The organism is Neorhizobium sp. P12A (assembly GCF_008365395.1).
In the GTDB taxonomy this organism is placed as follows: Bacteria; Pseudomonadota; Alphaproteobacteria; order Rhizobiales; family Rhizobiaceae; genus Rhizobium.
The window spans coordinates 57,672-115,342 of the sequence record NZ_QOVX01000015.1 but is presented as its reverse complement, the minus strand read 5'-3'; the positions used below and the strand labels follow the sequence as shown (position 1 = coordinate 115,342).

Annotated in this window: 50 protein-coding genes and 2 pseudogenes (2 of these 52 cut by a window edge); 27 read left to right on the top strand and 25 right to left on the bottom strand. The window is 59.6% G+C overall.

The annotated features are described in order from the left end of the window. The 6 genes from DTW90_RS28255 to DTW90_RS28230 all read right to left on the bottom strand — a co-directional run. Window positions 1-870 carry the 5' portion of a UTP--glucose-1-phosphate uridylyltransferase gene (locus DTW90_RS28255; RefSeq protein WP_149342661.1) on the bottom strand. It extends 36 nt beyond the left edge of the window, so the window shows 870 of its 906 coding nt (coding positions 1-870); its start codon is at window positions 868-870; its stop codon lies beyond the left edge, outside the window. 4 nt (window positions 871-874) lie between these two features. Continuing rightward, the gene (locus DTW90_RS28250; RefSeq protein WP_149342659.1) at window positions 875-1,894 is read right to left on the bottom strand and encodes a glycosyltransferase family 2 protein; all 1,020 of its coding nucleotides are present in this window, start codon (window positions 1,892-1,894) and stop codon (window positions 875-877) included. After that, a complete protein-coding gene (locus DTW90_RS28245) occupies window positions 1,891-2,835 on the bottom strand; it encodes a glycosyltransferase family 2 protein (protein ID WP_149342657.1) in 945 nt (314 codons plus the stop codon). The genes DTW90_RS28250 and DTW90_RS28245 overlap by 4 nt, the downstream gene beginning before the upstream one ends. Further along, a complete protein-coding gene (locus tag DTW90_RS28240; protein WP_149342655.1) occupies window positions 2,832-3,830 on the bottom strand; it encodes a glycosyltransferase family 2 protein in 999 nt (332 codons plus the stop codon). Before DTW90_RS28240 ends, DTW90_RS28245 begins: the two co-directional genes overlap by 4 nt. Further along, a complete protein-coding gene (locus DTW90_RS28235) occupies window positions 3,827-5,035 on the bottom strand; it encodes a glycosyltransferase (protein WP_149342654.1) in 1,209 nt (402 codons plus the stop codon). Before DTW90_RS28235 ends, DTW90_RS28240 begins: the two co-directional genes overlap by 4 nt. A 106-nt stretch (window positions 5,036-5,141) precedes the next feature. Continuing rightward, the gene (locus DTW90_RS28230) at window positions 5,142-5,942 is read right to left on the bottom strand and encodes a glycoside hydrolase family 16 protein (RefSeq protein WP_132528035.1); all 801 of its coding nucleotides are present in this window, start codon (window positions 5,940-5,942) and stop codon (window positions 5,142-5,144) included. A 474-nt stretch (window positions 5,943-6,416) separates the two neighbouring features. On the opposite strand from DTW90_RS28230, the gene DTW90_RS28225 reads away from it, so the two are divergent. The 3 genes from DTW90_RS28225 to DTW90_RS28215 all read left to right on the top strand — a co-directional run bounded on the left by DTW90_RS28225 (window position 6,417) and on the right by DTW90_RS28215 (window position 8,822). Beyond that, on the top strand, window positions 6,417-6,605 hold the full coding sequence (locus DTW90_RS28225) for a hypothetical protein (protein WP_149342652.1): 189 nt from the start codon (window positions 6,417-6,419) through the stop codon (window positions 6,603-6,605). Between the two features lie 219 nt (window positions 6,606-6,824). Then, entirely contained in the window at window positions 6,825-7,784 is a 960-nt protein-coding gene (locus DTW90_RS28220) for a glycosyltransferase family 2 protein (RefSeq protein ID WP_132528032.1), read from the top strand. 93 nt (window positions 7,785-7,877) lie between these two features. Continuing rightward, on the top strand, window positions 7,878-8,822 hold the full coding sequence (locus tag DTW90_RS28215; protein ID WP_149342650.1) for a polysaccharide pyruvyl transferase family protein: 945 nt from the start codon (window positions 7,878-7,880) through the stop codon (window positions 8,820-8,822). A 78-nt stretch (window positions 8,823-8,900) separates the two neighbouring features. Here the strand turns inward: DTW90_RS28215 and DTW90_RS28210 are convergent, their stop codons facing one another. Together DTW90_RS28210 and DTW90_RS28205 are read right to left on the bottom strand one after the other, a co-directional pair. Continuing rightward, window positions 8,901-9,911, bottom strand: coding sequence for a glycosyltransferase family 2 protein (locus DTW90_RS28210; protein WP_149342648.1), 1,011 nt, complete (start codon window positions 9,909-9,911; stop codon window positions 8,901-8,903). A gap of 121 nt (window positions 9,912-10,032) precedes the next feature. Continuing rightward, on the bottom strand, window positions 10,033-10,323 hold the full coding sequence (locus tag DTW90_RS28205) for an exopolysaccharide production repressor protein (protein ID WP_149342683.1): 291 nt from the start codon (window positions 10,321-10,323) through the stop codon (window positions 10,033-10,035). A 461-nt stretch (window positions 10,324-10,784) separates the two neighbouring features. On the opposite strand from DTW90_RS28205, the gene DTW90_RS28200 reads away from it, so the two are divergent. Beyond that, the gene (locus DTW90_RS28200; protein ID WP_149342646.1) at window positions 10,785-11,741 is read left to right on the top strand and encodes an NAD(P)-dependent oxidoreductase; all 957 of its coding nucleotides are present in this window, start codon (window positions 10,785-10,787) and stop codon (window positions 11,739-11,741) included. Window positions 11,742-11,790: 49 nt separating this feature from the next. On the opposite strand, the gene DTW90_RS28195 is transcribed toward DTW90_RS28200, so the two are convergent. Further along, window positions 11,791-12,885, bottom strand: a complete 1,095-nt coding sequence (locus DTW90_RS28195; RefSeq protein ID WP_149342644.1) for a lactonase family protein — start codon at window positions 12,883-12,885, stop codon at window positions 11,791-11,793. Between the two features lie 266 nt (window positions 12,886-13,151). Here DTW90_RS28195 and DTW90_RS28190 point away from each other — a divergent pair, with 266 nt between their 5' ends. The 6 genes from DTW90_RS28190 (at window position 13,152) to DTW90_RS28160 (ending at window position 19,400) form a co-directional block, all read left to right on the top strand. Further along, window positions 13,152-14,339 (top strand): ABC transporter substrate-binding protein, encoded by a 1,188-nt coding sequence (locus DTW90_RS28190; RefSeq protein WP_149342643.1) that lies wholly within the window; start codon window positions 13,152-13,154, stop codon window positions 14,337-14,339. Window positions 14,340-14,420: 81 nt separating this feature from the next. Beyond that, window positions 14,421-15,158: an ATP-binding cassette domain-containing protein gene (locus tag DTW90_RS28185; RefSeq protein WP_149342641.1), complete on the top strand. Its 738-nt coding sequence runs from the start codon at window positions 14,421-14,423 to the stop codon at window positions 15,156-15,158. Further along, window positions 15,151-15,894, top strand: coding sequence for an ATP-binding cassette domain-containing protein (locus tag DTW90_RS28180; RefSeq protein WP_149342639.1), 744 nt, complete (start codon window positions 15,151-15,153; stop codon window positions 15,892-15,894). Before DTW90_RS28185 ends, DTW90_RS28180 begins: the two co-directional genes overlap by 8 nt. A 2-nt stretch (window positions 15,895-15,896) precedes the next feature. Further along, window positions 15,897-16,847: an ABC transporter permease gene (locus DTW90_RS28175; RefSeq protein ID WP_149342681.1), complete on the top strand. Its 951-nt coding sequence runs from the start codon at window positions 15,897-15,899 to the stop codon at window positions 16,845-16,847. Beyond that, window positions 16,847-17,818, top strand: coding sequence for an ABC transporter permease (locus DTW90_RS28170; RefSeq protein WP_149342637.1), 972 nt, complete (start codon window positions 16,847-16,849; stop codon window positions 17,816-17,818). Before DTW90_RS28175 ends, DTW90_RS28170 begins: the two co-directional genes overlap by 1 nt. Window positions 17,819-18,446: 628 nt before the next feature. Continuing rightward, window positions 18,447-19,400 carry a hypothetical protein gene (locus DTW90_RS28160; RefSeq protein ID WP_210251439.1) on the top strand — a complete coding sequence of 318 codons (954 nt, stop codon included), beginning with the start codon at window positions 18,447-18,449 and terminating at the stop codon, window positions 19,398-19,400. A 243-nt stretch (window positions 19,401-19,643) separates the two neighbouring features. Here DTW90_RS28160 and DTW90_RS28155 read toward each other — a convergent pair whose 3' ends face one another. Beyond that, a complete protein-coding gene (locus tag DTW90_RS28155) occupies window positions 19,644-19,889 on the bottom strand; it encodes a DUF2188 domain-containing protein (protein WP_008125023.1) in 246 nt (81 codons plus the stop codon). A gap of 128 nt (window positions 19,890-20,017) precedes the next feature. On the opposite strand from DTW90_RS28155, the gene DTW90_RS28150 reads away from it, so the two are divergent. The 3 genes and pseudogenes from DTW90_RS28150 (at window position 20,018) to DTW90_RS28140 (ending at window position 22,657) form a co-directional block, all read left to right on the top strand. Continuing rightward, complete coding sequence (locus tag DTW90_RS28150; protein ID WP_149342635.1) at window positions 20,018-20,809, top strand: type IV toxin-antitoxin system AbiEi family antitoxin; 792 nt, start codon at window positions 20,018-20,020, stop codon at window positions 20,807-20,809. After that, window positions 20,796-21,713: pseudogene (locus DTW90_RS28145) on the top strand (nucleotidyl transferase AbiEii/AbiGii toxin family protein). The gene DTW90_RS28150 and the pseudogene DTW90_RS28145 overlap by 14 nt, the downstream one beginning before the upstream one ends. Before the next feature lie 161 nt (window positions 21,714-21,874). Further along, window positions 21,875-22,657, top strand: coding sequence for an HNH endonuclease (locus tag DTW90_RS28140; protein WP_188080085.1), 783 nt, complete (start codon window positions 21,875-21,877; stop codon window positions 22,655-22,657). A gap of 424 nt (window positions 22,658-23,081) precedes the next feature. Here the strand turns inward: DTW90_RS28140 and DTW90_RS28135 are convergent, their stop codons facing one another. From DTW90_RS28135 to DTW90_RS28120, 4 genes are all read right to left on the bottom strand, one after another. Then, on the bottom strand, window positions 23,082-23,390 hold the full coding sequence (locus DTW90_RS28135; RefSeq protein WP_132527790.1) for a KTSC domain-containing protein: 309 nt from the start codon (window positions 23,388-23,390) through the stop codon (window positions 23,082-23,084). A gap of 258 nt (window positions 23,391-23,648) precedes the next feature. Beyond that, window positions 23,649-24,389: a CDP-diacylglycerol diphosphatase gene (locus DTW90_RS28130; protein WP_149342633.1), complete on the bottom strand. Its 741-nt coding sequence runs from the start codon at window positions 24,387-24,389 to the stop codon at window positions 23,649-23,651. 404 nt (window positions 24,390-24,793) lie between these two features. Beyond that, window positions 24,794-26,878 (bottom strand): penicillin-binding protein 1C, encoded by a 2,085-nt coding sequence (gene pbpC / locus DTW90_RS28125; protein WP_149342632.1) that lies wholly within the window; start codon window positions 26,876-26,878, stop codon window positions 24,794-24,796. Then, the gene (locus DTW90_RS28120) at window positions 26,878-32,430 is read right to left on the bottom strand and encodes an alpha-2-macroglobulin family protein (RefSeq protein WP_149342630.1); all 5,553 of its coding nucleotides are present in this window, start codon (window positions 32,428-32,430) and stop codon (window positions 26,878-26,880) included. The genes pbpC and DTW90_RS28120 overlap by 1 nt, the downstream gene beginning before the upstream one ends. A gap of 189 nt (window positions 32,431-32,619) precedes the next feature. Here DTW90_RS28120 and DTW90_RS28115 point away from each other — a divergent pair, with 189 nt between their 5' ends. Further along, on the top strand, window positions 32,620-33,522 hold the full coding sequence (locus DTW90_RS28115; protein WP_149342629.1) for a DMT family transporter: 903 nt from the start codon (window positions 32,620-32,622) through the stop codon (window positions 33,520-33,522). A gap of 56 nt (window positions 33,523-33,578) precedes the next feature. On the opposite strand, the gene DTW90_RS28110 is transcribed toward DTW90_RS28115, so the two are convergent. Beyond that, window positions 33,579-34,319, bottom strand: coding sequence for a dienelactone hydrolase family protein (locus DTW90_RS28110; RefSeq protein WP_149342627.1), 741 nt, complete (start codon window positions 34,317-34,319; stop codon window positions 33,579-33,581). A 168-nt stretch (window positions 34,320-34,487) separates the two neighbouring features. Between DTW90_RS28110 and DTW90_RS28105 the strand changes: the two genes are divergently transcribed. From DTW90_RS28105 to DTW90_RS28095, 3 genes are all read left to right on the top strand, one after another. Continuing rightward, window positions 34,488-35,858, top strand: coding sequence for an amidase (locus DTW90_RS28105; protein ID WP_149342625.1), 1,371 nt, complete (start codon window positions 34,488-34,490; stop codon window positions 35,856-35,858). A 318-nt stretch (window positions 35,859-36,176) separates the two neighbouring features. Beyond that, on the top strand, window positions 36,177-36,479 hold the full coding sequence (locus DTW90_RS28100; protein WP_188080084.1) for a type II toxin-antitoxin system RelE/ParE family toxin: 303 nt from the start codon (window positions 36,177-36,179) through the stop codon (window positions 36,477-36,479). After that, the gene (locus tag DTW90_RS28095; protein ID WP_132527797.1) at window positions 36,476-36,775 is read left to right on the top strand and encodes a helix-turn-helix transcriptional regulator; all 300 of its coding nucleotides are present in this window, start codon (window positions 36,476-36,478) and stop codon (window positions 36,773-36,775) included. Before DTW90_RS28100 ends, DTW90_RS28095 begins: the two co-directional genes overlap by 4 nt. A gap of 67 nt (window positions 36,776-36,842) precedes the next feature. On the opposite strand, the gene DTW90_RS28090 is transcribed toward DTW90_RS28095, so the two are convergent. Both DTW90_RS28090 and DTW90_RS28085 read right to left on the bottom strand, forming a co-directional pair. Further along, a complete protein-coding gene (locus DTW90_RS28090; RefSeq protein ID WP_149342623.1) occupies window positions 36,843-37,196 on the bottom strand; it encodes a hypothetical protein in 354 nt (117 codons plus the stop codon). 6 nt (window positions 37,197-37,202) lie between these two features. Further along, a complete protein-coding gene (locus tag DTW90_RS28085; RefSeq protein ID WP_149342621.1) occupies window positions 37,203-37,700 on the bottom strand; it encodes a hypothetical protein in 498 nt (165 codons plus the stop codon). A gap of 125 nt (window positions 37,701-37,825) precedes the next feature. On the opposite strand from DTW90_RS28085, the gene DTW90_RS28080 reads away from it, so the two are divergent. After that, the gene (locus tag DTW90_RS28080) at window positions 37,826-38,125 is read left to right on the top strand and encodes a DUF1778 domain-containing protein (protein ID WP_132527799.1); all 300 of its coding nucleotides are present in this window, start codon (window positions 37,826-37,828) and stop codon (window positions 38,123-38,125) included. A gap of 3 nt (window positions 38,126-38,128) precedes the next feature. Beyond that, a complete protein-coding gene (locus DTW90_RS28075) occupies window positions 38,129-38,638 on the top strand; it encodes a GNAT family N-acetyltransferase (protein WP_149342619.1) in 510 nt (169 codons plus the stop codon). A 47-nt stretch (window positions 38,639-38,685) separates the two neighbouring features. Here the strand turns inward: DTW90_RS28075 and DTW90_RS28070 are convergent. Next, window positions 38,686-39,642 (bottom strand): annotated as a pseudogene (locus DTW90_RS28070) (IS5 family transposase); the annotation flags it as partial. A 312-nt stretch (window positions 39,643-39,954) separates the two neighbouring features. On the opposite strand from DTW90_RS28070, the gene DTW90_RS28065 reads away from it, so the two are divergent. The 6 genes from DTW90_RS28065 to DTW90_RS28040 all read left to right on the top strand — a co-directional run bounded on the left by DTW90_RS28065 (window position 39,955) and on the right by DTW90_RS28040 (window position 48,280). After that, window positions 39,955-40,800: a hypothetical protein gene (locus DTW90_RS28065; protein ID WP_149342617.1), complete on the top strand. Its 846-nt coding sequence runs from the start codon at window positions 39,955-39,957 to the stop codon at window positions 40,798-40,800. Window positions 40,801-41,085: 285 nt separating this feature from the next. Beyond that, window positions 41,086-43,314 (top strand): methyl-accepting chemotaxis protein, encoded by a 2,229-nt coding sequence (locus DTW90_RS28060; RefSeq protein WP_149342615.1) that lies wholly within the window; start codon window positions 41,086-41,088, stop codon window positions 43,312-43,314. A 577-nt stretch (window positions 43,315-43,891) separates the two neighbouring features. Next, entirely contained in the window at window positions 43,892-44,572 is a 681-nt protein-coding gene (locus tag DTW90_RS28055; RefSeq protein ID WP_132527803.1) for a sugar transferase, read from the top strand. A gap of 80 nt (window positions 44,573-44,652) precedes the next feature. Further along, window positions 44,653-45,927 (top strand): polysaccharide biosynthesis/export family protein, encoded by a 1,275-nt coding sequence (locus tag DTW90_RS28050; protein WP_132527804.1) that lies wholly within the window; start codon window positions 44,653-44,655, stop codon window positions 45,925-45,927. Between the two features lie 12 nt (window positions 45,928-45,939). Further along, a complete protein-coding gene (locus tag DTW90_RS28045; protein WP_132527805.1) occupies window positions 45,940-47,208 on the top strand; it encodes an O-antigen ligase in 1,269 nt (422 codons plus the stop codon). A 70-nt stretch (window positions 47,209-47,278) separates the two neighbouring features. Further along, complete coding sequence (locus DTW90_RS28040; RefSeq protein ID WP_132527806.1) at window positions 47,279-48,280, top strand: acyltransferase; 1,002 nt, start codon at window positions 47,279-47,281, stop codon at window positions 48,278-48,280. A gap of 81 nt (window positions 48,281-48,361) precedes the next feature. Here the strand turns inward: DTW90_RS28040 and DTW90_RS28035 are convergent, their stop codons facing one another. The 5 genes from DTW90_RS28035 to DTW90_RS28015 all read right to left on the bottom strand — a co-directional run bounded on the left by DTW90_RS28035 (window position 48,362) and on the right by DTW90_RS28015 (window position 54,769). After that, complete coding sequence (locus tag DTW90_RS28035; protein WP_132527807.1) at window positions 48,362-49,333, bottom strand: ABC transporter permease; 972 nt, start codon at window positions 49,331-49,333, stop codon at window positions 48,362-48,364. A 27-nt stretch (window positions 49,334-49,360) separates the two neighbouring features. Then, window positions 49,361-50,914: a sugar ABC transporter ATP-binding protein gene (locus DTW90_RS28030; RefSeq protein ID WP_132527808.1), complete on the bottom strand. Its 1,554-nt coding sequence runs from the start codon at window positions 50,912-50,914 to the stop codon at window positions 49,361-49,363. A 95-nt stretch (window positions 50,915-51,009) separates the two neighbouring features. Then, the gene (locus DTW90_RS28025; protein ID WP_132527809.1) at window positions 51,010-51,999 is read right to left on the bottom strand and encodes an ABC transporter substrate-binding protein; all 990 of its coding nucleotides are present in this window, start codon (window positions 51,997-51,999) and stop codon (window positions 51,010-51,012) included. Window positions 52,000-52,181: 182 nt separating this feature from the next. Beyond that, on the bottom strand, window positions 52,182-53,201 hold the full coding sequence (locus tag DTW90_RS28020; protein WP_149342613.1) for an aldo/keto reductase: 1,020 nt from the start codon (window positions 53,199-53,201) through the stop codon (window positions 52,182-52,184). A gap of 62 nt (window positions 53,202-53,263) precedes the next feature. After that, a complete protein-coding gene (locus tag DTW90_RS28015) occupies window positions 53,264-54,769 on the bottom strand; it encodes an altronate dehydratase family protein (protein WP_149342611.1) in 1,506 nt (501 codons plus the stop codon). 239 nt (window positions 54,770-55,008) lie between these two features. On the opposite strand from DTW90_RS28015, the gene DTW90_RS28010 reads away from it, so the two are divergent. Further along, complete coding sequence (locus DTW90_RS28010) at window positions 55,009-55,917, top strand: GntR family transcriptional regulator (protein ID WP_149342609.1); 909 nt, start codon at window positions 55,009-55,011, stop codon at window positions 55,915-55,917. Further along, window positions 55,914-57,011 carry a mannitol dehydrogenase family protein gene (locus tag DTW90_RS28005; RefSeq protein WP_149342608.1) on the top strand — a complete coding sequence of 366 codons (1,098 nt, stop codon included), beginning with the start codon at window positions 55,914-55,916 and terminating at the stop codon, window positions 57,009-57,011. The genes DTW90_RS28010 and DTW90_RS28005 overlap by 4 nt, the downstream gene beginning before the upstream one ends. Window positions 57,012-57,040: 29 nt before the next feature. On the opposite strand, the gene DTW90_RS28000 is transcribed toward DTW90_RS28005, so the two are convergent. Together DTW90_RS28000 and DTW90_RS27995 are read right to left on the bottom strand one after the other, a co-directional pair. Next, the gene (locus DTW90_RS28000; protein ID WP_132527814.1) at window positions 57,041-57,256 is read right to left on the bottom strand and encodes a hypothetical protein; all 216 of its coding nucleotides are present in this window, start codon (window positions 57,254-57,256) and stop codon (window positions 57,041-57,043) included. A 202-nt stretch (window positions 57,257-57,458) separates the two neighbouring features. Next, window positions 57,459-57,671, bottom strand: the 3' end of a protein-coding gene (locus DTW90_RS27995; RefSeq protein WP_149342606.1) for a mannose-1-phosphate guanylyltransferase/mannose-6-phosphate isomerase. 1,215 nt of this gene lie beyond the right edge of the window; the window shows 213 of its 1,428 coding nt (coding positions 1,216-1,428); the start codon falls outside the window, past its right edge; the stop codon is at window positions 57,459-57,461.

The window sequence follows — 57,671 nt, the reverse complement described above, 5'->3', positions numbered from 1 at the left end:
CATGTGCTTGATCGAGTCGTAGACGAGGTCGCCGATATCTGCCCGTGCCAAGGCGAAGGCGACATTGGCTTCGATGAAGCCCTGCTTCGAGCCGCAATCGAACGTCCGGCCTTCATAGGCCTGCGCATGGAAAGCTTGGGCCTGCGACAGGCGCAACATGCCGTCGGTCAACTGGATCTCGTTGCTGGCGCCGCGCTCCTGGTTTGCCAGGATGTCGAAGATCTCGGGCTGCAGAATATAGCGCCCATTGAGGTAGAAATTCGACGGCGCCTGCGACGGCTGCGGCTTTTCGACCATCTGGGTGACCGCAAAGCCATGGGAAACGGGTGCGCCCTTGCCGACGATACCGTATTTCGACGTTTCTTCGGGGTCGCATTCCTCGACCGCAACAATGTTGCCGCCGACTTCACTGTACAGATCCATCAGGCCGGTCATGCAGCCGCGTGCGCCGTAGCAGACCATATCGGGCAGGAGCAGGGCAAACGGCTCGTTGCCGATCAGGTCGCGCGCGCACCAGACGGCATGGCCTAGACCAAGCGGAGATTGCTGGCGGGTGAAGCTGATGGAGCCGGCCGTCGGCAGAATACGCTCCAGCTCGGAAACCTGCACGGTCTTGCCGGCGCGGTGAAGATTGGAGATCAGCTCCGGAGTGTCGTCGAAATGGTCTTCGATGGCCGACTTGTTGCGGCTCGTCACGAAGACGATGTGCTCGATGCCGGCCTCGATGGCCTCATCGACAGCATATTGCACGACCGGGCGGTCGACGATCGTCAGCATTTCCTTCGGCATCGCCTTCGTGGCGGGCAGGAAACGCGTTCCGTTGCCTGCGACCGGGATGACGGCTTTTCTGACTTTTTTGGTACGGTCCATGGCTCTATCCTTTGTTAGAGTGAGGGCCTCTGCCCATGCTGGGGAGTGCTGCCGAGGAAGCGGCAGCGGCTTCGTTTCTGCGCCGGAAAAACGCCGCAAAACGTTTCAGGCGCGCGACGATCGGCATGCTCAGATGCCTGACCGCGCGGGGATTGCTGAAGGCGTTCTTGAGCACGCCGACAGGGGATTTGCTCTTGATGCTCTGGACAAGGTTCAGAAACGACCTTGCCTCCCGAAGGCTTCGAGCGCGCCGCCGCTGTGCGGCCAGAGCCTCTGCGTCCAGCGTGTGCGAGCCAAGAAAACGCTTGTCCGCCTCGATCATCGCGTCGACATGATGGATTTCCAGCACGCGGGAGATCGAGCCCTTGCGGATGTAATAGATGTAGCCGGCCATCGGCTCGATCACGCAGCGGCCGCCATTGGCCAATGCCGAGGCGAGAAAGATGTAATCCTCGCCGATCTTCAGATTTTCGTCGAAACGTAGCCCATGGCTCTCGATGAAGGCGCGCTCGAAGATCGGCTTCATGTATCCGAAATTATGCTCGGAACGGAAGATCACGTTCGAGGTGATGAAGTCCGCGAGCGACATTTCCGGCAGGCGGGCCAGCTTGTCGTCCGGAAACATCGTATAGTATTCATCGGCGTTCTCGCGGACGACGTCGAGGTTGTCGACCGCTATCTTCGCTTCCGCTTTTTCTGCTCTGGCGATCATACGGGCCAGTCGATCCGGCCGCATGGCGTCATCGGAATCAAGCACGGCAACCCACCGCCCGGTCGCCACGTCGAGACCCGCGTTACGGGCAGCACTCGGTCCGCCATTGCGGGGAAGGGCGACCACCCGCACGCGCGGATCGCTATGGCCCTCGGCGAGCGAGCGCGTTCCGTCCGTCGAGCAATCGTCGACGACAATGACTTCCATGCTGACGCCGCCCTGGCCGAGGGCGCTGTCGATGGCGCGTTCCAGCGTGTCCTCGGCATTGTAGGCAGCGATGATAAAGCTGACGTCGGGTATGAATTCGCTCATTGCGCCGTCGTCTCCAGCGTGCCGTATTGTTCGATTTCGCGTACGCCCATCAGCCCGCTGACCACGCCGGCATGCATGATGCCGCGCAGGCCATAGCGATAGCGCTGAACGGGCATGAAGGCGCAGACGCCGGCAGCGGCGAAACAATAGGCGGCCTTGGAGGCAGCCACCGCGACCTCTTTCATTCGCGCCGATGACTGTTCCTGAAGAAGCCTGCCATGTGTCTGCCCGAAGCGGAAACGGCGCTTGGCAAGCCAGACCAGTTGCGCGCGCTTTTCCGGCACCGGCTCCAGAACCCAGGCATCACGGGCAAAGGCGATACGTCCGCCGGCCTTTTCCATGTGCGTGAAGAATTCGGTGTCTTCGCCGCCACTGCGGCCAAGGGCCAGATTGAACCTGCGCCCGAGCAGCGACTGTGCATTGCGTCGCAGGAGCACATTGCAGGTATAGCCGGTGACGATGCGCCCGCCGACCCACACAGGTCTGGTGGAATGAAAATCTCCGCTCCGCATCCAGCCGGGCGCCGTATTCGGGTAAACTGCACGCACCGGGCCAAGCACGGCGTCGGCGCCTGTTTCATCGGCGGTGGCAAGCAGTTCTGCAAGCCAGTCCTCGGACGCGGTCTCATCGTCATCGATGAAGGCGACGAAGTGGCCGCTGGCATTGTCGAGACATGCGTTACGGGCGATCGAAATATTCGAGGCCGGGCAATGGACATAGACGATCTCGAACGGGATCGCCGAACGCATTGCCTCCACGCGTTCGCGCGCGCTGGGCGTCACGTCGTTGTCGGCCACGATGATCCTGATGGCAACGCCCATGGGGATCGAAAGCATCGCCAGCGATAGCAGGGTCTGGTCCAGCTCGCTGCGCCGATAGGTGCACACGGCAATATCGACCTTGATCGGCTTTCGGCCGGATGTCTGTGCCGACTGCGTCACGAGGCGATCCTTCTGTTGCGGAAGTTCAGGAGTTCAAGCCAGAAACCTGCCGACCACGCAAAATGCATGACCATCGCAGACACGGCGGCGAGCGGGCCGTAAGGGTTTCTCTGTCCAAGCGCGATCCAGAAGCCGTAGCCGACGCAGGCAAATGCCCAGAGCCCGACGGGGATCACGGCAATCCAGTTGAGGATCGCCAGAAACGCACCGACGAAGAGCGGAACGACGGCAAGCGGCAGCATCTGGCGGATGCTCGGCATGCTGCGGTGCTTGAGGATGTTGCGCGCGCGGCCGCGGCCATATCCGACATACTGCTTGAAGAGCGTGCTCACGCTTGAACGGGGATAATAGGTCATCGCCGTCTTGTCGGTCAGCCAGATGCCGTAGCCGGCCTTCTTCAGGCGATAGTCGAGCTCGGCGTCTTCGTTATGGCTGAAGGTCTCGTCATAGCCGCCCACAGCTTCGAAGGCGGAGACGCGCATCAGGGCATGGTGGCCATGATTGGCCCAATGCCCCTTGGCGCCCTCCCGGTGTTTCGAGCCGCCATTCCCCAACTTGGAGTTCTGCGCGACCGCGGTCGCCTTCTGGAACAGGCTGAAACCCATCGTATGCATGGCGACGACCACGGAATCCGCCTCGGTTTCGAGGGCTTCCTCAACCAGGTTCTGGCAGTAATCCAGCGGATAGTCGCCATGCGCGTCGATACGGATGAGATAGTCGTAGCCCTGGCCGAGTTCCTTGACCGCAAGATTGACGGCGGCACTCTGCAGCCGCTTCGGATTGTCGAGCAGCATCACCCGCGGATCGGCAGCAGCGATTTCCCGCACGATCTCACGCATCCCATCGGTGCTTCCGCCATCGACGACGACGATCTCCGCGTCGAGGTCGCGAAGGGCCTTTTCAAGCTTCGCAATCAGCGGCTCGATATGCTTTGCCTCGTTGAGGCATGGAATGATGATCAAGCTGCGCACGTCTGAACGAGCATCGGTCTTCATAGCAGTCCGCCTTTGTTGCCATGCGGTTGGGAGACGGCCTCGGGGAGGATTAAGGGCCGGGTTGCTGGGGTGAGGGAACTCAGGCGCTGCACCAGCGCCAGACATTCCGAGCGATCGGTGGTCCAGGTCTTCCGATCCTGGGCTGCGACAGCTGCAAATAGGTCGAGATATCGTTGTTCGGTCATGCCACTCATAACCTCTGCAAGATGATCCGCGGTTGCTGTCTCAAGCGGCAGGCCGATCTTGCGGGTGGCGAGAAATCGCGCGGTTTCGGTGCCGCTCATGGCGATTGGCACGGCGCCGTAAAGACAACCTTCGTAGAGCCGGTTCGGCAAAAGCCAGTTCGAATTCTGGCCTTCCTCGAAGAAATCGATCGCCCAGGAAAACTGCACCTCGTTGTAGATCTGCGCGAGTTCCTCGGGGTTTTTGTAGGGGCCGTGGAAGGTCATGAACGGTTCGTTGGTAACGAAGCCGTCGAAATCGTCGAATTCCGAACGAGCCGGGCGGCCACGCAGAACAATCTCGAAACGCCCTTCCATCCGCCGCGAAAATTCGGCAAGGACTGCCAGCGATTTCCGGCAGCGCAGGGCGCCGAACCAGCCGATTTTCCAGGGCTTGCCAGCTTCTGGCGCTCGGCTCCGAGGCATGTCGCCTTCGCTGTCTTCGCCAAGTGCCAGGACCTTGTTTTCAAGCAGCATGGTCGGCAGTTCGAGGCCGGACAGGCGACGGAAGTAATGCTCGACGAATGCAGGCGAGCTTGTCAGAAGCAGGCGCGCATTGGCGCCGAGATATCGCTCCACCGCGCGGATCGTTGCTCCGGCCGCATCCTTGCGCAGCAGCAGGCGGTGAATGTCGAGGCATTCATAGGCAATCGGGATATTGCCGCCGAACTGGGAGGCAGCACGGTTTGCGACCGCCAGCATTTCGAGATTGCGGGCAATGATTACATCGGGCCGATCGACGGATGCAAGCGTTGCGCCCAGCCGAAAAAGCGACTTCGCGATTGCGCTCATTCTCTGGCCGAAACGGCCGTCATGCGTGCGGCCAAGCTCGATCGGCATGATGCCCTGGACGGCAGCGAGCTCGTTCTGATCACGACGAAAGCCGGCAAGCGTCACTCGTGCACCACCCATTTGCAACGTCAGAACCCGGCGGCGCACTGCCGGGTCGGCTAGATCGTGGACGAAATAAAGTACATGCAGCATCAAAGCTTCCGTTTTCGTACAGGCCGGGGCCTGGGCGTGAACTCGATGAAATTGCGTCAACAAATTCCATTTGAGCGCGGGATTCCCCCGCGTTCGAAGCAAGGCGTCAATTTAAAGCGCAGGCTATGGATTCAGCGAACTGGCATTTGTCGCCCATCGCGGTGAAGGCGATGCGATCGATTTGCATCATGGTCGGTTCTGTGTAGGCGAACTTGCCCATCCAGTCGCTCAGCGTGTCCGTGCCCCAGAGGCTGAGGAAAATCTTTTGTGCGTGGCTCGGTATTTTCGATGGGTCCGTGACTTCCTGTACGAGCTTGCCGTTCAGGTAGTAGCGCAGCCGGTCCTTCTCCCATACGAAGGCATAGTCGTTGAAGCCCTGGTTCGCACCGCCGGCAACGGGAACCAGCTTTTCGTTGCCGCCCTTGCCGCCGATATACTGGTTGACCTGCACCTGGTTCGGGTTCTTGCCCAGCGTTTCGAAATCGATCTCGTCGTGGGGCTTCTTGTCGGTTGGGCCGATATAGCTGAAGAAAGCGGAATTCAGGCCGGAACCAGTCGCGGTCTTGATCCGCGCCTCATAGGTGCCGTAGCCGTAACGCTTGGTCGTCTGGATCTCGCCGCAGGCATAGTTGCGCTCTCCGGTCTTGCCTTCGGCGAAATGCAGCTCCAGGATTCCATCCTTCACATCCACCTGCTTCTTGGACCAGGTGCAATTCTGATGCGGACCATTGTTCCAGCCATCAGAGACGTACCAGAAGCCGTTGTTGATCCTGTCGAAGTTCTCGACGAATGACGTTCCATTGGCCTGATCTTCCTGCGCAGTGGCTGCAAGGGGGGCCAGGACGGCGCCCGAAAGGGCGAGCGAACTTAGGCAAAGTTTAAGCGCATGGGCGAGGGTCGTCGTCATGTGTCACCTTTGCTGAAGGGAGAAACGATGGCCGCCGTCGGCGACACTGGAAGCTGGGGGACGTCTTCTGGTTGCACTACTTTGGCGCGCGAGCTTGCCGCCCGCACGAAGGAAGAATTGATAGGCGCCGTGCCATCGACCGGCGCTAAACGCGTCAAAAATAAATTTGGCGAAACGTCTTCATCAACGTTCACGATGTCAGTCACCCCTATTGGGCTACGCCTCCCTTAGTAGCCGTTTCAACCAGAGCAGACTTGAGCCCGCACGCTTAAGCTAGGGCGTTTTGGCGGAAGAAAATATGGCACTGCAGCAAAAAATGGTGCGAATCCCGATTCGGAACGCCTATATGCATCATTATTGGAATTGCAAAATGCGGACGGCCGATAGCCCGAAAGTATGAGAAAATGCTTATGCGGCAATGCGTTCAAGCATAATCGAATATGATCAGGAACTGTCCTTACGGAAGCTTTTGAGGTGCGCAAGTTTTTTTGGGATGATGAAGATTTTTTGCGCGGCGCGGCGGTCGGCATGCTCAAAAGTGGACAGATTGTGGCAGAAACGCAACCCATGGAAGAATTAGCGGGGTGTCATCCTGGGCAGATTGGTTGTGTCGATGACGTTGCTTCCGGCTCGGGGATTTCGCTCAGGCGATCCGGCGGCTAAAATCGATCCGATGACAAATTTCAGCCCGAATGTGCCGGTCAAGGATAAATCTCCCAACCGGCATTGTTCGGAATCGATTTCACGCTAGGTGAGGGACGGCATCGGGTCGTCCATCTTCAACTCAGAAAAGGACCAGCAACTGAGACTGCCGAAAGCGCACGGCCGCGACCTCATCTAGGAGACTGCAAACTCTTTCTTGAAACACGCAGGGGCGAAAAAATGGCGACGTTTACAATTATCATCCCCTTCTACCAAAAGCAGGCTGGCATACTGCAGCGGGCACTGACATCCGTATCCAGCCAAACCTTCCAGGATTTCGATGTTATCATCGTCGATGACGAATCTCCCTTACCTCCCGACCAGGATCTTGCTGCGCTGACAAACGAGGAGCGGGCGCGCATCACCGTGATCAAGCAGAAAAACGCCGGTCCGGGCGGCGCACGCAATACCGGGCTCGACAATGTGCCGGCGGATACGCGGTATGTCGCGCTCCTCGATTCCGATGATGTCTGGACGCCGCAGCATCTGCAGAACGCTCTGGATAGCCTGACAAGCTTCGACGGCGACTGCTATTGGGCATCGATCCATGGCGGCGAGGAATTCTACTATCACTTCAGCATGGCCGAGCTTGCCAAGTCCGAGGAGGTCGTCCGCCTGTCGCAGGCGCCGCTGTTGATGGAGATCCCAAACATCGCCAGCGTCATGCTGAAGAACTGGAGCTTCCTGCACCTTTCCTGCATGGTGATCGGCAGGCCGCTCTTCGAGAAGATCAGGTTCGAGGCCGAATTGCGGTTGGCGGCGGAAGATGTGCTATTCTTCTGCGATTGCATGATGGCGGCCAAGCGCGTCCTTCTTTGCGATGAGGCAGGAGCCCTGCGCGGTGAAGGGATCAACATCTTTCACAGCATCGATAACGATTCTCCGCAATTCGTGCGCCAGCAGTTCAATACCTGGATAGCACTCGATACACTTGAGACGCGCTTCTCCCGGCGGCCCGGCGATGTGGCATCGATCCGCTCCTACAAGGATACCGCCCGCAGGCAGGCTCTCTGGAGCCAGATGCGGCAGGTGAAACACCGCAGGCTGCCGCAGTTCGGCCTGCTGGCAAAATGGGCATGGCGCGATCCAGGCATCCTGCAGAGCGCGGTACAACTTGCCGTGGGCAAACTCTCCCGGTAGCCTTCGCACCTGCAACATGCAGGCGAAGGTCAAACACAATCCCGACGCGGCAAAAGCCGCGTCTTGCCTCCCTTAAAATCAATGGAGACATGAATGAAGCCATTCTACTGGGAATCCGATCACGGTAATTTCGGTGACGATCTCAATCTCTGGCTCTGGGACTTTCTGCTCCCCGGCCTTCGCGACGTGCGTCAGGACACCATGCTTGTCGGCGTCGGCACTGTTCTCAACAAGGCGCTTCTTCCCGAAGGCATCCACAAACTCGTGATCGGCAGCGGCTTCGGCTACGGCGCGCTTCCCGATATGAGCAACGCGGCCGAATGGGACATACGCTGCGTGCGCGGGCCGCTCACGGCGGAGAGGGTCGGTCTGCCCGCGGAAAAGGGCATCATCGATCCGGCAGTGATGGTCACTGACATGCCGGAATTCCAGAACCTGTCGAAGAACGGCCGGCGCACATTCATTCCCCATTGGGAATCTGCTGTCGCCGGCCTCTGGCCGGAGATCTGCAAGACTGTCGGCCTTTCCTATCTCGATCCGCGCGGCGAAGCGAAGGCGGTCATCCGCGAGATAGCGCAATCGGAACTGATCGTCGCTGAATCGATGCACGGCGCCATCCTTGCCGATGCATTTCGCGTGCCGTGGATTGCGGTCAGCACTTCGCGTTCGATCAACAGCTTCAAATGGAACGACTGGGCGCGGACCGTCGGCGTCACCTATGCGCCGAAACACGTTCCGGTCTCCACCCGTGCGGAAGCGATCATCAAGGGCGCGCGCTTCTGGGGCATGGATTTCGACCATACGGATCCGCCTGTAGATGATCCAAACAAGCGTCACTTCGACGAGGCCGTGCTTGTGGCCGAGCCGAAGCAGACTTCGTTGAGGTCTATGGCGAAGCAGGCGCTCGCTGCTCCTTCAGCGCTCGCTCTCTGGCAGGCGAGCAAGGCAAAGCCGCAGCTCAGCGCCGACTCGGTGCTGGCAAGCCGCAAGCAGATGCTTCTCGATGTCATCGGAACGGTCCGGCGCGACTATTTCTGACGCGCCGTAACCGTCTCTAAGTCAGAGCGGGATGTGAACCGAAAGCCGCATACACTTTTCGGCATCCCGCTCTGGCTCTCAGCCTTCGGCGGGTGCCTGTAGGAGATAGCGAAGCCCCTTGGGGCCTGCTGTCGCCACGGGCATTCCGTTCTTGCGGAAGCGTTCGGTCTTGTCCTGGAAGATGCCGCCGGCAATCGCCGGCACGGCGCCGAGATTTGCCAGCGAATAGGCGAGTGCCGCGCCCGGCCCGGATTTCGATTTGAGGTCGAGGAAGTGCCGCAGCTCGTAGCGGCCCCGGATGTGCCGCTCATGCCGACGGATCGCTTCGGCGGCTTCCGGCGATAATGGTGAGCTTGAAAGGATGGCGCGATCGGCTTCGTAGAGCCGGCGCAGATCTTCGGTCCTGTGGCTGCCGCTCAGCGAGTTTCCGCGGACGACGGCGCCATAACCGCAGCTATGTATGATCTTGTAGCGCGCGCCTCTCGCGAGCGCCCGGACGTAGAGATCGTAATCCTCGCCCAGCCTCAGGCTCTCGTTGTAGCGAAGGCCATGCGCATCGAGGAAGGATCGGCGCATGATCGGCTTCAGGAAGCCGATCTCGCCGCGCCGCACACCTTTGCGCGTGATGTTGCCCTCCACGAAGGCGACGAGATCAAGGAAAAGCGGCTGCGGATGGAAATGGTCGAGCTTGGTGTGGGCGCTCGGCACGGTCTCGGCCTCAACGAAGGCGATATTGTCGGCGACAAAATCCCAATCATCTGCCTGAAGCATCGGCTTGAAGCGACCGGGAAAGAAGAAGTCGTCGGCATCAAGAATGGCGATGAGGGGAGACCTGGAAATCTCGATTGCATGATTGCGCGCGCCGGCAGGTCCGCGATTCTTTTCGAATTCAACGACGACAAGCCGACCCGTGCCGTCATCGGCGTCTCGCGCCGCCTGCGCGGTCCTGTCCGATGAGCCGTCATCGATGACAACCACTTCGGCGACTTCTGTTTCCCGCAATGCGGAGGCAATTGCGAGTTCGATCGTATCCGCCGCGTTCTTGGCCGCGATGATGACGCATACGTTGTTTGCTGCCGTCTCTGTCACGTCAACCTCCATCGTTCAGGTCAACGACTTAGGACAGGATGCCTCACAGGACAACCTCAGACCGGCTCACAAGATGTTACGAGGACAATGAAATCCGAAGAGACCGCCACTTGCAGCTGGATCAGCGATTAAGCGGCTCTGAACGGTTCATATTGGAAGTCGGCAAGCCCACGGACGTGTCGTCGGTATGGCTGACGCCCATCGTCTTGCCGTCACCAAGCCGCGCCCTGCGCGCCTTGGTTTCTTTCCAGGAGAGGTAAAGAACTCCCAGAAAATAACCTACCTGCAGCAAAATGGCGCAGATAATCGTCTCAATAAGCGTTCTTGGGAGCGATTGTGTCAGAAAATAGGTCGCGACGGCAAAGGCGAGAAGGGCGCCAATCATGCTTGCAAAAACGCGTGGTGCGTACATGACATTACCTCGCGCGGCCCTACGCTGCGAAAAACTCATCGGAGTCCTTGCTCCTCAAGTTAGGCCCTTAAAACCAATATATTTTAAGAGGGCTGTGAATTCAACCAACTGACGAAAGTCTTTTGCAGATGGTCGCCAGTCTATTAAAACCATCTGTGGTGATTTAGGTTCCGACGAAAGTCGGAGGCGGGAGGGAATATAGTCCCATCGACCTCAGCAGAATAAATCGTTTAACCATGCCGTCATCTACTTTTGCGTGTTTTTATGGCGTCATCGCACGTTTTCGCGCGAATAAAAATACCACAGGGATATGGGCCGTTTTTTCGCTCTTGGGTTGTTGAGGGCCCAAAATATGCGTTGGGACGCCTCCCTGGATCAATAGGTCGCGCTGGCAGCGAAACTATCCCGCGCTAGCTTGGGCCTATCTGAAAGACCTATGCTGATATCGAGGAGGAGATGGCATGGCAAAAGTGGTGGTGATCGGAGCGACTGGGCACGTGGGCACCTATCTGGTTCCGAGGCTCGTCGAGGCGGGACATGATGTCGTCACGGTCAGCCGCGGCCAAGCAAAACCCTACCTGCCGCATCAGGGTTGGTCCGCCGTCGAGCAGCGGCAGATGGACCGCGAGACGATGGAGAAATCTGGCGAGTTTGGCCCCGCCATCCGCGCCCTCAAGCCCGAGATCGTCATCGACATGATCTGCTTCAAGCTGGAAAGCGCTCGGCATCTCGTGGAAGCCCTGTCGGGGCATGTCGGCCATTTCCTGCACACCGGCACCATCTGGACCCATGGTCATTCGACCGTCGTGCCGACGCCGGAGGACGCGCCCAAGCGCCCATTCGGTGAGTACGGAACGCAAAAGGCAGCGATCGAGACCTATCTCCTTGAACAGGCGCGACACAAAGGCTTTCCGGCGACGCTCATTCATCCCGGTCATATCGTCGGTCCCGGCTGGGCGCCTCTCAATCCCGCCGGCAATTTCAACAACTCGGTGTTTACCACCCTGGCACGGGGAGACCTGCTCGCCCTCCCGAATTTCGGTCTCGAGACAGTGCATCACGTTCATGCCGACGATGTCGCGGCCATGTTCATGGGTGCGGTCGCCAACTGGAGCGCGTCGATCGGCGAGAGTTTTCATGCGGTTTCCAGCGGAGCCCTGACCTTGAGGGGATATGCCGAGGCGATGTCACGCTGGTTTGGGCGGGAGCCGAACCTTGAATTTCTGCCTTACGAGAAATGGGCTGAAAGCCAGTCGCCAGAGGACGCAAAGGCGACATGGGAGCATATTGCCCGCAGCCCGAACTGCTCGATCGCCAAGGCGCAGCGTCTCCTCGGCTATGCGCCGCGCTACACTTCGCTGCAGGCGGTCCAGGAGGCCGTCACCTGGCTGATGGCGAACGGGATGGTCAAAGCCTGATCCTTCCCGTTCGCGCGTCGTAGCGCAGAGCCGGCTGCTCGGTCAGTGGTCAGCGCACAATGCGCACGCACATCGGCGTTCCGACCTCGATTGCCTGGCCGGTATCGGCAAGCGCACCGGTTTGGACATCCCGCTCGAAAATCGAAATCCGGTCAGCATTCTGGTTCGCGCAGAACAGATGGCGGCCGGAGGGCGTCAGGGCCAGATTGCGTGGTGTCGCGCCGCCACAGGGAAAGAAACCGACGTGGGAAAGCTTGCCGTTCTCCGGATCTGTTTCGAAAACCACGATGCTGTCGTGACCGCGGTTGGAGCCATAGAGAAAGCGCCCGTCCGGCGAGATCTGGATATCGGCACAGTGATTTTTCGATCTTGCCTCTTCGGGAACGGCCGGCTGGGCATCGAGTGCGGTCAGCACCCCGCTCCTTGCATCGACGGCGAAGCTGGCAATCGTTGAATCCAGCTCGTTCATGACAAAAAGGAGCTGTCCATTCGGATGCAGGGCCACATGGCGCGGTCCGGCACCGGGCGCGGTCTTGGTGTCCGCGAGCTCTTCCAGCGTGCCGTCGGCCGACAGTCGGTAGGAGGCGAGGCTGTCCGTTCCGAGATCGGCGAGGATGACGATATTGCCGGCAATCTCGGTGATGCTGTGTGCGTGGCTGCGTTCCTGCCGGTCGGTATTCGGCCCGGTTCCCTCGCGGGCAATGCTTGATATCGGCGGGGTCAGCCCGCCGTCGTCTCTAAGCCCATAGACGACCGCTGCCTGATCGGGACCGCCCGAACCCATGCCGTAGTTGACCACAAGCAGCTTGCGATTGTCGCGCGTAACAGCATTCTGGGCGGTGATGCTGCCAAGCGACGGCTGCATATTGATGTAGTCGAGCGTGCCGGCTTCGCGGTCGAAACGGAAGGCGCTTACGAGACCTTCCTTCCAGCCGAAGACTTCGGAATTTGCATAGACGTAATTGCCGCTCGCATCGACGGAGAGGAAGGTCGGATTCTCGATATCGGGAACATTGGCCAGCCTCTCGAGGGCGAGCGTGTCCTCGTCAAAGCTGTAGACCGAAAGACCGTCGCCGTTGGCACCCTGGAAATATGGCGCCGCACGGTTGAGGGTTCCGACAAAAACCAGATATTTCAGGCCCATTACACTCCTCCAAAAATCGCTATTCAAATCGTATGCACTGCCTGAACCTCGGCGAAAATACGACGTTTCACGATATAATCACGGCCTGTGAAGGAAGCCACAGCTTTCGGCGCCCACTTGTCAAAATAATCCATATGTGAAAATACTCTTCACATAAGAAGATGGGGTAGGAGGAAATCGGGAATGGCAGGGGGTCGACTTCGTCGACGCTTGTCAGGTGCCGAGATGCCCGCGCGAGGCGGGCCAACATATGGAGGAGAGTGGATATGAAGAGAATGATGAGCGGCGTGATGGCCGCAACGGCGGTGCTGGCAATAACAGCGCACGCCCATGCTGCAGATGTGGCTTCCGTCGTCGGCGCCCTGCCGGATCCGCTCAAGGCACAATATGACGGCGCGCCGCAGAAGATCCTGCCCTCGGCCTGGGACAACTGGACCCCGCCGCCGAAGCCCTGGAAATGGTGCCACTCAGAATCCTATCAGGGCAATCCCTGGCGCGTGACAGTCACCAAGGAGCTGAAGCGCCTCGTTGATGGCCTGATTGCCGACGGCACCGTATCCAGCTTCGAAGTTTCCGACAGCAACAATGATGTGAGCCAGCAGATCAACCAGATCCGCGCCTTCATCGACAAGAAATGCTCGATCATCACCTCGATCCCGGGTTCCGCCACGGCACTGGACGATGCGGTCGCCGCTGCTGCCAAGGCGGGCATTCCCTTCATCACGGCCGCCGGCTCGGTCACCAGCCCTGATGCCATCAATGTCGACAGCAACTATGCCCGTTGGGGCTATGACATGATGTCGGCGATCAACAAGTCGCTGCCGTCAGGCGGCAATGTGCTGATGGTCGAAGGCATTGCCGGCCATCCGATCGTCGCCCAGGAGCGCCAGGGCGCCGACAAGGCACTGAAGGAGGACAAGGGCCTGAAGGTTTCGCGCAGCGTCAACGGCAACTGGACGGCCAATGTGACGAAGACCGTCGTCCTGCAGGCGATCGCGACCAACCCGGCCAAGATCGATGCCGTTTGGTCGACGGGCAGCGAAAGCCGGGTCATCGCCGAAGCCTTCGCTCAGGCCGGCCGCCCGGCTCCGCTGATCACGGGTTCTCTGACAGGCGACGCGCTCGGCTACTGGAAGGCCAACCCGGACAAGTATCGCTTCGAAGGTCATGCGCTGCTGCCGCATTGGACCGCCCAGACGCTCTTCCGTGTCGCGGCGCGCATGCTCGATGGCCAGAAGCCGAAGCTGAACACGCTGATGATCCCGATCCCGGCGGTGCATGAAGCCGATCTCGGCAAGTGGTACAAGGACTGCATGACGCCGGATGCCGTCTCCGTCTTCCCGGTTCCGCCGACCGATCCGATGCCGGAAGATCTGCTGGACGCCTATTTCACCGGTGCCAAGCCGACCATCGGCTGGGATTACTCGAAGACGCCGGACGCTTGCGCCAAGTGATGTGGTAGCAAGTGATCTGATAAAGTGACGAAGCCGGATCGCAGCCGATGGGTTGCGATCCCCTTTATTCATGAGTGAGACATGCTGGATATTGAAAACGTCTCCAAGCGCTATGGCGAGACGGTGGCCCTTTCGGACGCCACGATCGCTTTTCGCCAAGGGACGGTGCATACGATCCTCGGCGAAAACGGCTCGGGAAAGAGCACGATGGTGAAGCTGCTGTCGGGCATCGTTGAGCCGGATGGCGGCACCATGCGCCTCGATGGCAAACCCTTGAGTGGCAAGGCGCCGGCCGATTTCCAGGCCGTCGGCTTCGCGACCGTGTTCCAGGAGGTGCTGATCGCGCCAGACCGAACGGTGACGGACAATATTCTTCTCGGTCTCGACAGCCCTTTCAAACGCCGGGTCCCGCGCGACAAGCGCCGCGAAACCGCCGCCGCGGCGCTCGGTCGTTTCGCGATAACCAACGTTCCGCTCGATGCGCCCGCAGGCTCGCTGCCGCTTGCCGCGCAGCAGCTCATCGTGCTTGCCCGCGCCGTGGTGCGCAGGCCGCGCGTTCTCATTCTCGACGAGGTGACGGCGGCGCTCGACTATGCGGATCGTGAATCCGTCTTCCGGTTGATGCGCCAGCTCGCCGGCGAGGGCGCTTTGCTGCTTTTCATTACGCATCGCATGGATGAGGTCATGTCCCTCTCCGACCGCATTTCGATCCTGCGCGGCGGCAGGGTGGTGAAGACCGAAGATTGCGGCGTCTCGACACCAGCCGAATTGTTGAAGGCCATGGCGCCCCAGACCGCAGCGGAGCTTTCCCATGCCTGACGCCATGACGCTCGAAACCAGAGGCATTGTGATCGGGCAGGGGGCTGCGCCGATCTCGCAAATGATCCGTCCGGGCGAAATCGTCGGGCTGGCCGGTCTCGACGGCCATGGGCAGGAGCGCTTCCTTGAAGTGCTTGCCGGCCTTCGCGCGCCCGTCTCCGGTGAGGTTATGCTCGACAAGGCCGGCCGGCAGACGAAGATCAACGGCTTTCGCAAGGCAGTGGCAAACGGTGTCGCCTACCTGCCGCGCGACCGACGCGCGACGGGGATCTTCCCAACCCAGTCGGTGCTCGACAATTTCGCCATCTCGACTGTCGGCCGCGATTCCGTGCTTGGGTTGATCAGCATGAAGAGCCGGCGCCGCCGATACGATGTCTATCGCGAAAAGCTGTCCATTTCTGCGCCCAGGCCGGATGCGGCGATCACCACGCTTTCGGGCGGCAACCAGCAAAAGGTGCTCTTGGCCCGTGCCTTGGCGCTGGAGCCTGACGTCCTCCTGCTCAACGACCCGACACGCGGCGTCGATGTCGCGACGCGTCATGTTCTTTATGATGTCTTCCGCGAACTGGCGCGGGAGGGAATGGCGCTGGTCATCCTGTCGAGCGAGATCGAGGAAATCCTGGTTCTCTGCGGACGCGTTCTGGTCTTCCGCGAAAACGAAGTGACGGCGGAAATGACGGGAGAGGCCATGACCACGGACAATGTCATTTCAGCCATGTTCAGGCGGGCCGCATGACGATGGCATCACCTTCTAAAACGTCAGCCATCCTGCGCAGCGCCGGCTTTGCCGTTGTCCTGCTCGTGGTGCTTCTGGTCATCAACCTCTTTCTCAATCCGGCGCGCTTCGCGCCGTCTGCCTGGGGAACCCTGATCGGCCTCGCAGCCCCTCTGATCGGGGCAGCGCTCGCCTCCGCGCCGGTCATTCTTGGCGGTCGCGGCGGCATCGACATATCGGTCGGTCCGCTGATGGGCTTCGTCAACGCCATCGTCATTCAGGCGTTGTTTCTCTCCGCCGGCATTTCCTCGCCCCTCGTCCTCGTTCCGGCAGCGCTTCTCGTCGGGGCTCTTATCGGGGCAATCAACGGCTTCATGACAACAGTCATCCGCATCCAGCCGATCGTCGCGACGCTCGGCACCTATCTGGTGCTGTCAGGTGTTACGCTGACGATCCTTCCCGCTCCGGTTGGCCCTGCGCCCGACTGGCTGAAGGCCATGGCCGGCACTTATTCGATCTTGCCGCTGGCCGTCATTGCCGTAGCCTGGTGGCTGATCCGTCGTCTTCCCTATTACGATCTCCTGATGGCGATCGGCAGCGACGACCGCGCCGCCTATACCGCCGGCGTCGATGTCACGCGCGTTCGTTTCATCGCCTATGTGATAACAGGTGTCTTTGCCGGTGTCGCAGGGCTGATGCTGACGGCGCTCATCGGCTCGGCCGATCCCAATATCGGCCAGACCTATACGTTGATTGCCATTGCGGCGGTCGCGCTTGGCGGCGTCAGCCTTGCGGGCGGCCGCGGCGGGCTGATCGGTGCGGCGATCGGCGCGATCGATATTTTCCTGCTGCAGAGCGTGCTGACCTCCTTCAACGTCTCGACCTATGTCCTGCAGATTGCCTACGGCGCCATTCTGGTCGCAGCCGTCATCCTGACGGCGGTGCAGGAACGCGCGGTTAAGGGGAGGGCGTGATGATCCGTTTCAAAAGTTTCCTCGCCAGCACCGGCGGACGCATCTTCGGTGCCTTCGTCATCGCGGCACTCCTGCACCTCGTCGGCACGATCCTCATTCCCGGCTATTCCTCGTCCTTCGCGATCCGGGCGATGCTGGTCGTCGCTTCGCTGTTGGCGGTCGCCTGCGTGGGGCAGACGCTGGTCGTCATCCTCGGTGGCATCGATCTTTCCATTCCCTTCGTCATCGGCTTTGCCAATGTCGTGGCAGCGCAGCTCTATGGCGAGCAGTGGAATTTCGCCCTGGTTTGCCTGCTGGTGGCGGTCATCGCGTTGCTGATTGGTGCGTTCAACGGCTACGTCTCGCGCAAGCTGGAGATTCATCCGCTCATCGTAACGCTTGGATCCGGGATGATCGTGCAGGGCGCGGTCCTCCTCTGGACGGCTGGCTTCCCCTCGGGCTCCGCACCGCAGGCCGTGTCCGATTTTGTCTCCATCGGCGGCTCCGTCGGGCCTCTGCCCTTCCCATGGCTCATCCCGGCGCTTGTCGCGCTCGCCGCTGTGATCATTCTGGTGCTATCGAGATCGCCTTATGGGCGTCGGCTCTATGCGCTCGGCAGCAATCCGGGAGCAGCGCCCCTCGCGCTCATCGATCCAGTCAGGATGTGGGTGATCACTTTTGCGATCAGCGCCTTCTTTGCGGCGGTCGCCGGCGTGCTTCTGCTCGGCTTTACCGGCTCTGCCTATGGTGATGTCGGCCAGCCCTATCTCTTCCAGACCATTGCTGCTGTTGTCGTCGGCGGTGCTGCGCTTGTCGGCGGCCGCGGCAGTTATCTCGGCACAATTGCCGGCGTGCTTGTTCTAACCGAGATCAACACGCTGCTGATCGGCATGGGCTTCCAGCCCGCCGCGGTTCAGGCAGCCCTTGGCCTCATCATTGTCATCCTCGTGTCGCTCTATGGACGCGAACGGCATATTCGCACGACGATCTGAGTCGAAGGAGGCCCCGTCGACTCCTGCGCTGGCTGGTTGTGGATCAACCTATTCAATCAGAAAAAGTCTTGTTTTACAGTATGTTGCCATATCATCGAGATGAGATGGTGCCGGTATCTGGTATCTGTAACGGGCGCCAAATCGTGGTAATCCCGGTACAATCCGGGCAATACTTCAGGAGCCCAGATTCGCATGCTGTTGCACGAATTCCGCACGGTCAAGCTCCGCCTTTAGGCGAGCGTAGGTCAGAACCAGGGCTGACCCGACCTTTGACGGATACCATGCAGGCGGCATCTACCGTCAATTCAAGGTCAACCCTGCTCATTCAGTCCACTTCAATCCTCCGTTTTATCGAAGGGTGCAATTGACATGCGTCTACAGGAAACCAGGTTTGAGCGATCCCAGCGCTCCAGCTCCTCAGTTGGATAGAGGATCGCTTTGCCGATTTTAATGAATGACGGCCCGATCCTCTTCGATCATCCCTAATCCACCTCTTGGCTGGTGGGCAAAGAAGGCTGCCGGGAAGAAGGTGAAGCAAACGCCGCTGCCGAAAGCCAAGGCAGGGAGTGCCCATGGGATTACAATTGCCAATGCGGATCTGAGCCGCGAAGCCGCCGCACTTGCGGGCGTGCGCGAACAGGCGCGTATCCTTGCGTCTGAAGGTGATGATAGCCAGGCAACCCCGCCGCACCCGATCATCGAGCGGACGCTCGCGGGCCTCAGAAAAGCGAAGCCATCCGATATCGGTATCGTTGTTGCTGACGGGCCTGGGCTCATCAAGTGTGAGGTGGCATCGTTGTCGATCGACCGCCTTGCGATCGCGCTGCCGCGGATTATCCGGGCAGCATCACTCCAGGGCTTTGAGCTCGTCGCAGGCGAGGGCTTGGCGAAGTTCAAATCCAAAACTGAGACTGTCGGCTTCTCAATCGCAGAATCGATCAGGCGAGAAAAGCATGTTCTGACGGATGCTGAGCGAGCCAAGGAGGAGGCTTGGGAACGAAAAAGGGATCGTGCGGCACGGCGTAACTCTTGGGATGACCTATTCTCCGACAGGCCTCGCTTTCCGGAATGGGACCATCATCCGACCGGCCAGCTCTCGTTTGAGTTCGAGCAGGTGTATGTTTTCCGGGGGGGCGCGCCGCGCCGCAGTTTCCGCGACGCCAAGGTTCAGCGGCTGGAGAATATGGCCAGCGACATCGCTGTAGGCCTTGCAGTGCTTGCTGCGGCGAAAACTGAAGAACGGCTCAGGCGGGAGGTAGAGCAGCGGAGGATTGAGGAGGAGCGTCGTCGCCGCGAACTAGCTGCGCGCGTCAAACACATTCAGGATCGCCGCACCACCGGACTGAGCGCGCTTCTCTGCGAACTTGATGAACTGGACCGACTACGTCGTCTCATCGCCATGCTCACCGAAGAGGTTTCGGCCGAACCGAGCCCCAGATTGTCGGCGTTTCTGGCTTGGACCACAGAGCACTTGACGCAGCGCGAGGCTCGCTTGTCTCCGCGGGCGATCGAGGATTGCTTCGAGGCGGAGCGCCTATTTGGTGACGATGACGATCACGGCTTCACGCCCTCGCGGTGGTAGGCTGGCGAGAGTGAGGAAGTCTCGATAGGTTATTGATGGCGCGGCAGGCGAGGTCCGATGCTTTTGGCCGCAGGCGGGTCGTCTGGCGCTTTGTCGCGCTGCGGGAACGGCAGAGTTCGACGCAACGCGTGATATCGCCTCTCGATTTCTTCCTGCTGGGCCGGTGGAAGATCGGCCATGACTTCGTCGATCGTGCGAGGCATGCGGGTTGCTTTCGTTGAAGTGCCGAGAGGTGGATACGAATTAGCCCGGCGATTTCTTGGGATCGGCAGCACGCGGATAAGTCCGCTCTTCTTGAAATTGACCGTCGACCTTCTGGATCTTGACCGATCCTCCATCCTTGCCGACAGCCTTCTCGAGGGCGCCGCCTTTGGTCGCATCAGATTTGGTATCGAAACTCGCCGCAGGACGACTCGCGCCATCTTTGGTCAAATCCCAGCGATCTTTCTTCTCGTTATGCGTAAGCGTGAATTTCGGCAGCTTGGCCATTTCCTCCTCCAGGTTCGTTGTGTCTTGGTGGTTTGAATATTGCGCGTTTATGCCTACCATTGATGGGTCGAAAATACGAATTCTCGAACTTGTCTCGCGGTTTGGACTCGTGCTATTTTAGCCTACTAATGGTAGGTCAAAAGAACGAAAAGATAAACCAACTTCATCGCCTGCTCCCTGAGGGGCTGGTGGTTGACACCGCTTGGCTGGAAAAGCACGGCTACCGTCGGCAGTGGCGCCAAAAGTATGTGGCGCAGGGCTGGCTCGAAGGTGTCGTTCGTGGCGTCTATCAGCGGCCAACCGGTAACGCTGATCAGGCGATAGCCTGGCAGCGCGTGATCATCTCGCTCCAACGACTTCTGGATAAATCCGTGCACGTCGGTGGCCGCAGTGCCCTCGAGCTACAAGGCCTGACGCACTACCTCCCCTTCTCGGGCAAGCCAGAAATCCATCTGTATGCCTATGGCAGTCTGCCTGGCTGGGTAGAGCGGATACCGACCGACGCTCAGTTCGTCGAACATAAGGCAGACAGGCTCTTTGATGCCGAGGCACCTGGAAGGATGCGCCTGGCATGGGGACACTGGGGGTGGGAGCTTGATGTCTCCGCGCCGGAGCGAGCATTTTGCGAGCTTCTCGACCTGCTCCCATCCCGGGAGACCTTCCATCAAGCGGACGTCCTAATGGAGTCGGTTCACACTCTAAGCCCGAAGCGGGTTCAGGCCGTGCTGGAAACGTGTCGCAGCGTGAAGGTGAAGCGGCTGTTCCTCTGGTTCGCCGAGCGGCACGCCCATCCATGGTTCGGCCGGCTCGATCTCAAACGTATCGACCTCGGTCGTGGCAAGCGCCAGATCGTGGTCGGCGGTCGGCTGGACAGCAAGTATCAGATCACTGTGCCGGAGACACTCGATGCCGGCGTCTGAAGCCTATCGCGCGCAAGTCAGCCTCCTCGTTCGAGTTCTCCCGCTCGTTGCAGAGGAGAACGTCTTTGCATTGAAGGGTGGCACGGCCATCAATCTTTTCGTTCGAGACCTTCCACGTCTGTCGGTCGATATCGATCTGACTTATCTGCCGGTCGAAGATCGCGCGACTTCTCTCGCCAATATCGATGCCGCCATATGACGGATTGCTGCCCGAATAGCCGAGAATGTACCGCGCAGCCGCACCCAGGCCGTGCCGATGCACAGCGAAGGCGCTGCAACAAAGGTGCTGGTTACCTCCGACAGTGTGCAGATCAAGATCGAGGTGACGCCTGTCATTCGTGGCTGCGTCTATTCTCCCGAGACACGGGCGGTTTGCGACCGGGTCGAAGAGCTCTTCGGATATGCCGAGGTGCCCGTTGTGTCCTTCCCGGACCTCTACGCCGGCAAGATCGTCGCCGCCTTGGATCGGCAGCATCCGCGAGACTTGTTCGATGTCAGGGATCTGCTCGCGAATGAGGGAATATCCGATGAGCTGCGGCGTGCCTTCATCGTCTACATCCTGAGCCACAACAGGCCGATGGGCGATGTCTTGGCGCCGACGTGCAAGGACTTGCGCCACGAGTTTGATGCGGGGTTTGCCGGCATGACGGAAGAGCCCGTGACCCTGGAGGCGCTGTACGATGCTCGTGAAGCTCTAATCGCCGAGGTCGTTGGCAAGATGCCTGCCGAGCACCGGCGCTTTCTTCTCTCCTTCAAGGCCGGCGAGCCAGACTGGGACTTGCTAGGCGTGCCTGGAGCCGCGGACTTGCCGGCGGTGCGCTGGAAGGTCGACAACTTGGCCAAACTTTCGGAGGGCCGGCGCGAAAAGCTGTTGTCTGATCTCAGGCGGGTGCTCACGACATGAGGCACGGTGGACGCGTGAGGAACGCCGAAGTGAAAAGGAACAAGACGACGACGATCTGTAAGCTATGGTCCGCAGTAGTTGGCTCTCGGGCTGCGGCACTGACAACGTGGATTGCCAGAACGTCGGCGCTTCAAAACACAGCCGAGCTGAGAGGCTAGACCATGGTCCGTCTCTTCGTCGGCGTTACGGACAAGGCCTGGTTCGATCAGTTGAGCGCCTCTGTTCCACATGACGAAGTCAATTTCTGGCAACCCAGCGGGACGACGCAGTTTCGGGCGCTTCAGCCCGGCGAACTATTCCTCTTCAAGCTGCATTCGCCAAACAACTTCATCGTTGGCGGCGGCATCTTCGGTCACGCGTCAATCGCGCCGCTGTCTCTGGCCTGGGAAGCCTTTGGCCTTAAGAATGGCGTTTCCAGTCGCTCTGAAATGCGGGCGCGAATTGCGAGCTATCGCCGCGATCCGATTGCCCTGGACGATCGACAGGATCCCGTCATCGGTTGTCGGATACTGACCCAGCCGTTCTTTTGGCCGAAAGAGCTCTGGCTGCCTGTTCCGGAGAGCTGGTCGCCAAACATCGTGACCGGTAAGGGATTCAACGCGGAGGAAGGGGATGGGCAATATCTATGGTCCGCAGTCACAGATCGATTGAACTCGGTTCCTGAGATTCGCAATACAGAGCCGATCATGGCTGAGCGCTTCGGCAATCCGACGCTGATCAAGCCGAGATTAGGGCAGGGCGCGTTTCGCCTGACGATCACCGATAACTATGAACGCCGTTGCGCTGTCTCGGGTGAAAAGACCCTGCCGATCTCAGGCGATCGCTGTTCGCTTTGTAGTGTTTGCCACAATAAGCGCCCTCATCGCCAAAATGATGTCTCAAAAGACAGGCGTTGCGATCGTGGGAAGTATTTTGCTGGCGGGCGTCACGATTGGTTTGCGTGAGTTCGTCATGCGGACGCAAGTAGCGGAACCTAATCTTATAGCGGGGGTCGCAGGCTCGGTATGGGGGGCAGCGCTCGCGCATGGCATGAGGAGGAACCTTTTTTGAGGTCCTGTAAATTTGACCAAAGTGGGTGGGCGACCGCTGCCAGTCGGGAGCGTCCGCCAGAGTAGGGGTCTGTCCTCGCTGAGAATTGAGAGCTCTGAGGTAGGTGGCGGTGGCGCAAATGTTTCAAGATCAGACCTTAGACCAGGGGAATAAACGACCGCTCCCTTGGTTGGCGCCGCGGGAGTCCGGCCATCGCGCCTATGGCCGCTGTGTCCGCAGCGGCTGAAGCCCGCAATGTTGAGGGCCGTTCTGGAGATTTGCATTGAATGTCGGGGAGATGGGAGGCTGGCAATCTTAATCTCCTGCGCGAGCAAACGCTCAACGCCGTCGGTACCGCAAAGTCCCAATCTCTTTAAGCCAATCGTCGGTCCGCTCTGGCGCTATCTCGGCTTTTCGGCGGCGGAAGATAGATTTCCAGCCGACCTGGAGTGGTGAGTATGAGGACGCAATAAACCGCGCAACGAATTCGGCGGGATCGGGCATATTGAACAATTGCTCGGCCACCATTGGTGGGACGTCGAAATAAGCAGCGTTCCGGCTGTTCGTAAAGTAGATTGTCAAGGTTTCTGTATGCTCATCATAAGTGACTGAACGAACAACTTCGGAATGAAATGATTGCGTTTGCATTTATCCCTCCAGGTTGCGGCAATCTGCCGATGACCTCCCATATAGTCAACTACTCCTTTTGGGCTATGCCGATGATTACAGTCTCAAGGATTGGGAACCTGAATTCCAATCGCTGTACGCCCGACATTTGTGCACTGGCTCGCCCATAAACGTTGCCTTCTGAAGACTTCAGCGAACCTGCCGTGCTAACCAGGGATGGAGGATCACGGGTTCGCGGTAGCGGCAACAACGCCAATCCCCCACGCGCTACATGTTCGTTTAGAATTGGCAGCTGGGATCGATCATATCTTCCGCGGATCCTCTTGATTTGCTTGCTCCGATTATGCGGGCCAGAATGTAAAATCCTTGCTGATCATCCGGAAGGGTTGAGGCAAATACGCCAATGACGACGTTTTTCATGTTTGACAGGGCTCCATCAACGCCGTCGGCGACAGCTTTCAATGGATTCAATTTTGAAAGGTTGTCCGCGGCATAGAATTTTGCCCACCAGCCGCTGTCTTTCAATTTAGTAAATTTGGATCCGCCAATCTCGGTCTTATGGCTCTTCAGCAGGGTACGAAAGCGAGGCGTCCCGCAGCCAATGTGGACATGAAGCCTATCCTGTGTGCGCCAACTGGCGGCGTTTATAGCCAGCGCGAAATCCTGTGGCGGAACTCCCATTGCGCGAAAGCGTATCGCCGCTGATCGTTCGTTCCAGGCATCCTCAAAGTAATTTGGCGCGCCAACCGTCAAAAGACGTGGGTCTTCGATGCCCGGGACGTCAGCGAGCGGCGCTAGAATCGTCCGTTCTTTGTTAGCTGGCTCGCGAAGCACGGCGTATGACGACAGGGGATCCTTGTCCTGAACGACTTTCATACACGGGTACGGCGACCCTGTTATGGCAACGTTAATCTTGCAGGCTTCAACAACCAGGCCCAAAGCAGAGCGGCTTTGGAATGAACTGGCGATGATGACGACACTGGCAAGGGAAATCGAAAGCGAGGCAAGTCGTTGCTTCATGGGCGGTTTCAGGTCTCGGACTATATCTGACGGTTCGGATCACATTGGTCTTCTCATTGCTCTTTAATCAAATCACGAACTCATGCTTGGTGAAGGCGCGCGCTTGGTGAAGGCGCGCGGAAGTGACTGCACTGAGAGTCTCCTCGAGAACGAATTTGACCGCGTGCTCGCGGAGTGAGCCATGGCCCCGCAATAGCCCGAATTCGGGGTGCCCTGGGTCGGTCGGCGGGCATTTGTGGGGTTGGCAACTGGGGTCAAAAGCATCTCGATTCTCCTCAAACTCTGCCCGGTATGTCAGTCTGGGCTGATCGAGCGACGAGTTAAGAAACATTAAATATCAATTCTATGGCACTCGATTGCAGTGATCGAAATTGAAGCGGTTTGATGATTGGCCCTCAATATCGTTACTGCAGGAACACGTTGACGGTGGCGGCCCGCCCCGCAGCGTCAATCACCGTTAGGGTAGAATAGCCGACACCGTCAGGCACCCACTGGCTGATGCGATTTCGGGAGAGATCGGCGAGCGGCTTGCCGTTGGCGAGCCAGCGGAAGGGCGCTCTTCCGCCCTGCAGCTTCAGGATCAGCGGCATCATCGAGCCGTTGCCCTCATCGCTCAGTTCCACATGCGCGCCTTCGGGCGGATAGACGATTTGCGGCGCCTGCTCGCGCGCCGAAGCGGAAAGCAACCCGTTGGCATCAAGCGAGAACCGCCTCTGGCTCATCGGCAGCTGCGCCTGTGCGATACGCACCGCGCCTCTCGGCGCCGGCGGCATCGGCGTGAAAGGGACGCCGGATTTTTCAAAACCCTGGAACAGGATGGGCGCTGCGGACATATAGCCGGCGAGGCCGGGCACCGCACCGTTGTCGGGACGGCCGACCCAGACGCCGAGCACATAGCGACCGTCATAGCCGACCGACCAGGCATCGCGATAGCCGTAGCTCGTGCCGGTCTTGTAGGCGATGCCGCGCTGGATGCTGCCGACGGGCGCGATCACGCCCGACAGGATATCGGCGACATTCCAGGCCGCGACCGGCTCCAGCAGCGGCTCGGCATCGATGAGCCCCGGCTTCTCCTGGATACCGTCGCCCAATCGGACCGGCTGGCTGCGGTTTGCAAGCCCGGCATAGAGCTGCACCAGGTCCTTGAGCGTGATACCGACGCCGCCAAGGCCGATGGCAAGGCCCGGCATTTCGTTGACCGGCAGTGCCGGGCGGACATCGGCGCGACGGAAACGCACGAGAAGCCGCGTCGGTCCGACCGCATCGAGCAGGCGGACGGCCGGGACGTTGAGCGAGAGCTGAAGCGCCTGTCGAACCGTCACGTCGCCCTGATAGGTCATGTCGAAATTCTTCGGGCGATAGCCGAAGAAGTCGGCGGGCTTGTCCTCGATGATGGTTTCCTGCGAAATCATCCCCTGCTCGAAGGCGAGGCCGTAGATGAACGGCTTCAGCGTCGAGCCGGGAGAGCGGTTGACGCGCGTCATGTCGATCCAGCCGGACCGGACATTGTCGAAATAATTGGCCGAGCCGACCTCGCCGACGATCTCGCCGGTCGTGGCGTCGGCCATCACCATGGCGACCGAAACCTTCGGATTGAGCTTGGCGGCGGCGTCGCGGGCAACGGATTCCAGGCCTTGCTGGATCGAGCGCCGCAGCGTCGTGCGGTGTTGCTCGACCTTTGGCTCCTTGCGCAGTGCCGCCTCCGCCAGATGCGCCGCGTAGGCGGGCAGCTGCATTCGCAGCGTCGGGATCGCCGTGAGTTCGGCACGGGCGCTTTCATCGGAACCGACCACCTTTTCGACGGCGACGCGCTGTAATACGCGACGGCGTGCGGCCTCGGCGGCGGCCAGATTGCGGTCCGGCCGGCGCTTTTCCGGCAGCTGCGGCAGCGCCACGAGCAGCGCCGATTGGGCGACCGTCAGTCGGTGTGGCTCCTTGCCGAAATAGGCAAGGCTCGCCGCCCGGATGCCTTCGAGATTGCCGCCATAGGGCGCATGGGTGAGGTAGAGATCGAGGATCTGCTCTTTGCTCAGCCGCCGCTCGATCTGGATCGCGCGGGCGATCTGGATGAACTTCGCTGCAAAGGAGCGGCTACTGCGCGGCTCGATCAGTCGGGCGACCTGCATAGAAAGCGTCGATCCGCCCGAGACGATATGGCCGCTTCTGATCAGCTGAAGGGCCGCCCGTCCGAAGGCGAAAATGTCGATGCCGTGGTGGTCGTAAAAACGCCGGTCCTCATAGGCAACCAGCATCCGGGCGAATTGCGGATCGACATCCGCGACATCGGTTTTCAGACGCCAGCGTCCATCCCTGGTCGCAAAGGCGCGCAGCAACTGCCCGTCGGCATCGAGAACTTCCGCTGACACGACATTCGCCCTGTCCAACGGCGGCGGATAGGCTCTGTCGGCCGCCTCAAGACCGAAGACGAGGGCCGCTGCAAGAAGCAGCGCGCCTAAGCCTCCAATCGCCAATTTCCGCCAGATCGACATCAGTGTGCCGCCGTGACCTCCATGCGGCCCGTCGCCGTGCGGGCGAAGAATTGAGGCCGGTACATATCCTCGACGTTGGCGCCCGGCTGATCATAGGTGCCGGGCGTGACTGCGCGCACGACATAGGCGAGCGTAACGCTGTCGGTATCCGCATCGTCGGAGCTGTCGTTGCTGTTGGCGCTATCGTCGCTGTTTGCCGAGCCGTCATCGCTGGAATTCACGTCGTTGCCGGCGCTGTCGTCAGCAGTTCCGTGGTTGATCGCCGCCACGAAACGATCATTGCGGAATTCGACATGGGCCGGATGAGTGTTGCCGATCCAGTCGAAGTTCGAAAGCTGGGCGCTATCGACGATGCTCGGATTGTCGATCTCGAAGCCAGCGGGCAGCAGGTCGGTGATCATCATCCGGGTTGGCCAGTCATTGGCGATCGTGACCTTGAGGACGACAACATAGCGCTCGTTCTGCTGAACCTGGCTGATGTTCGCCTGCTCGCCATCCATCGTGTAGTAGGTCTTCTCGATGGTGAAGCCGTTGCTGCTGGCAGGCAGCGGCTGCTTCGGTGCCGCAAGCGTGGTGACGATGGCGGAGACCGGGTCCTTGGTGTAGTTCTTCACGGTTACCGGATGCTGCAGCAGTTCGTCACCGGTCAGCCGTGCCATGTAGGCACCGCTGTGGGCCGCGCCGTTGACGTCGAGCTTGAGGTCAGTGTCGCCATCCTGCAGGGCTCGGGCGGCAAGCAGCATCCAGGTCTGTTCCTGGGTGCTGGTATAGTCCGTGTGCTGCCATTCCTTGGAGACGATTTTCGTCAGTTCCGGCACGATCGGCGGTACCGGACGGCTTTCGGCGGCAAGCGCCAGAACGGCAGCGCCGTCGCGCAGCGACGAGCCATAGTCCGAGCGCGCGAAGCTGACCTTGGTCACCTGCGCCTGTTCCGACATCTGCAGCGCATCGAGGAAGATCGTCCGCGAGCGTTGGGCATCGCCATAAAGCGCGAGGGCCGCCGCCAGGTGCGCCTTGGAAAGCGGCGTCGGGAAGCTGGCGAGCATCGTGTCGGCATAGTAGCGCAGATCGCTGATCGCAGCCTTCTTGTTGCGGGCAAGGACGTAGATCGCGTAGGCGATCTGCTCGCCATTGTCCTTGATGCTGTTGTCGTATCCGATCGAGTTCTGCAGGTTTTCGAGCGCCTGCACCATGGCCTGGTCAGGCACGGTATATTTCTGCTCGCGCGCCCGCGTCAGGAAATCGGTGACATAGGCGTCGAGCCAGAGGTCTCCGGAGCCCGGCGCCCAGAGGCCGAAGCTGCCAGTCGAGGACTGGTAGGAGAGGACGCGGTAGATAGCGTCCTGCACCCGCTTCTGCGTGTCGGGATCATCGGGCAGACCCGATTTCTTCGACAGTTCGCTGAGGTAAAGCAACGGCATCGCCCGGCTCGTCGTCTGCTCGGCGCAGCCGTAGGGGTAACGGTCGAGGCTCATGAGCAGCGAGGGGATATCGAAACTGTCGGCGCGGGTCACATTCACGCTGACCGAGGCATCGGGAAGGATGCTGTCGGCGAGCAGATTGCCGTCGATCGTCAGGCCGTTGCCGGGCTTGATCGTCAGCGGACGACGCTCGGCAACCGGTAGAGAGGACGGACGCACCGGGATGTCGAGCGACTGATCAAGCGACATCCCTGATGTATTGGATAGCCGCACCGTGATTGCGCCGTCGCCGGGCTGGACGCCCGTCAGCGGCAAGGTCAGTGAGGTCTTCTTGCCCGCCTCGAGATTGAGCGTCTGCGAGGCCTCAGCCTGATCGATACTGACGTCGGAATTGCTCGACACCTGCAGCTGATAGGTGCCGGGTGGTGCATCGGTGTCGGTCACTTCAAGCAGAAGCTGCGACTTGTCTCCCGGTGCCAGGAATTTCGGCAGGCTGGCCGTGACCACCACCGGATCGCGGATGATGACGTCAGTACTGGCGTGCCCAACGCCTGTCTTTGACCAGGCGACGGCCATGACGCGCACGGTGCCATTGAACTGTGGAATGTCAAAGCTGACATTTGCCTTCCCGTCGGCGTCAAGCTTCACGGGGCCGGAGAAGAAGGCAACGAGTTTCTCCTTCGGCGGCGAGCCGTTCAGCGCCGGTGCTGCGCCGTCGCCGCCCGTCCTGAGACGACCGGTCGCGCCGAGCGAGCCGTCGATCAACCGGCCGTAGAGATCGCGGATTTCGAGGCCCAGCTGACGCTGGCCGAAATACCAGCCATCAGGGTTTGGAACGTCGTAGCGGGTGAGATTGAGAATACCGACATCGACCGCGGCAACCGTGACATAGGCTTCTTCGCCGACGCCGGCGCCGCTGACCTGGACGGGGATGTTCAGCGCCTGTCGCGGCAGCGTCTTGTCCGGCGGTGTGAGCTTGATCGCAAGCTTGCGCCCGGCCGGATCGACCTTCAGCCACTTGATGCCGATTGCGCGCATCGGCATGCGGCTCTCCTGGGCTTCGCCGGGCCTAAAGAGCGTCGCGGTGATATAGGCGCCTGCACCCCACTTGTCCGTTACGGGGATATCGACCTCACCACCCTCGGCGGGAATGCTGGCCGTCTCGGTCGCAATCACATTGTCTGTGCCGACATTGATCAGCAGTTCGCCGCCGAAATGGGGCGAGACCTTCAGCTTGGCCGTCTCGCCGACCGCATAGGTGTCCTTGTCGATGCCGATTTCCAGCGCGTCGGGAGTTTCCGTCGAGGATGTGGCGACGTACCAGCCGGCATCGAACTGCACGCTTGTCGTCGGCCCGTCGGTTGCTCCGGTCTCGACCGAAAGCTGATAGCGGCCCCAGCCGACCGGCGTAGAAATATCGGCGCCGTCGGCGGTCACGTCGACCGAACCGTTTGCGACCTGCTTGGTCGTCGTGACGGATTCATATTTCCAGGCGGTGCCGTCGCGATACCACTGGTAATTCTGTTCCAGCTTGACGAGTTTCCATTTCAGGCCGGACATGGCCTGCTTCTGGCCCGCGGCGTTGACGGAAATGACATGGAAGTGGCCGACCGAATTCTCGGCAAGGTCACCGGAGAATTCAGGCTTGATGCCGATGACAGAGCCTTGCGATTTCACCGGCAACGTCAGGGAACGCTCGACGGCCCGGCCGCCGGCCTCCTGCATGCGAACCGTCACATCGGCGTTCAGCAGCTGTGTTGTCGAGGGAACATCCGTCAGCCCGACATCGAAAGTGGCGTGACCATTGTCGTCAAGCGGCTCGAGATTGTCGAGCGGAATGCGGGTGTCGTCGCTGGCCTGTTCATCGACTAGGCCGAACTGGTACCCGGGGAAGTCAGCATTCTGGCGGGTCGTCTTCAAAACGACTTCGCCTTCGAGATTGAGACCGGCTGCCGGTGCGCCATAGAGATAGCGGCCGTCGACCGTAACAGGCACTGGCGTGCCGACGTCGAACGCTTTGGCGTCGCTCTTCAGGTCGAATTCGGTGCGGTCAGGCACGAAATCATCGACCAGGAACTGCGCCGAGCCGATCGCCGTTCCCTTGGGGTCGGTATAGATCTGCATCGTCCAGGTGCCGCGCATGGCATTGGGCTGCAGGGGCAGATCAAGCGTATAGCCGCCGAGCGTGCCGTTGTTGACGATACGCCGGTCCTCGACACCATCAGGGCGGTTGAAGACGAAGGTCAAAGGCAGGTTCTCGACCGCATTCTGGGCCGTGTCGCGGGCAAGCGCTGACGCATGCACCGTTTCGCCGGCGCGGTAGATACCCCGTTCGGTCCAGGAGAGGACGTCGATTGCGCCCGGCGCCGTGCGCCCGGTGACACCGCGGTCGGAGAGATCGAAGCCGGCGCGGGTCATGTCCAGGAAGACGTAATCCTCGTCACCGGTCTTTGCCGTCATGACGGCCGGTGTCAGCGATGCGGTCCCACGCATCAGGCCGGCTGTGAAGGTGGCGTGACCGTTTGCATCGGTCTTGGCCGTGCCGAGCACTTCGTTGTTCTTGGCAAGCAGCTGCAGGTCGACATTGGCAAGCGGCTTGGCGGTCGAAAGCGAACGGGCAAAGACATTGAGCCCATCCGTGCCGGCATAGGTCGAGAGGCCGATATCGGACACGACAAACCATTGGGTCGCCTGAGAATCCCATTCCTGACCCGGTGCATTCGGCAGCGTGGCGGTCAGCACATAGATGCCCGGCTTGCGCTGCGGCAGAGCCTCGTCGACCGGGAAGCTGGTCACGACATCCTTGTTGAGTTCGCTCTTGATATCGATCGAGCCCTGCCAGACCAGCTCGCCGGACTCGTCCTGAATGCGCTGTGCGCTATAGCCGTCGAGCTGGGTCAGGAACTGGGAGCTCGTCAGAAGCGGCGCGATGCCGCGATCGCCGATGCGATAGAGTTTCAGATTGGCCGTCGTTGCATTGACCGAGATCAGCGGGATGCCGCGGCGCACGGCTGACGGCAGGACGAAATTGTCGCCGGTGAAATGCACCAAAGCCGAACGATCCTTGACGTAGAAATCAAGGTCGACCTGGCCTTCGAGGCTCTCATCGACGGAAGAGGGCAGGCCCGCGCGCAGCGACAGCTTGTAGCGCTCGCCATGGGTCAGGCCTTCGACGCAAATCTGCTTGTCCCTGGATTCGACAGCCTTCGGTGCTGCACCGTTCAACAGCACGAAGGGCGCGTAATCGATATTCTTGACCAGGTTCTCGGAGAACTGGACGCAGGCGCGGGGTGTGGCGCTGTCATTGTCGATCGAGTTCCCGATCACACGGAAGCCCTGACGGGTGCGCAGATCGTTATAGGCGGCGGCAACGGTCTTCGAATTCACCAATGCGAGGCTCGCCTTGTAAGCGCTGAGTGCTGTGCGGTAGCTCTGGGAGTTCTGCAGGGCGGTCGCCATGACCGCCAGTGCGTCGGCGCGGTTCTGCGTGGTCCGGCTCAGCTGGTAGCCGTTGAGCGCCGCCAGCGAGGCCTGGACGGCCGCCTCGGAGTCGTTGGAGACGGTGTTGATCGCGCGGGCCATCTCGACCCAGAGATCGCCGTCGTCGGGCGTGATCGCAAGCGCGCCCTTGAAGGCGGTCAGCGAATTTTGGATGTTGCCGGCGGTCAGCTCAATCCGCGCAAGCGCAATCAGGCTCTCCAAGCCTTGCGTCTTCTGCTGGTCGGTCATCGCCAGGTTCGCCTTGGCGTCGCGGGCGTCCTGAACCATCTTGTCCGTGATGAAGGGTAGGGCGGGAGCCGCGCCGATATCCGGATCGCCGCTGGCCTCGACCACCTTGCCGGCAATCGCTCCGGTAAAGCTGTTGAGCTTGTTGAAGTCCGATTTCAGGAAGCACCACTTCACCTTCGGATTATAGGTGAAGGCCCGGCAGGAATGGTCGCCGCTGCAACTCGTCTCGCATTGATCCAGTGTGACATTCTGCTCGGTCCTCAGATCGAAACCGAAATAGTCTCCATCCTGGGTCGTAACGATCTTGCGCGCCGGCTCCGCTGCCATCGCGCCTGACGGCGCCGTTAGGGAAAGAGCTGCAAGGAAAAGAGCCGAAAGTCCGATGAACGCGCGCTTAGACATAAGTCCCCCCAACGCAGGCCGTTTTGGATGGCGGATACTCGTCAAAATACGAGAAGATTGTCAACTTAATTAGAGGGGACTCCAACTTCATCTTAGCGTGTTGTTCGCCGTCAGGCTTTATCGTTGCCATCCCACACGCTTCTTGTTATTCGAGGCTTTCTGCAGACGATTATTCCCCACAGGCATCCCATGTTTTCGCGACCGACCGATCAGGTTCCGAGCCCGCTCGCCGGCATTGCCTTGGCGTGCATCGGCTACTCCCTTTTTGCGATGCAGGACGCCGTGGTCAAATGGCTGGTGGCGGACTATGAAGTTCCGCAGATCCTGTTCATGCGCAGCATCATCATCACAGGCTTTGCGGCGTTCATGGTGTGGCGGCAGCGCCATCCTTCTATCCTGAAAAGCCCGCACCGCAATTCGCTTCTGCTGCGTGCGCTATTGATGTTCATGGCCTGGCTCGCCTTCTACTCGTCGGCGCGGCATCTGGGGCTGGCCGAAATCACCACCATGTATTTCTGCGCGCCCGTCATGGTGGTCGTGCTGTCCATCTTCATCCTCAACGAGAAGGTTGGGCCTGTTCGCTGGCTCGCCTGCATCGGCGGCTTTGTCGGCGTGGTCCTTGCCGCAAACCCGACGCATGCGCCGAGCCTTATACCGGCCGGCATGGTTCTGTTTGCGGGCTTCTGCTGGGCGTGGAGCGTCATTCTTGTTCGTCTCGTCAGCCGCACGGAGAGCACGCTCAACCAGATGATGGCGACAAGCTTCTTCTTCGTCGTTGCGTGCGGGATCATGCTGCCGTGGACATGGAAGACACCGGACCTTTTCGGATGGTGCCTGATGATCGGGCTGGGCTTCGTCAGCGCGGCCGGGCAGTATTTCCTCTATGAGGGCTTTCGCTACGCGCCCGCCTCGACGCTGGCGCCTGTAGAATATAGCGGCCTGGTCTGGGCCTTCCTCTATGGCTATCTCATCTGGGCCGAGATTCCAGCCGTCAACGTCTTTGCCGGAGCGTTGCTGATCGTGGGATCAAGCCTTGGCCTGATCCTGTGGGAACGGCGCCTTGTCATCGCGTCGCGGCGTGTCGCCGGATAATGTAAAGCCGCGCCAGATGCGGTAGCGCGGCGGGTCGATTGGCCGATAGCAAGCCGTCAGTTCAGCGTTTCGTCGAAGAAAGTCAGCAGCCGCTTCCAGTGGCGGTCGGCGCCGGCCTCGTTGTAGACGCCATGGTCGGGAACGGTCCAGCCATGGGCCATGCCGACATAGTTTTCGATCACGTGGTCGACGCCTGACGTCCGCAGTGCCTCTTCCAGACGGGTGGATTGTTCCGGCGGGAAACTGTTGTCCACACCGGCAACGCCGATATAGACCCGGCCCCGCATCTTGTCGGCAAGGCGGTGCGGGCTGTCTTCCGCATCGCTGGCAAGATTGCCGCCATGGAAGCTTGCGGCAGATGCCACGCGGTCGGGGTAGCTTGCAAGAGCGGTCAGAGCGCGGGCGCCGCCCATGCAATAGCCGACCGTGCCGACCGGACCCTGAGCACCCGCCGAAGCGAGCACGTCGAGAAAGGCGGCCGTATCGTTTTTCGTCATCTCCTGGCTGGTCCCATGCAGCATCTTCAGGATTTCCGCGCGGTGGGCTTCGTTCGAGAAAGAATTTCCTGAGAACGGGCCGTAAGCGCCGAAGCGGTAGAAGAGATCAGGCAGGAGGACGATATAGCCGGCATCCGCAAGCTGCTGGGCCATGCCGTAGAGCGAGTCCCGCGGTCCCATCGCGTCCATGTAGAGAATGACGCCCGGCGCTGCCTCGGCAACCTCTGCCGAGATATCCGAACGAAAGATGCTGGCCTTCGCCGTGCCGTCGGCTGCGCTGATTTCAATATCTTGCTTCACGATGAAAATCCTTATGAATGCAGTTTGGAAGGACATTGCGCTCGCGACATCATTGTCAAATGACAGCGGCTCGCTCAAGGTTGCGGCGATCGCTACTCCGGCAAATCGATCGGAATGGACTTCACGAATGCATGATCGCCAAACGCGGTTGAGAAAAGGAATGGATCGATGACGGACAGATATCCACCTCGCTCGCTGGCGGGATTGTCGGTGCTCCTTCAGGCCGGAGCGCTTGATCCAAGGACCCTGGCTGAGGAAACGCTGGATGCAATCAGGCGTCACGACGATCCATCGATCTTTGTCGCCCTGACAGCCGAACGGGCGATGGCGGAAGCCGAAGCCGCCTCGGCACGCATTCGCTCCGGACGCTCGCTCGGTTTGCTCGATGGAATCCCGATCGCCTGGAAGGACCTGTTCGACCTTGAGGGCATGCCGACGACAGCCGGTTCCGTCATCCTGGCGGATGCCCGGCCCGCTGCGAGTGACGCAGCCGTCGTTGCGGCTTTGCGGCAGGCGGGCATGGTTGCCGTCGGCCGGGTGAATATGAGCGAGTTCGCCTTCTCCGGTCTCGGCATCAATCCCCATTACGGCACGCCGCGGAATCCGGCTTCGGCGGACGCGGCACGCCTGCCGGGCGGCTCTTCGTCGGGGTCGGCTGCCGCAGTCGCCAGCGGTCTCGTGCCGGTCTCGATCGGCACCGATACCGGCGGTTCCGTTCGCATTCCGGCAGCCTTCACCGGGATCGTCGGTTATAAGGCGAGCCGCGGACGTTACTCGATGAAGGGCGTATTTCCCCTGGCGACGAGCCTCGATTCACTCGGGCCGCTGTGCCGGAGCGCACAGGACGCGATCTGGATCGACGCGGCCATGCGCGGCGCAACGCCATCGCCCGCTCGCAGCATAGCGCTGTCCGACATATCGCTGGTCGTCCCGCAGACGGTTGTTTTCGAGGATTGCGAAGAGGAAGTGGTTGTCGCATTCGAGGCAACCATCGCCCGCCTGGAGAAGGCTGGGGTGCGGGTAAGGCGCCAGCCCATTCCGGCCTTTGCGGAAATCTTCGAGGTGATGGGCAAGCGTGGTCCACTTGTGACTGCGGAGGCCTTTGCCCTTCATCACGAACGCCTTGCGGGACCTGCCGCGGGCACGATCGACCGGCGGGTCGTTGCGCGCTTGCGCTTGGGCGAGAAGATCACGCTTGTCGACTACCTCGAGACGCTTGCCGAGCGCGAGCGTCTGACCGCCGAGGTCGAATCCATGATTGGCCCGAACGAGATCATCGCTTATCCGACGGTTTCCCATGTCGCTCCGCTCACTGCTCCGCTGCTTGAGGACGATGATCTCTTCGTCAAAACCAACTTCAAGACGCTTCGCAACACAATGATCGGCAATTTCCTGGACTTCTGCGGGGTTTCCATTCCGTGCGGCAAGGGATCGGCCGGACTGCCGGTGGGCTTCTTGCTCTCGGGAGTGCGTCACAACGACGATCACCTCATGAAGACGAGCCTTGCTCTGGAAGAGACGATCCGCGGCGCCGATTGAGCGAGATGAGGCGTGCGGATACCCCATTTCTAGGGTACTGCCGTAGGATGTCATCTGGGTACTTTCTTTGGCACTGAAGGTCGATGTTGCATGTCGAGAAAGAAGTAGGCAAGAGCCCGATGAAGTGCGGTGGCGTTCCCGTGATCTTCGAGCCAATGTCTACCGCTGCTGCTGCGGCCTCGTTCCAGCTCGCGCTTTGTCGATTGCCGGAACCTCGCTCTCAGTCTGATCAGCATGCAGCCGGCCGCTCCGTCCGATCTCTATGGACTAATTATCTCATTTTTGATATATTCTCCGCATGTGGATCGTTGAAAAACCTTGAATGCCGCCGTCGATGAGGAAATTACCTCACTTCCGAAAGACTTACGCGCACGGCTGGTCTGGGTGACGACACTGATAGAGAGCGTTGGTCTTGAAAGGCTGCCGCACGACACGGTGAAACACCTCGAAGGCAAGCTCTGGGAAATCCGCGTGAAAGCGGCAAGCGGGATTTCTCGTGCGATCTATGTCACCGCTACAGGAAAGCGTGTCGTCATTGTCAGGGCGTTTGTGAAAAAGACACAGAAGACACCGCAACGCGAACTTGAATTGGCCCGTGAACGGGCAAAGGAGGTCAAATGACCAAGATGAAAGATCTTCATGCCGAATGGATGAAGGATGCAGACTACCGGAAGGAATATGACGCGCTCGAAGAAGAGTTCGCGCTGGCGGAGGCTGTGATCAAGGCACGGGTGAATGCGGGCCTGACGCAAGAAGAGCTGGCGCGGCGCATGGACACTTCGCAGAGCGCCATTGCCCGTCTTGAAAGTGGGAGGATGAAGCCCTCCGCTAGGACGCTTGAGCGTTTCGCCAAGGCGACGGGAACGCATTTGCGTATCACGTTCGAGCCAATGAGTGTCGCTCCCTCCGCACGTTGAAACGAACGACGATATCCTCGGGCAGCTTAACTTTAATCAGGTGGCATGGGAACCGTTGGAGAGGCAATTACGGTCTATCATCTGCTTCGGACAAGCCAGCCGTCTCTTGAAGGCTCTCAAGATAGGTGATTGCGTCCGCACTATTCGAAATGATCTGACACTCGAACAGTTTGTCCAGGGCGATACTTTTTGCGGAAATGAGGGAATGAAGTGGGCGTTCCGTGAAAAACGCGCGGCAATGGGCGAGTGCAGCGGTCGCATGATTGAAATCGTACAAATCATTGCCCATCAGCCGTCGGCGCTTGTCCCATCTAATGGCGGCGTGGAGCCCCGCTTGGACATAAATCGACAGCAAGCGGCGTCTCGCATCCTTATTTGATTTGAGTGTATGAAACAGGAGATTATACGCCATCCGGCGCATCTCGATCTACTCCGCCGATTCCTTCGCCAAAGCCCGTTCCCCGGCTGCGGGATTCATTTTGTGGATGATATTGGCAAGCATGTCTGCATGGACATCCGCAGCACCTTGAATCTCAATATCCAAAACCCGTTGGAAGCTTTTTCTTGTATCTGCATTGTCAGCTATTCCAGCGTTCAATATTGCGGCGACATCGTCGAGCTTGAGTTCCTGTGCATTTGGAGGATCGGATATCATACCGACCATTTTGAAGACGGCACATGCGGAGCTGGTCGGCGATCGAGGCGTCGCGCTGATTGTCGGAAGAACAGCTTCGATTTGCATCCTTCGTGGGACATGAGCTGAAAGATCAGCCCGGGAGCGGTCGTAAGCAACTGAAATCGAAAGGAAATGATCGGCGTCCGCCTGTGCTGATGCACGCGTTATGGAGCGTGCCAGCGAAGAAAAGCGTACGCTGGCGTCGTAGAATAACCTACGGAATTTCCTCGAAATCGGCTCCTGGCGCATTTGAACGCCTCGGCGGCCGTTCTGTGTTCGCCCTTTGTCGAGACAGACAAACTTTGCACGTAACTCATGGTGCCGTATTGCATTTGGCGATACAGGATATTATCTTGCCTGCAAGGAGATAAGTCATGGCCGCCACCGCCGAACGTAAGGAATATCCGATCTCGATGCGTCTGCCTGAAGCGGATGTCGCAATGATCGATCGTGCGGCAAGCCTGCGCGGCCGGTCGCGCACCGATTTCGTGCGGGACGCGGCTGTGCGCGCCGCCGAGGAGATCGTCATGGAACAGGGGCTCATCCGCATGACCCCCGAAGGGTTCGCCGATTTCATGGAGATCCTGTCCCATCCGCCGACGATCATTCCAGAAATCGTGGAAGTGCTTAAGCGGCCCGCCCCATGGGAGTCCGGTTACGAGCCGAAGCGGTGAGCTGTGGCTTTATCGGCTCCAGAACCGCTTACCGCTGCACATGATGTTTCCGAATTTTCCTGCGGCAAGTCTGCGCTCGACAATTGGCTGAAGACGCGCGCGCTTTCCAATCAGGAAAAGGGCTTCACAGCGGTTCTCGTCGTTCACGAATCCAGGCGCGTCGTCGGGTACTACGGGCTGGCGCCGACGGCCGTCATCCCTTCGATCATGCCGCGCTCCATCCGGACCGGGCAACCGCCCGATCCGGTTCCCTGTCTTCTTCTCGGCCAGCTTGCCACCGACACGGAATGGGCCGGGCACGGTATCGGCACAGGTCTGTTGAAACATGCCCTTGAGCGTTGCGTCCAGGCGGCGGCTCTGATCGGCGGGCGCGCATTGATGGTCAATGCCGTCGATCACGAAGCGGCTCAGTTCTGGCAGCGCCGGGGTTTCACGCCCTCGAAGGACGATCCGCTCGTGCTGTTTCGCTCGATCGCTGCAATTGCCGCATCGCTGGCGGAAGCACGGCAGTGAAAGCAAGGCAGATAACCTGAAGGTTTCGCATGCTCAGGCAATTCGGCATAAGGGTTGCCTGGTAGCGCCATGGCATGGAGGGCGAATTGGCCGCCCTTGGAGCGGTTCAATGTCGTGGCGACTGACACCTTGACGCCAAATTCATATAGGCGATGGGCCTTTCCCTTTCCGATGCATTCAACTTCGTCGGCATGCAGGCTGTAGATCTTGCGGCCGCGCGGACGCTGCTTCTGCTCCAGGAGTGTCTTTGCCTGATAGAAAGGCCAGATGAAGATAGCCTTGAGTTGCTCGTCGCCGGCGATCTGACGCTCGATATCGCGGACGACGCGTCCCAGATACGTCTTCAGCTTGCGCAACGCCTTGCCGGCCCGCTTGAATTGTTTGGCATGGGCATACCGCTGATGCTGGATCAAGACGAATTTGCCCAGCCGAACATAGGTCTGGCGCAGATCGAGCCCCACCTTTCTGGCCGCGCGCACGAGCCGCTCCCGTGCTCGGTGAATGAGCTTGGCATCGGTCGGAAACATCACGTTCTTGGGCCGAACGGTCGTGTCGACGATCACCTGTCGCGTGTCCGACGGCTTCATTGCACCGCTCTTGACCGCCACCGCAAGGCTGTCCTGGAGAAGCGCCTTTATCGGATCCTCGCCCATGCGCTGGCGCCAGCGTGTCAGCGACGAGCGGTCGAAGGGCAATGTGTGCTGGAAGAACGTCTCGCCACAAAAGTATTGAAAGTACGGGCTGTCGAGATAGCGAGCGCAGACTGCCTCATCCGACAGGTTGAACGTATGTTTGAGGATTGCCAGCCCTGCCATCAGCCGGGTCGGCAACGGCGGCATGCCAGGCCCATCCGAATAAACTTCCCCAAACCGTTCTTCCAGAAACGACCAGTCGATCGTCTGCGCCAACTACACCAGTTCGTGCTTCAAGTCGATGATCTGGTCGAGGCGGGATCGGAACAGATCACCTTCACCCGTCTCGCGTCGTTCAACAGGCTTGGACATCGACCAGCTCCGATTCGTCGCGATATGGGAAGTGAATCACGCTTCGATGGCTGACAAAACCGAAATCTGAAATCGGAAGAAAGCAGATCGAAAACATACCATACCTGGCGATATCGATTACTGGTCAGAGTACAATATAACCGAAATATCAATCGCTTCCGGATACTTCACGGACGACTAAAAAGGCGGCAGCAGACCAGTTGCTCCGAAAAGCAGGCGTTCCCGAACTGCTGATCAATCGTTTTTTAACCGAGCGCGATCTTGCCACGGAAAGTAAAAGATCGAAACGAGATGCCACAGCGGTAGTCCTTGATGAGTTGGCCAAGGCCGAAAAAGCTCCAGCAGGCGCTGCCTTCGTACCGACTCACCCAGCCACGCCTCGCCACCGAGGTCACAGACTTCCACGCAGTGCCGGAAATTGCTGCGGCGGTGCAGTCGTTCGTCATGTCCCGCGAAGCCGTGCCGGGCATCTATGTTTATTTCGACGTTGGCGGCGGCACGGTCGATGGCGTCGCGTTCAACTATTTGAACTCCCGGGGGGAGCGCCGCATCAACTTCTATTCCGGCAAGGTCGAGCCCCTTGGTGTCTTCGCGATTGGAACGGCCCTCTCGAAAGGAACCTCCGCCGAAATCGATGCTGTGACACTGGAGAATCTGCTGAAAAGCTGTGCGCCATCGGCTCTGGCCGAGTTCGTTCAGAGAATTCGCAGGCTCGTCGGTTACGTCATCATGACCGCACGGCAGAAGGACGGCCGAAACTGGCAGGAAGACGCCTTACAGAGTGCCGACTATGAGAGAAAGTTCATCAGCAAGCTGTCGACTTCCCATATGCGCCCGCTGATAGCTTTCATGGGTGGAGGTGGCTCGAAATCCGGGTGGTACAAGAATTCGATCGAGTCCACCTACAAGGCCTTCCAGCACCACAATGCGAGCGTTCCGCCTTACAAGCTGGTGGAGGTTCCCCGGCCCAAGGACTTCATCGTGCCGAAAGGCAGCGCCGACGAGTTTATTCGCTTCGCCATCTCCTGGGGCCTGTCGTTCCTCTTCGGAGAGGGGCCGGACATAGGATTGCCGAGCCAGTTCGACGAAGCCGAAAAGCCTCGCCAGTGGACGCCTCCCCGTGCGTTCGACTACGCGGACAGCAAGGACTACTGCTAACCGGAATATGCGGACGCGCCGGCTTGCACTTCTCCCGCCGGCGCACTGCCGGTGGGCTTCTTGCTCTCGGGAGTGCGTCACAATGACGATCACCTCCCGAAGGCGAGCCTTGCCCTGGAAGAGACGATCCGCCGCGCCGATTGAGCGAGATGGGGCGTACGGATACCCCATTTCTAGGGTACTGCCGGAGAAGGTAATTTAGATAAAATTCAACGATTTCGTTTCATACTATCAAAACTAATTGGTTTGTCGCGCGGGCAGAGGCCTGGGACAGGAGAGGTTTTGATGGATGAGACGAAGATAAAGCGGCCGTTATGGATTCGCATTACCGCTTACGGCTTTGCAGCCGTGCTTTTCGCCAGCATTGCGATTGGCGGTCTCGGCTACTATCGGCAGTCTGAGATGAGCGAGCATGCGCTGCAGGCTGAGCTCGACAGCGACCTCGACGTCTTGCAAGCGGACATGACCCAGCAAAAGCATGCCGCATCTGCCCTTGCTCTAGCGTTGGCAGGCGAGCCCGATGTCGCGGACCTCATCCAGTCGAACGCACGCGAAAAGCTGATTGCCAGGTATTCGGCCAGCCTGCCGGCGATCACAGCGGCCAGCGGTCTGAAGCAGCTCACCATCACCGACGCCAAGGGCGTGGTCGTTGCCCGCATTCACACCCCCGAGATCTTCGGTGATTCAATCACCGGCCGTCGCAAGACGATCGCCACCGCCGTCAGCCAGGGCAAGCTCGTAGCCGGCACCGAACCCGGCCGCGTTGCACTCAGCATGTTTGGCACCGCGCCGGTTATGAAGGACGGCAAAGTGGTTGGCGTCGTTGACGTCGGCACCGAGCTTACCAATCTCTATTTCGGACCACTCGCCAAGAAGATCGATGCCGATGTGGCAGTGCACATCAAGAATGGTGACAAGTTCGACAAGCAGGCCTCGACATTTGCCGGCGATTCCATCTTGTCGCCGGACGACCTGCAGGCAGCCTTCGACGGAAAGTCCGTCCGTGAATACGATACGGTTTGCGACAAGACGTTTGCCGTCGAGGCCGTGCCGCTCTCGGATTTTTCCGGTACCAAGGTCGGCGTGCTTGAGATCGCCTCGAACGTGACCCCTCTGGTGGAGGCACAGAGCCAGGCGTTCTGGACGACGATTGCTGCGACCATCGTCGTATCGATCCTGTCGCTGATCGGCTTCCTCGTGTTTGCACGGTCCCTGGGGGGCCTCATTCGCGGTCTTACCGATACGATGGGCCGTCTTGCTGTCGGGGACCTTGCCGCTGAAATAAAGGGCTATGGTCGTTCCGACGAGATCGGCGCCATGGCGAGCGCGCTGCAGGTCTTCAAGGAAGCCGCGAACGAGAACAAGCGTCTCGAACATGAAGCGGTCGAAGCACGGCGGGAACAGGAACTCCAGCGCGATCGCCAATCCATGATCGATAATTCCAAGGCAGAGGATCTCCGGTCCTTCGTCTACGCCATCGAAAATGGGTTCAACGCGCTGTCGGCCGGTGATTTGACCGTTCGCATGGATGGAACCGTTGCACCCGAGTTCGAGCCGATCCGGGCCAAATTCAACGGCAGCGTCGCCGATCTCGAGCAGGCGATCGGGTCTGTGGTCGGCGCCGTCGGAACGATCCGCGGCGGACTGCAGGAGATTTCCAGCGGATCCAACGATCTTGCCAAGCGCACCGAGCAGCAGGCCGCAAGTCTTGAGGAGACGGTTGCCGCCTTGGGCCAGGTGACCGCGGCGGTCAACGAGAGCGCCAAGGGCGCCGACCAGGCGCAACAGGTGGCTGCTGCCGCCCAGCAGAAGGCCGAGCGTGGCGGCGAGATCGTCGCCAGCGCAGTCGACGCGATGGCAGCCATCGAAGGGTCCGCCGAGCAGATCAACCGGATCATCGGCGTGATCGACGAAATCGCCTTCCAGACCAACCTTCTGGCGTTGAATGCCGGCGTCGAGGCAGCACGCGCCGGGGAAGCCGGTCGTGGCTTCGCGGTCGTGGCCCAGGAAGTGCGCGGGCTTGCACAACGCTCAGCCGATGCGGCCAAGGAGATCAAGACGCTGATTTCCACGTCCGCAACGCAGGTGAAGCGTGGCGTCGAGCTCGTGACGGCATCCGGCAAATCCCTCGACGAGATCGTCGCCGAGGTGGCGCAGATGAGCACCTTCGTCAACCAGATCACGGCAAGCACCAAGGAGCAGGCCGTCAGCCTGAGGGAAATCGCCTCTTCTGCCGATCACATGGACAAGGTGACGCAGCAGAACGCCGCCATGGTCGAGGAAACCACCGCGGCCGCCCAGAACCTGACATCGGAAACCGGCGCATTGTCTGAAATGATGGAGCGCTTCCGCACGAGTGCCTCTGCGCCCCGTATATCGGCTCAGCGGCCTTCTGTGGCAACGCCAGCTCCGGTTCGCGCCAAGCCTGCTGCTCGCACGGTGACGCAGCTTCGCAATGTCGGCTCCGGTGGCGCGGCACTTGCGTCAAAGACGGACGACTGGGAAGAGTTTTGAGTCGGAGGTTCGGTGGCACGAGTGCCACCGAACCGTCCCAAACGTTGAGACATCCTTCATTCCTGTGGCGAAACGTGGGAACGAAGATGTCCACGGGCCGGAGAAATGCCTCCGGGTCCTGATATATCCATTCGTGCTAATCAACTTTTATTACAAAGATCGAACAAACCGGCGCGCAGAATGTGCGCCGCAATATCATTTTGCATTGCAATATTTCTAATAAAAGCGAGGTAGCCTAGCTGCGCCTCGGGACGGATTTCAAGTTCTTCCCATGAAGAACCGTAAGCTTTTGACGACAGGCTATTCTTTCACATTCAGTGAAGTCGCAATAAATGACACAGATATGTCGCGGCCTGTCGTTCTAATACGCTTTTCGGGATAATAAAAAATCGCATATGAGAGAAGGCTTAACTTCATTTGCCCCATCTCGCGGCTGTAAAACCCCCTCTGAAATGTGGCCGCCACAAAATTTGGCTTAAAAAAACAAATTCTGACCATACACTCGTCGTTGCATAGCGCTACGTAAGCGACCGACTGCATTCCCGACCTATCGCCAAACATAAGTGGAGTCCCCTCTATGAAGTCTGCGACACGATCGGCCAATTCGGCTTTCTTCGACGCGATTGAATCAGGCGTCTTCCCCCCAACAGGGGGAATCCTGAAACGAAGTTTCGATATCACCGTGGCCTCTCTGGCCTTAGTATTCATCAGCCCGATCTTCCTCCTGCTCGTGCTGCTGGTGAAGTTCTCTAACAAGGGGCCTGTGTTCTATGGCCACCGTCGTATCGGCCATAATGGCCAAACCTTCCGCTGCCTGAAATTCAGGACGATGGTCGTCGATGGCGATCGTGTTCTCCAGGCCTATCTTCAGGCCAATCCCAAGGCCCAGGAAGAGTGGCGGGCAACCCGCAAACTGCAGGATGATCCGCGCGTGACAGCGGTTGGAGCCGTCCTGCGCAAGCTCAGCCTTGATGAACTGCCGCAGCTCTTCAACATCATTCGCGGCGAAATGAGCATCGTCGGTCCTCGCCCCGTGGTCGAGGAAGAGCTTGAGCTCTATGAAGGTGCCGCCGTCTACTACCTGCAGTCACGTCCCGGTCTGACCGGTCTGTGGCAGGTTAGCGGCCGCAATGACGTATCCTACGCTTCGCGCGTCGCCTTCGACACGCACTACGTCACGACATGGTCATTGCGCAGTGACATGCTGATCATTGCAAGGACCATACCTGCCGTCTGCTTCTCGCGCGGCAGCTACTGACCGACCAGCTGTCGGCAACAAACGAGAGCTGCGGCTTCCCCGATACCGGTGGAACCGCCATCTGGAAACAGGACAACTCTATGATCGAAATTCTGCCCCGCGGTAAGCCCGCTCGCGCGCGTGCATCTGTCCGCTGCGCCTCGCTTCTGCTTTTGGGCCTTTGCACCATGACGGCGACTGCTCGCGCGGAAACTCCCACCGCGTACCATCTCGGCGTCATGGACAAGCTTCGTATCCGCGTTGCGGAATGGCAGACGGCGGACGGAACGATCCGCGACTGGTCGTCGATCAGCGGCGACTATACGGTTGGTCCGACCGGTTCGATATCGCTGCCGTTCATCGGCGAGATGTCAGCCGGCGGCAAAACCCCAGGCGAGGTAGCCGATGCGATCGGTCTCAGCTTGCAGAAGCAATTCGGCCTCAGGGACCGTCCATCGGCCTCTGTCGAGCTTTCGCAATATCGCCCGATCTACCTGTCGGGCGATGTCCAAAACCCCGGCGAATATCCCTATATCCCCAACCTGACGGTCATCAAGGCATTGAGCCTGGGCGGCGGTCTGCGTCGGGCCGATGCCGGCCAGCGCTTTGCCCGCGATTTCATCTCCGCCAAGGGCGATGCCGCCGTCTACATGGCCGAGCGGGGCCGGCTGCTGATGCGCCGCGCCAGGTTGCAGGCCGAGATGTCCGGCAAGGACCAGATCGAGATGCCGCAGCAATTGCAGTCGCTTCCGCAGGCAGCGGACATGCTGGCGAGCGAGGCGGCCCTGATGCAATCGCGCGAAAAGCGGCTAAAGCTGCAAACGCAGGCGCTGGAAGATCTCAAGAACCTGCTTCAGAGCGAGGTGGAGACCCTCGCAAAGAAGTCGGATACGCAGAACCACCAACTCGACCTTGCCAAGGAAGATCGAGATAAGGTGGAAGATCTGGCCGAGCGGGGCCTTGCGCTCAGCGCTCGCAAGCTCACCGCAGAACAGCGGGCTGCCGACCTCGAAGCCGCACTGCTCGATATCGACACGAACTCGCTGAAGGCCAAGCAGGATATCAGCAAGGCCAATCAGGACGAGATCACCCTGCGCAACGACTGGGACAATCAGCTTGCCCAGGAAATGCAGGATACCGATACCCAGCTCGAATCCCTGCAGCTGAAGCTCTCCACCAGCCAGGCACTGATGCAGGAAGCCGTCGCCCAGTCTGCCGATGCGTCTAATCTGGGCGCGGATGGCAAGGGTGTGAACATCGAGTACAGCATCGTGCGCGAGCAGGACGGCCAGACCAAGGAGATCCCGGCGCAGGAGAACACCGAGGTTCTCCCGGGCGACCTGATCAAGGCTAGCTCTGGCCTTTACATGCGCTGACGAGGGCCCCAGATGCGGATTGCGAAGTCGATCATCGTCGAGCCTAGCCAGAACCTCGCCTATGGGGTGGTGGCGCTTGCGCTGTCCTTTTTCGTCTTCGCCTATTCCAGCTGGTTCGGGCAACCCTCGATCCTGCTTTACTACGCGCTTTGGTTTCCGCTGATCCTCATCGATTATCGCAATGTTCTAGGAAACTATCGAAAATACGGCTGGATATTTGCCTTTGGCATATTCACCTGCCTGACGATCTTCTGGTCGGCGGCACCGCCAGTCACGGCCCGTGCCGCCATCCAGTACATGACCCACATCATATGCGCGCTGATTGCGATGCGCGTGCTGGATATCCGCTCCATGACGCTCGGCGGCGTTGCCGGGGTCGGACTGGTGCTGATCTACTCGCTGCTGTTCGGATATTATTCCTACGATGCGCTCGACGGCACCTTCAGCTTCGTCGGTGCGTTCGATTCCAAGAACCAGCTCGGCCTCTACGCTTCGCTCGGCATCTTCTTCTGCTTTGCCGCCATCTTTATCCTCGGCGAGCGGCGTATGTTGTGGCTGGGCGGTTGCGGCATTGTCGGCCTGATGTCCGCCTATTGCCTTATGGCATGCCAATCTGCGACCTCTGTCATCACGACCGCCGCCGTGCTGGCATTGCTGACCGGAATGCGCGTCATCCTTTTCCTGTCGCCGCAACAGAGAAAGCTGCTCTTTACGGCGGGCGCGACAGCCTTGGTCATTCTTGCGGTTGCAGGCGTCTATCTGGGGGCGGTCGACGCGATTCTCGGCGTCTTCGGCAAGGATTCGACGCTGACCGGCCGCACCTACCTGTGGCAGCAGGGCATCGAGGCAGCGAGCCGAAGCCCGTTCATCGGCATCGGCTACCAGGCCTTCTGGGTGCAGGGCTTCAGTGAGCCGGAGCGCCTGTGGGAAGAATTCTTCATCACCTCACGCGCGGGCTTTCATTTCCACAACACCTATATCGAGACCACCGTCGAGACCGGCCTCATTGGTGTGACTTTGCTCGCGTTGGTGCTGATCGTCGCCCTTTTCGGCCATCTGAAGCGGCTGCTGAGTGATATGCGAAACAACGAATCCTATATTCTCTTCGGAATATCGGCGCTGCTGCTCGTGCGCTCCTTCGTCGAGATCGATATTCTCAATCCCTATCACGTCGGCTCGTTTCTCCTGTATTTCACGGCGGGAAAGCTCACCGTAGCGAGAGCCAAGACCAACATCCCGTCAATCACCTATTACGATCAGATCGAGATGGCTCGATCGTAAGATCGCGCCCGACATCGTCGTTCCGGAAAGCAGCGCAGGGGAACCGACCTAGTATGCCGTGGTATCATGCATGAAAACCCTTTTCGGGATCCAATATTTGCGCGCTTTCGCAGCTCTTGCGGTGGTCGTTTTTCATGCCGCTGAGCGTACCGGCGGGCAATTCCGGATAGGCGCAGCCGGCGTTGACGTCTTCTTCGTCATCAGCGGATTCATCATGTGGGTCATGAGCGCGCGCCGCCCGGTAACGCCCCTGCGCTTCGCTGTCGACCGCATTCAACGTATTGCACCCTCCTATTGGATCGTGACTGCGATCATGCTCGCCGGCGCAGTCGTCAGCCTGTTTCCGAACATGAGGCTGACTGCAGACCATATTCTCGGGTCATTCCTGTTCATCCCGGTCCGTTCGCCGAGCAATGGCGAGATATGGCCTGTCCTGGTGCAGGGATGGACGTTGAATTTCGAGATGTTCTTCTATGCGATCTTTGCGATCGCGCTCTTTTTGCCGCGACGGTTCCAATTGCCGTTCATCGGCAGCATCTTTGCCGTTCTCGTGGGGCTGGGCCTGTGGCTCCACCCTCAATCGCCGGTCTGGTTCACCTATACGCGGCCGATCATATTCGAGTTCGTCGCCGGCATCGTGCTCGCACAATTGTGGCTGACGGGAAAAATACCGAACGGAAGCTTCGGACTGCCTTTCATCGCCATTGGCCTATGCGGGTTTGCGGCGATCTATTTTCTGCAATTGGATTTCAATGAATTCAGCTGCGGCCCGCTTGCCTTCGCGCTCGTGCTTGGCATCGTTTCTCTCGAAGGCGGAGGCAAATTGCCGAGCATCCGGCCGCTCACCTATCTCGGCAACGCGTCCTATTCGATCTATCTCTGGCATACGCTTGCGATCTCGGTGATCGCGAAATTTGCGGTTTCGCACAATGTGCCGCCTGACGTGGCGACGCTTCTATCCGCCATTCTCGGCACGATCTTCGGTGTCATTGCATATGAGGCGGTCGAAAAGCCGCTGCGGACCGTCTTCAAATCGCTATCCTGGCGGCGCTCTCGTCCGTCGCCTGCCTGATTGGACAGCAATGCGGGATCGGTATCTGGCTTAGGAGACCGGCGGCTACCCGCCGGTCCCTTTGTCGTTTGTTCCGCGGTGTCACATGCGCCGGCGGCGCAGCTGGTCGAAATAGACGATCAGGATGATCAGCGCGCCTGTTATGATGCGCTGCCAGAAGGAATTGACGTTCAGAAGGTTCGCACCGTTGTTTATGGTCGCCAGGATGAAGGCGCCAATCAACGGCCCGTGGATCGAACCGATCGCGCCGAAAAGGCTGGTGCCGCCGATAACCGACGATGCGATTGCCTGCAGTTCCCAGCCGTCCGCCTGGGTGGCATTGCCGATGCCGATGCGCGAGGCGAGCAATACGCCGACGAAGGCGGCACAGGTCGCTGACAGGATGTAGGCGAGGTAGATGATGAGATCGACCTTTACGCCGGAAAGGCGCGCGGCTTCGCGATTGGAACCGACCGAGAAGAGATAGCGGCCCCAGCGGCTCAAATGCAGGAAGATGTAGCCGGGGATCGCGACAAGGATCACCATCCAGAACAGGCTCGGAATGCCGAGGAAATTGGCCGTTGCGAAATTGGTAAAGTCGTCGTTGGTGATGCTGATCGTCGACCCATTGGTGATCACAAGGCCGATGCCGCGCAGTGCCGTCAGCGTCGCCAAGGTGATGATGAAGGGCGGCAAGCCCATCTTCACGATGCCAAAGCCGTGAAACGCGCCAATTGCTGCGCCCAGAAGCAAGGTGAGGATGATTGATAGCCAGACCGGCACGCCGGCCTGGATCAGCCAGGCGATGATGACGCCGGTAAAGCCGACGATTGCGCCGACGGAGAGGTCGATGCCGGCGGTGATGATGACGAAGGTCTGGCCGACCGCAAGGATTGCCGTCATCGAACCCTGGCGAAGCAGGTTCGAGATATTCAGCGGCGTCCAGAAGCTAGTCGTCCACACACCCAGAAGGAGCCAGAGGAAAAGCAGCAGCCCGACGAGCGTCAGGCTGAAGAGAATGTTCATCCTTTTGCGTGGGGCCGGGGCGGCGTTTTCGGCGGAGCTGATTGTCATGGAATTCCTCCTCTTATTATATTTGTCTCAAACGCCGATGGCTTCGCCGAGGACTTCCTCGTGCGATGACTTGTGGTAGTCGTGGCTCGCGACGAGCTGGCCGCCGCGGAAGACGTGCAGCCGATCCGCCAGCTCGTAGACTTCAGGCAGGTAGGACGAGATCAGGATGATGCCTGCTCCATCCTTCAAAAGCTTGGCGAACAGGCGATAGATTTCAGCCTTGGTACCGACGTCGACGCCGACGGTCGGCTCGTCGAAGATGAAGAGCTTTGCACCATGGCTCAGCCATTTGCCGATCACGACCTTCTGCTGATTGCCGCCCGACATGCTCGATACAGGAACGCGCCGGCTCGGCGTCTTGATGCTCAGGTCCTTGATCTGCCGGTCGGCATTGGCCGCCTCTTCGCCGTGGTTGATGATGGGGCCGCGGCTGAGGCGCTTGAAGATCGGCAGATTGATGTTGAGCCCGATCGGCAGGTTGAGGCAGAGCCCCTGGTCGCGCCGGCTCTCCGGAGCAAGCGCGATGCCGAGCTTCATGGCGTCGCTTTCGTGACGGATATCGACTTTTTTGCCCTGCCAGTAGATCTCGCCCGCAGACAGCGGTTGACGTCCATAAAGGCCCAGCGCGAATTCGCTGCGGCCGGCGCCGATCAGCCCGTAGAGGCCGACGATCTCTCCGGCGCGGACGCTCAGCGACACATCCGCGAAGCCCGGACCGGACAGTCCGCGTGCCTCAAGGAGGGTTTCGCCAATCGGAATCTCTTCCTTGTGATAGATCTGCTCGATCGAGCGATTGATCATCAGCGCGATCAACTCGTCGTCATTGGTCTCTGAAATGTTGCGCGTGCCGACATGGGTGCCGTCGCGCAGTACGGAGACGCGATCGGCAAGCTCGAAGACTTCTTCCATGCGATGGCTGATGTAGACGATAGTCACACCTTCGCTCTGAAGGCGGCGGATGAGCTTGAACAACTGGGCGGATTCCTGCCGCGTCAGATAGGCAGTCGGCTCATCGAAGATCAGAAATTGCGTGCCGCGCATCGCCGCCCGCGCGGTTGCGACCAGCTGCTGCTGGCCGATCGTCAGGGAGCTGAGCGGAACGGCAGCGGGCAGACCGAAGCCGAGGTCGTTCAGGACGGTTTGCGCCGCCTTTTCCATGTCGCGTTTGCGCATCAGACCGAAGCGGTTCATCTCGTCGCCGAGAAAGAGGTTTGCAGCGACGGTCAGGTGGGGGCAGAGCACCACTTCCTGATGCACAGCGTTTATGCCCCTTGCGATCGCCTCGTTCGGCGTTGCCAATTGAACCGGATGGCCGCACCAGTAAATCTCGCCGGCGGTGCGCCGGATGACACCGGTCAGAAGCTTGATCAGCGTAGACTTCCCAGCGCCGTTCTCGCCGACGATCGCGTGAATCTCTCCCGCCAGGAAGGTGATGGTCGCTGGCTTTAGTGCCTGGACGTAGCCGTAGTTCTTCTGGAGGCCTCTGAGCTCTAGAATGGGCGAACCTGCCGGAATGCGCGACGCCTCTGTCCGCTCCGCGCTGTCATCATGGCGGTGACTGATCTCTTCGAGGTTGGCCATGGAATACTCCTATCTCGCCGAACATGCGCCCGGCTCCCAAGAACATCGGAGGTAAAGGGAATGCCGTGCCCTTTGGAAGAGCACGGCATCGTTCGTTACTTGACCTTCGGGTTGATCAGGGCGTCGATCTTGGGATCGGACATGTTGGCCTTGGTCACGAGATTTGCGCCCGTGTCGACGTTGGCCTGTACGCTCTCACCCTTCGAGACGGCAAGGGCGGTCTTCACGCCGTCATAGCCCATGCGATAGGGGTCCTGCACCACGAGGCCGGCGAGGGCGCCGTTCTTCAGGAAGCCAATCGTCTTGTCGTCGCTGTCGAAGCCGATAACCTTGATCTTGTCGCCGAGCTTGTTTTCAGCGATCGCCTGGCCCACGCCCTGCGCCATGATCAGGTTGGAAGCGAAGACGCCCACGAGGTTCGGGTTTGCGGTGATCAGGTCGGTCATCATGTTGAGACCGGTCGTCGCCTGGCCGTCGGCATATTTATCGGCGACCACCTTGAAGCCCGGATACTTGGCCTTGATTTCTTCCATGAAGCCCTGGTGACGCTGGTCGAGGGAGCCGACACCAGGCAGGCTGGTAATGACGGCGATTTCGCCTTCTTCCTTGCCCGTTGCGGCCTTGACGGCAGCGGCAAGGCCGTCGGCGGCGATGCGGCCACCCTGAACGTTGTCGGTCGTCAGGAACGACTTGAACGACTTGGAGTCGGCAGCCGAGTCGATACCGATGACAGGTACGGACTTGGCGGCTTCGTCAACCGGCTTGCCGAGTGCCTTGAATTCGGTCGGCGAGATGACGACGGCGGCCGGCTTGCCGGCGACGGCATTTTCCAGAATGCTGATCTGGCCGTTAATGTCGGATTCCGACTGTGCGCCAAGCTCCGGCACCTTTACGCCGAGATCCTTGCCGGCCTGGCGGGCGCCAGCGAGCACGATCTGCCAGTAGAAGGACGTCGTGTCCTTGACGATGATCGGGATCGTCACGTCTGCGGCGTAGGACGAGACAGGCATCATGGTGGCAAGCATTGCGGCGCCTGCGAGACCTGCAAAGGTACGGCGCGACAGAATGGATTTCGCGATGTTCATTTATTTTCTCCTCTCGATGCGCTCTTCTCCTGCGCACCGGACCGTTGAACGCGTTCGGCCGGCGCCATGGAGCCCCCAGGGCTTGTCCATGCATCATGCGGGCGGCCAAAACCGCACGCACAAGAACAGGTTTCCTCCTCCGTCAAGCCGCCGACCCTGGCGGCCCGATAGCTCTCAATTCCTCAGACGCGCACTGCATCCTCGCCAAGCGGCGGCGCGACCAAGGTCAAATCCTCAAACTCCGCATAAACGCCCTCGGCAATACGCGGCTCGAAAAGCTGCATGTTGCGGCGAAGGGTAGATGCCTTTGCTGTTCCGATCAGCACGGACGAAACGATCTTCTGCAGCAGGGGAAATTGCAGGGCGGGTGCTGCCAGCGGGAAGCCATGGCGGCGGGCGATTTCCTCCATCGCCGCAACCTTGGCAAGCACCGCTTCCGATGCCGGCAGATAATCGAAGTGCGATCCGGGTACAGGACCCGTCGCAAGGATACCTGAGTTGAAAACACCGCCGACGACCAGCGACGTTCCCTTCTTCTCGCACAGCGGCAGAAGCTCGGCGACCGCCGTCCGGTCGAGCAACGTGTAGCGTCCGGCCATAAGGATGCAGTCGAGATCGGCGTCGCGCATGACGTCAAGGCACACCGGAACCTCGTTGACGCCGAGGCCGAAGGCCTTGATCGCGCCGGACGTTTTCAGCTCCTCGAGTGCCCTAATCCCGGATCCCAGGAAATCCCTCAAATGGGCGGCGTTGCGCGCCTTGCCGTGCGTGTAGCCGCCGATATCGTGGACATAGAGAATGTCGATGCGGTTCAGGCCGAGACGGGCATAGCTGAATTCCACCGAGCGCATGATGCCATCATAGGAATAGTCATAATCCGCATCGAAGGAGAGCGGATCGACATAGCTATAGTCCGGAACCGTGCCGGTCGGAACTGGCCGCAGAAGCCGGCCGACCTTGGTCGACAGCACATATTCGTCCTCGGGCTTTGCGCGCAGGAAGTCGCCGACATAGCGCTCCGCGAGGCCGAGACCATACCAGGGGGCAACGTCGAAATAGCGGATGCCGCCATCCCAACCCGCCTGCAGCGTCTCCATAGCCTGGTCGCGAGGGCAGGCTTGATAGAGACCGCCCAGCGCCGCAGCGCCCAGGCTGATCTCCGTGACCTCAAGGTCCGTCCTGCCGATCTTTCGCCTTTGCATCACTCCTCCCTGAGCGAGCTGATCCATCGTTGAACGCGGAAATTTCCTCCCGCGCTTATAAACTAGAGCGTTGCTCCCAGATGCCACGGCACGAATTCGTTATCGCCGTAGCCAAAGGCCTCGCTCTTGGTCTTCTTGCCCGAAGCGATCTCGATGATCAGTTCGAAGATCTCGCGGCCCTTTTCCGCGATCGTCACCTCTCCCGTGGCGATCGTCCCGCAATCGATATCCATGTCCTCTTCCATCGCACTATAAAGCGCGGAGTTGCTGGAAAGCTTGAAGGACGGGGCAGGGCGGGAACCGAAGCAGCTTCCTCGGCCGGTAGTAAAGGCGATCATATTGGCGCCGCCAGCCACCTGGCCTGTGGCGGACACCGGATCGTAGCCTGGCGTGTCCATGAAGACGAGGCCGTGTTCGGTGACGCGCTCGGCATAGCCGTAAACCGCCGTCAACGGCGAACGCCCACCCTTGGCAACGGCGCCCAGCGACTTTTCGAGAATGGTCGTCAACCCGCCACGCTTGTTGCCCGGAGAAGGGTTGTTATCCAGCGAAGCGCCATGCAGCGCAACATAGTTCTCCCACCAGGTAATCTTCTCGTCGAGCTTTCTAGCCACGTCGTCACTGACGGCACGATTGCGCAGCAGATGCTCGGCGCCATAGATTTCCGAGGTTTCGGACAGGATGGTCGTGCCGCCGGCGGCGGCAAGAAGGTCGGAGGCGACGCCCAGCGCCGGATTGGCAGTGATACCTGAAAAGCCATCCGAGCCGCCGCACTGCAGGCCGACGATGATCTCGCTGATCGAGATCGGTTCGCGGCGAGCCTGACCTACCTCTTCGCAGATTTCCTTGAGCACGCCCATGGCAAGCGCAACGGCGCGGCGTGACCCGCCCGCGTCCTGAATATTGAAATGACGCTTGCTGGCACCGGCACCGGCCTGTCCGTAAAGCGTCAGCTGGTTGACCTCGCAGCCGAGGCCGATCATCAGCACGCCGCCGAAATTCACATGGCGGGTGTAGCCGGCGATCGTGCGGTGCAGCGTGTGCATGCCGTCGCCGGTCGAACTCATGCCGCAACCCTGGTCATGGACGATCGGCACGAAGCCGTCGATGCCGTCATAGTGCGGAAGCAGCGTGCGGTTTGCCTCTTCCGCGATGGCGCGGCAAACCGTGGTGGAACAGTTCACGCTGGCGATGATGCCGATATAATTGCGGGTGGCTGCGCGGCCGTCGGCGCGGCGATAGCCCATGAAGGTGCGCGTCCTGTCCGCTGCCGTTGCGGCTTCGGGGGCTGCCGCCTCGGTTGCCGAAAGGCGATCGTTTTCGAAATGCAGATTGTGGCTATGGACGTGATCGCCCGCCTTTACCTCTGCCGTCGTGCGCCCGATCGCCTGGCCATATTTGATAACAGGCGTGTTGAGCGGGATGTCACGAATGGCAACCTTGTGGCCCGGGTCGATCTTGGCGCGGGTCAAAACGCCGTTTGCGATCGGCTGCTCCGACGCGATGGCTGAGATTGCGACTGCGACATTGTCGCCGTCGGACAGGATGATCCAGGGCTGCCTGTTCACGGTCCTCTTCCCTAAGAACGCGGTCACTTCATTGGCGATCGCGGATTGATTTTGTTTTTTATCTACAATAAACATTTTGGTGTCAACGGGCAATATAGCGCGTGGCAGGGAGAACAGCCGAAGGCAATAAGCGCTTGGATAACAATGCGCGTGGTGTCGTCCTTTCAAGATTTGACCGCTTTTTCGATGCCATCAGGACATCCGGCCAAATCGAGCGCATCACATGAGCGAGGGGTAAAATGGCGAGGCAAAACACGCTCTTCAAGGAAGCGTTCAACCGCTATGCGGCATTCCTGACGCCCGATGCCGCCCTTCCGTCGGAGCCGGAAATCGCCGCGCAACTCGGCATCAGCCGCAGCACGGCGCGCGCTATCCTGATGCGACTGAGCGACGCAGGCATCATTCGCTGGAACAAGCGGCAGAAAATCGTGTTGCGGCAACCGACCGATGCCGACCTCTTTCCGGAGGAGGAAACGAACTCACTACACGATATCATCGAGCGGCAGTTCATGCTGCGCATCCTGTCCGACGACGCGCAGCCCGGCATGCAGATCAACGAGTTGGAGCTTGCCCGCGAGATCGGTGCCGGGACGACGAGCGTGCGTGAATTCCTCATCCGGTTCAGCCGGTTCGGGTTGATCGAGAAGCGCCCGAACAGCCATTGGATCCTGAAGGGGTTCACCCGCGAATTCGCGCTTGAACTGGCCGATGTGCGCGAGATGTTCGAGCTGCACTCCGCGGCCGAATTTGGAAAGCTGCCGGCAAACCACTCCGCCTGGACAGCACTTACGGCGATCAAGCGCGAACATCAGGAGCTGCTCGACGGTTTCGACGAGCGCTACCGCGACTTCTCCCAGCTCGACGAGAAGTTCCATCTTCTCATCCACGGAGCGTCTCGAAACCGCTTCATCGCCGATTTCTACGATGTCATCTCGATCGTCTTCCACTATCACTATCAATGGAACAAGGCGATGGCGCGAGAGCGCAACTCTCGCGCCATCGCCGAACATCTCGATTACATTGAGGCTCTGCAGTCACGCGACAAGGAGCGGATCGACAAGGCCTGCCGCCTGCATCTGAGTTCCGCGCGGCAAACCCTGTTGCAGTCCATCCCCCAAAATACAAACGAAGAGGCAAGCGACCCGTGAAGACCCCCATCTTGCAGTTCGGCACCAGCCGCTTCCTCCAGGCGCATGCCGACCTCTTCATCAGCGAAGCCATGGAAAGGGGAGAGGCCCTCGGACCCGTGACGGTCGTTCAGACCACGGGTTCTGCCGAGCGTGCCGAACGCCTGAAAGGCTTAGCAGTCGAGGGAGGATTTCCCGTCCGTATTCGCGGCATTGAAAATGGTCAGCCGGTCGATCGCACCCAGCAGGTCACGAGCGTGCGCCGAACCCTGTCCGCTTCTGCCGATTGGGCCGAGGTCGAGCGCGTCTTCGTCGAAGAGGCGGATCTCGTTCTCTGCAACACCGCCGATCGCGGCTATGACATCGCTGACGAGATGGACCTGCTGCCGGAAGATGTTCCTGCGTCCTTCCCGGGCAAGCTGACGAAGCTGCTGCATGCGCGCTTTCGGCTATCGGGAAGCGGGATGACGATATTGCCCTGCGAACTCGTCAGCAAGAACGGCGAGGTTCTGCGCGGCATCGTCAGGGAGCTGGGGTCTCGATGGTACAAGGATGCGCTCTTTGACGGTTGGCTCGAAAAAGAGGTGATCTTCTGCAACACGCTTGTCGACCGGATCGTCTCGGAATCGCTGTCGCCGGCAGGAGCCGTCGCAGAGCCCTATGCGCTTTGGGCCATTCAGCGGGTTGAGGGGCAGGTCTTGCCCTGCAGCCATCCCGCAATCGTGGTTGCCGAGGATATCGGGCCGTTCGAACGGCTGAAGCTCTTCATCCTCAATCTCGGCCATACGGTTCTCGCCAATCGCTGGATCAAACAAGGCAAGCCCAGAGATCTCATGGTACGGGAAATCCTCTGCGATGTGTCGACGCTGGATTACCTGCGATCGATCTACGAGAGAGAGGTGATACCCGGCTTTGCTGCGATGGGCATGGCCGATGAGGCGAGGGAATACGTGGCGACCACGCTCGAGCGCTTTGCGAACCCGTTTCTGGATCATCGCCTCTCCGATATTGCGCAAAATCACGAGGAAAAGATGCGCCGGCGTCTCGGAGGGTTTATCGCCTGGTCGGGCGCGAATGCGCCGACATTGAAAAGTATAATGGAAACAGCAGCGTAGGCTCTGTTAAAGCCAAAGACGAGAAGCAGTCAGTTTCGCTGGCGATCGAATTCTGGGAGTTCTTTCTTGGAACGCCTGGGCGAAAGGCTCGGATGCTTCAGGAGCATGCTTCCGACTGCCACGATGACCGCGAGCAGGCTTGCTCCGAATGGCGCGACGAGGATCGCCACATATACCCCGTAGGGTAAGACGAGGGCGATAGTAGCAAATCCGCCAACCAGCAGTGCTGCAATGATATTTCCCATGCGGGGCCCGCCTTCAGCCAATTCTTACGGATTATGTAATCATAATTCTTTACAAGGTGAATAGCTTTTTAGACTTATAAGCCGAAGATTTGTTCAAAATGGGGCTTCACCAAACCATGAAAATCCAGATCGATCTCCATGGTTTGGTTCGAATAATCTGACTTATTCAGTGAAAGCCGAAGCCGTGACTTTGGCGGTGAGTTTAGCTTCTGCCGAACTCGTCGACGAGGCGGATGATGTCGTCTTCGCCGAGGTAGGAACCGGTCTGGACCTCGATGAGTTCGAGCAAGATCTTGCCGGGGTTGGCGAGACGATGCACTTCACCGAGCGGGATGTAGACCGACTCGTTTTCGCGCAGCATCTGGACGTTTTCGCCAATGGTCACCTCGGCGGTGCCCTTGACCACGATCCAGTG

Coding starts and splice junctions, on each gene's coding strand:
- DTW90_RS28250 (WP_149342659.1), bottom strand. CDS start 1,894: ATGAGCGAATTCATACCCGACGTCAGCTTTATCATCGCTGCCTACAAT.
- DTW90_RS28240 (WP_149342655.1), bottom strand. CDS start 3,830: ATGAAGACCGATGCTCGTTCAGACGTGCGCAGCTTGATCATCATTCCA.
- DTW90_RS28235 (WP_149342654.1), bottom strand. CDS start 5,035: ATGCTGCATGTACTTTATTTCGTCCACGATCTAGCCGACCCGGCAGTG.
- DTW90_RS28230 (WP_132528035.1), bottom strand. CDS start 5,942: ATGACGACGACCCTCGCCCATGCGCTTAAACTTTGCCTAAGTTCGCTC.
- DTW90_RS28220 (WP_132528032.1), top strand. CDS start 6,825: ATGGCGACGTTTACAATTATCATCCCCTTCTACCAAAAGCAGGCTGGC.
- DTW90_RS28215 (WP_149342650.1), top strand. CDS start 7,878: ATGAAGCCATTCTACTGGGAATCCGATCACGGTAATTTCGGTGACGAT.
- DTW90_RS28205 (WP_149342683.1), bottom strand. CDS start 10,323: ATGTACGCACCACGCGTTTTTGCAAGCATGATTGGCGCCCTTCTCGCC.
- DTW90_RS28200 (WP_149342646.1), top strand. CDS start 10,785: ATGGCAAAAGTGGTGGTGATCGGAGCGACTGGGCACGTGGGCACCTAT.
- DTW90_RS28195 (WP_149342644.1), bottom strand. CDS start 12,885: ATGGGCCTGAAATATCTGGTTTTTGTCGGAACCCTCAACCGTGCGGCG.
- DTW90_RS28190 (WP_149342643.1), top strand. CDS start 13,152: ATGAAGAGAATGATGAGCGGCGTGATGGCCGCAACGGCGGTGCTGGCA.
- DTW90_RS28185 (WP_149342641.1), top strand. CDS start 14,421: ATGCTGGATATTGAAAACGTCTCCAAGCGCTATGGCGAGACGGTGGCC.
- DTW90_RS28180 (WP_149342639.1), top strand. CDS start 15,151: ATGCCTGACGCCATGACGCTCGAAACCAGAGGCATTGTGATCGGGCAG.
- DTW90_RS28175 (WP_149342681.1), top strand. CDS start 15,897: ATGGCATCACCTTCTAAAACGTCAGCCATCCTGCGCAGCGCCGGCTTT.
- DTW90_RS28170 (WP_149342637.1), top strand. CDS start 16,847: ATGATCCGTTTCAAAAGTTTCCTCGCCAGCACCGGCGGACGCATCTTC.
- DTW90_RS28155 (WP_008125023.1), bottom strand. CDS start 19,889: ATGGCCAAGCTGCCGAAATTCACGCTTACGCATAACGAGAAGAAAGAT.
- DTW90_RS28150 (WP_149342635.1), top strand. CDS start 20,018: ATGGTAGGTCAAAAGAACGAAAAGATAAACCAACTTCATCGCCTGCTC.
- DTW90_RS28140 (WP_188080085.1), top strand. CDS start 21,875: ATGGTCCGTCTCTTCGTCGGCGTTACGGACAAGGCCTGGTTCGATCAG.
- DTW90_RS28135 (WP_132527790.1), bottom strand. CDS start 23,390: ATGCAAACGCAATCATTTCATTCCGAAGTTGTTCGTTCAGTCACTTAT.
- DTW90_RS28130 (WP_149342633.1), bottom strand. CDS start 24,389: ATGAAGCAACGACTTGCCTCGCTTTCGATTTCCCTTGCCAGTGTCGTC.
- pbpC (WP_149342632.1), bottom strand. CDS start 26,878: ATGTCGATCTGGCGGAAATTGGCGATTGGAGGCTTAGGCGCGCTGCTT.
- DTW90_RS28120 (WP_149342630.1), bottom strand. CDS start 32,430: ATGTCTAAGCGCGCGTTCATCGGACTTTCGGCTCTTTTCCTTGCAGCT.
- DTW90_RS28115 (WP_149342629.1), top strand. CDS start 32,620: ATGTTTTCGCGACCGACCGATCAGGTTCCGAGCCCGCTCGCCGGCATT.
- DTW90_RS28105 (WP_149342625.1), top strand. CDS start 34,488: ATGACGGACAGATATCCACCTCGCTCGCTGGCGGGATTGTCGGTGCTC.
- DTW90_RS28095 (WP_132527797.1), top strand. CDS start 36,476: ATGACCAAGATGAAAGATCTTCATGCCGAATGGATGAAGGATGCAGAC.
- DTW90_RS28090 (WP_149342623.1), bottom strand. CDS start 37,196: ATGCGCCGGATGGCGTATAATCTCCTGTTTCATACACTCAAATCAAAT.
- DTW90_RS28085 (WP_149342621.1), bottom strand. CDS start 37,700: ATGCGCCAGGAGCCGATTTCGAGGAAATTCCGTAGGTTATTCTACGAC.
- DTW90_RS28080 (WP_132527799.1), top strand. CDS start 37,826: ATGGCCGCCACCGCCGAACGTAAGGAATATCCGATCTCGATGCGTCTG.
- DTW90_RS28065 (WP_149342617.1), top strand. CDS start 39,955: ATGAGTTGGCCAAGGCCGAAAAAGCTCCAGCAGGCGCTGCCTTCGTAC.
- DTW90_RS28060 (WP_149342615.1), top strand. CDS start 41,086: ATGGATGAGACGAAGATAAAGCGGCCGTTATGGATTCGCATTACCGCT.
- DTW90_RS28055 (WP_132527803.1), top strand. CDS start 43,892: ATGAAGTCTGCGACACGATCGGCCAATTCGGCTTTCTTCGACGCGATT.
- DTW90_RS28050 (WP_132527804.1), top strand. CDS start 44,653: ATGATCGAAATTCTGCCCCGCGGTAAGCCCGCTCGCGCGCGTGCATCT.
- DTW90_RS28045 (WP_132527805.1), top strand. CDS start 45,940: ATGCGGATTGCGAAGTCGATCATCGTCGAGCCTAGCCAGAACCTCGCC.
- DTW90_RS28040 (WP_132527806.1), top strand. CDS start 47,279: ATGAAAACCCTTTTCGGGATCCAATATTTGCGCGCTTTCGCAGCTCTT.
- DTW90_RS28035 (WP_132527807.1), bottom strand. CDS start 49,333: ATGACAATCAGCTCCGCCGAAAACGCCGCCCCGGCCCCACGCAAAAGG.
- DTW90_RS28030 (WP_132527808.1), bottom strand. CDS start 50,914: ATGGCCAACCTCGAAGAGATCAGTCACCGCCATGATGACAGCGCGGAG.
- DTW90_RS28025 (WP_132527809.1), bottom strand. CDS start 51,999: ATGAACATCGCGAAATCCATTCTGTCGCGCCGTACCTTTGCAGGTCTC.
- DTW90_RS28020 (WP_149342613.1), bottom strand. CDS start 53,201: ATGCAAAGGCGAAAGATCGGCAGGACGGACCTTGAGGTCACGGAGATC.
- DTW90_RS28010 (WP_149342609.1), top strand. CDS start 55,009: ATGGCGAGGCAAAACACGCTCTTCAAGGAAGCGTTCAACCGCTATGCG.
- DTW90_RS28000 (WP_132527814.1), bottom strand. CDS start 57,256: ATGGGAAATATCATTGCAGCACTGCTGGTTGGCGGATTTGCTACTATC.